Raw genomic sequence first — 57,671 nt, forward strand, 5'->3', positions numbered from 1 at the left:
ATATGAAACTATAGATACAATGGAACATAATGATTTGAGATTGTTTTGGAAAAATAATCATATGTACATGCAGTATTGGTATAAGCGTTGGTTCAATAAAATAGACAGAGCAAAAGGTGATATATCTGTGCTTAATGAGCATTAATCAATATCCTTTAATGCGTTTTAATAACTAAATTTTAAATGATTAGTGGATTAAGATATATAATCAATGATTAATCTAATAAATTATGGAAAAAGAAGAAAATCAACAAGATTTAGAAACTATTGTTTCATTCATTACTTCTAGGTTTAATATTGTACAAATCTACCTTAATACGTATGATAGAGATGTAGCTCCGTATGAACTTATAATATTGGTTTCGAATAAGTATGTAAAAACTTTAGGGAGTGAAGTCCCTAAAATTATGAATGTAATTAGGGACTTTCCGCAATATAAAGTTATCTGTTATGTAGCGTTTCAAGCGAGGGACAAAATCAGGGGAGGAGGATTGTTTTTATTCAACACTTGTCAGCCAGCAAAGCTTATCTATAAAAAAGAAAATTCAACATTTGAAGTTATTCCTAAGAATTTTGATTACCAAAAATGTAAAGAGGCTGCGATTAGTGTAAATGAATGGGTAAAACAAAAAATTAATGAATTTAAGGATGGATATTTTCATTTTAAAAAGATTGGAAAACTTTCTATAGCTTCTTTTATGTTGCATCAGGTTATAGAATTAACTTATCGAAATCTCGAATTGATTATGGTGTCTAAAGAGCGAATTACACATTCCATACGATGTCATCATGTTTTTCTAAAGGAAAGCAGTGCAATTTATTCAGGGGTATTTAATGAAGAAAATGATAATGATATTGCATTATTACAAATTTTAGAAGATATCTATCGCGCGACCAGATATGAGAATAATTTTGAAATCTCTTTAGAGACATTAAATGAATTAGAGCTGAAAATGGAGGCTTTAAATAAGAATGCTGAAGAACTCGTTATAAATATGTTTGATGTTTGCGAAGAACAATTCTAATATCTTAATTTCTTTACCGTCACTTGGAAAATAATATTTCATCATAAAAATAATATTTCATTAAGCAGATTATTTATTCCCCACCTTTATTATTTATTCATGTATTATAAAATTCCCCAACCTAACTAAATATTGAACCCTTCCAGAAAAAACAATATTGAATTAATAATTTCACTTTTATCCTCATCATCTCCACGAAACAACTTGTAAATCAATCATTCACAAGTTTTACACCCAAAATTACACCCGATAATTTTGGGTGTTTTGTTTTACCACACATTTATTTAATCATTCTTTTGTAATGTTCTTCATAGCCATTTTCTTTGAATACAAGAGCAAAAGCATCTTTAAAATCATTATAATTGAACTCTTTAATATCAAAAATATTTTGGCCTAATGAGTGCGACTCCCTATTTATATATCTGCAAAAGGCCTGAAATCGATTTTCTTGCATCGAAGGTTTCTGAAATACATTATTTAAATCTTTCTTTTCTACAAAATTGAAAAAGTATTCAATGATATTTCTCATACAATTAGCAATTAATGCTGCAGGTTGTTGGTCATCTTTCACGATAAACCAATAAGAATGATAGTCATTTTGAATTTCTTCATAGCTCATTTCAAGAATTTCGCTGCCATTTGATATTTTTCTAAGTCGAAACAATTTTTGATTTTCTTTTCGTCTTTCTTTGTTTGTATCAGTCATTTCGTACAAAAAATACAAACTATGTGTAAGTAAGAAAACTTGCTCGTACTTATCATTTCTCAAAAACTCGTTATGAATTAATCGACCTACATTAAATATATAGATATGTGATAAGCTTGAAATCGGGTCATCTATGACAACGATTTTCTTTTTCCCTACTTCTGTCGCTTCTTTTTTACCTCCGCATAGTTCAAGAAAATAAAGAAAACTAATAATCATCTTTTCACCTTCGCTTAAAGAACGGAAAACTTTATCTTCGTTTTCTCCTCGCACTATTTTGTACAAATTATCAGTGTGCTTTTTTATTTCAAAATCTGTAATTCCTAAATCAACTAAACCATTTTTAATATTTACAATGGCATCGTCAATATTGACTGTCTGCTTTTGTTCTTTTGAAATGATTGCATTTTGAGTCTTTATTTTTGTTTCTGTGTCTTCTAGGCTTGTGTCTAATACGTCAATTAACCTTTTTGACGTTACTTTATCAACATTAAAACCACTGATGGTGTGATCATAATCCCAACGCATTATTTCCCAAAAAGTACTTTTAATATTTGATTTTACAGCTGTTATTTGATCTATATTTTTGTTGTGTTCAGAGACAAGCAAATTGATTTTTTGAATAACCTCGTTTAATTCTTCAAGTGCTTTTGTAGAACTTTTGAGCGTTACAGAAACACTTGGTGTTTTTATTTTATCTTCAATCAGTTTTTTATTATCCTCAACTACTTTAGTGAAAACGTTGTATTTAATTTCAAAATCCTTTTTGAGTGTTTCAAATTTCGGGTTTGCTTCAAATATAGCTTTATTTGGAATTGATTGAATTGCCTGTATATAATCATCTAAAAATGCTTTTAAAGAATTTATGTCTGCTTCGTAAGTGGCATCAAAATAATTTTTGATACTTTCTATCAATTTATCTGAGATAGTTTTTTCTTGGCAAAACGGACAAGTTGAATTTTCCTGTATTTCTTCTTTGGGTAAATATTGTAACCCTGCTTTAACCCAATCAGAATTACCAAGTTCTTTGATCAACTGTGAAACTGTGCTGTTTTCATTCCCTACTATTTGTTTGCTAAATAATGCCTCTGTTTCTATGCTTTGAGAAGGAAAAGTAATTTGCGATAATAGAGAATACTTTTGAGCATTGTCGCCTGAAATCGATTGTAAATCATTTTTTAAGTCTTCAATACTTTTTGTTGGCTTGGCCGTTGGCTTTGCTAAACCAACAATGTGATTAAACAAGTTATCTTTTGAACCTTTGTAACCGTCTAAACAAAATTCAAGAACCCTATCACCACCGCTGTAATCGGTTTTTATTTTCCAAATCTCATTTTTAGCGGTCTCCTGTTTTTGATTTATAGAAGATTTTTCCGTTTCTAGTTGTGCATTTTTGATTACTTTATCTTCCTCAAGTTTTTTAATTTCTTTCAGAGCATTTGCAATCTTTGTTACTGCTTCTTTGTTTACTTTTGAAAGTGTGAAAATTCCTTTTAAGTTTTCAGCTTCAAAAAAGTTTTCCTGAATGAAAGTTTGATTATAAACGAGTATTTCGTGATCGTCGTCCAATCCTTCAATCGAACAATTTTTAAATCTGTCGTCTGTTCGTTGGTGTAAATAATTTGATAACGTACTTTTTCCTGTACCGTTTAAACCATATATTAAGTTAACCTTTTTGTCAGTTATTAAAGCTGTTTGGTTTTTGTAGCTTGCTACTTTGTTTAGGATTATCTTGGTTATCATAACTGATTAAACTTTATTCGTAAAGTTTTGGTAATAATTTGAATCTTTAATTTACTTTAACACAATTTTCTCCTGTGTGTCATCATACTTATAATTGAAAATAGTGTTATTGAGTACAAGTTCAATAGCTTCATCGATAACATTAATAGGAACGCAAAACCATTCTCTTGGAACATATCGATTTCCACTCTGATCATAAATATCTAGATTTAAGCATACGGCTCCGAAAAAACGGTGTAAAAGATTTTCTAAAGCCTGTACCTCAATCCCGTAGCAATTATAACTAGCCACTATTTCCACGTCAGCAAATAGATACGTTGCTTCTTTAGCTGCGTTTTTAATCCGCTCTTGAACCGGCAATTTGGAAAACCCAACTTTATATAAGTTTTTTAAGCCATTAATTTCAAGATTTGATGATCTAGATCGTAGTACATAGATCCATCCTGATTGTAATGCTCCTTCTTGGGCAATATTGGCATTCTTAAATAATTGATTCTGCTGATTCTCATCGGTATCTGTAATCATTTTACCATTTTTATGAATAGCTTTCCCCAAGGATCGAAACAACATATTGCTAATAGTCCCATTTTCAAATATAGTCACGGTTCTACCCTCTAAACGCACTCTATCGCCTGATTTGTTTTCTTTAAGTACTTGTTCTGCCTCGGAGACTTCCAAATAAGCAATCAATCCATCCACAAGATAGAAATTTCCTTCTTTTAGGTTTCTTTCAGCATCAGAGAATGGCAACAAGCGTCGTTTTCCATGTTTTAATTCCTGATGTACCTGCTTAAACATCCGATCATAGCGCTGAAATTCTTTTTCAGGCAATGCTTTACGCTGTGCGATATACTCCGCGTCTGCACGTCTCCCACTTTTTGGGGTGTGGACAAAATCAAAAATGGATGTATCACCTTCCATATCCAGCAATCCCATATCATCATTTTCCAAAATGTCTTCTATAGATTCAATTTTGGAATGTTCTTCATCTCCTAATAAGTTAAATCGATCAAATGGTTTAAGTAAACTCTTTTTTGCTGGATTGGAACGCCATTCTTTTAATTTGGAAAATAGTGCATATTCCGACATCGATGTTTTGGCGGGCTCTCTGTTATTCTTTTCAAAAAAGGTATTTAGCTCTTCAAATGCATCGACCAGACGGTCTTCATCTGTACTTAAATAAGTAGCATGGGGCTCTTTGGCGTTTAATAACCCGAAGTCGTCATCTTCGAAAATATCGTCTAATGTCTTAGCCATTGTTATGCTTTTTCCGTTTTGCGTCCTGCAAAAATAATAAAGCTTGCGCTAACCTTTGCTCTTTTGGATCGTAAGAATTAATATCAGGAGCCTTTCCCGTATTTAATTTCCATCGCTTTATGGCATCCCAAGAGGCTATTGCCTCCTCTTCAGTCATCTCAATCCTTGTAATATTTATGGCGTCTTGGATAGACTTTAATACTGACTTGGTCACATTCTTAGATAGGATTTCAAAAGCCTTTTGGAATGGATTGATTGTATCAATAAGATCAATATGTATGTCGTCAATATTGACAAATGAACCAGCCATGCGGATAAATTTCTTTGAACCATGGTCTTCTACTTCTCCATTTTTTATGACAGAATCGACAACAACGTATTGACGTACAGCTTCAACGTCTTCTGCACTCAAGTCGGGATACACCTCTCGGATAATCCGTGGGATAATGACCGTATTGATAACTTCAGGTTCTATGTTGCCAGGCATTGCCTTCAACATCGTGTCATCTTGCAAAATTTTAGCTTTCAGATCATTTAGATCACTTTCAATAATATCTTTGGCTCGTTGTGAGGATGGTTTCTTAAATCCACGAATTTTTATTGTATTTTCATCATCATCCGGTTCATCTTCATCGTCCATGGGCTTAAACTTAAAATTCGGAGCCAGCACCTGTTCCATCAACAAAGAAGCTGTAATAGCTTTCAACATATTGTTGACAGCCAATTTGACATCGTCATCAACCGCATCAGGTTGAGCGATCAAATTAGTAAACTGCGCATGTGATTTGTTATTGCTGTCGCGCGTTGCACGCCCGATGATCTGTATAATTTCTGTCAATGAGCCACGATAGCCTATTGTCAAGGCGTGCTGGCAATAAGGCCAGTCAAAACCTTCCTTTGCCATCCCCAGTGCGATAATCATATCAATGCCATCAGGCGAACTGACTCCTCGCAAATAAGCTACGATTTTATCACGTTCTTTTTGGTTATCATTTACCAGATCAGCAATCTTCAATATCCGTCCTGACCGTTTACTTTTCACATATAGAACACCTGTTTCGGTGTCTTGATATTCCAAATCCCCTATGCAGTCGATAATATGATTGACTTCCTCTAACTTCTCTTTAGAGGATTCAGCAGAGTTAACACTAGGTATATGGATAATAGTTTTAAGATTTTCATCCAGTATTTCCTCTAATGCCGAGGTGCCTTTTTCGGGATCATATTTGTAATAACGACCTCTGTAGAAATGGTATCCAATTCCTAGCGATTTAAGATATTCGTAACCATTAAGCTGATCGTAATAGTTGTAGGTTACAGGTGTAAATTTCTTTTCATCTTCTGGTAGCAGTACGGGAACACTGTCTCCTCGAAAATAGGAGCCTGTCATCGCCACAATATGTGCGCTGGACTTGGACATAACGTTGCGTAAAACGTTTCCTAAAATATTTTCGCCGTCAGCAGAAACATGATGGAATTCATCTATGGCCAATAAACAACTATCAAAATCTGTCTCTTTTAAACCTTCAAAAGCGAACCGGAGCGTGGCATGTGTACAGATCAGAATACGTTCATCGGATTCCAGAAATTCATGAAAAGCTTTTACTTTGCTCTTATCGCTTCCAGCGGTACATAGATTAAACCGTTGATTAGGCTCCCAATTTGCATAAAACCCATATTTCGTCAATTCGGTTGGTGCAAATGAATTGCCGATCGAACGCTCCGGCACGGCGACGATTACTTTTTTGATTCCCTGATTAACAAGTTTATCCAAAGCTAAAAACATCAGGGCTCTGGATTTTCCTGATGCAGGAGGTGCTTTTAAAAGCAAGTATTGAGCGGATCGAGCTTCATAAGCTTTTGCCTGCATTTCACGCATACCTAAAGCGTTCGTCGATTTGCTTTGACCAGTTTGTGAATAGGTCACGTTTACCAAGTTAATCGGTTTTATATACTCGGGATGTTTAATGTCTTTTTTCTCCATTCTTTATGACTTTCTGTTTTTAAGATACATTAAATTCTCTGGAAAATTACGTGTCTTCCGATTTATCTAATGCCTGCGCCAATTGATGTAGTTTCTTTGCCAATACCTTTTTGTCTATTAGTTTTGTTTCGTAATCAGCAATTATCGAAGGACTGGTATTGCGGGCCATAGCATATTCAACGACTTCATTATCCTTTCCTTTGCAAAGCAAAACCCCAAAACTTGCCTGTTCGTGTGGTCGCTTGACATCTCTGTCCAACGCCTCCAGATAGAAATTAAGTTTTCCCAAAAACTCTGGTTCAAAATCACCAATCTTTAACTCGAATAATACCAAGCACTGTAAATCCCGGTGGTAGAATAATAAGTCTGTATAATAGTCTTTGTTGCCCACTTGCAGACGATACTGATTACCCATATAGGTGAATCCTTTTCCAACTTCCAGAATAAACTTCTGTAAGTTGCGTATTATTGCTTTTTCCAGATCCTTTTCTGAATGTCCATCAGGCAAGTCTAAAAATTCAAACATGTATGGATCTCTGAATAGATTTTCCGGTAACGTTGATTTAGCTGATGAAATCAGTTTGTTCGATAATATAGTGCGCTCGAAAGATGCTGTCTTTATTTGCCGGCGAATTTCCAGCTTATTCCACTTTTCTTTGATATTCATTAGCAAATAAAACAGAATTTGTTCAGGCTGTTTTACCGCCGAAAATATCTCAAGATGGTTTGCCCACGCTATTTGTAAAAGCACAGATGTGATAAAGCTTGAGTATTGATTATCTGTGTTTTGTAATTGTGTCGCCGTTGGCGACACAATTGCTTGCTTGTCATTATTTATTTGTGTCGCTACCGGCGACACTGTTTCTGCCCAAAGTTTAAAAACAGCCGAATCTGCTGTGTACAGCTCGTAAAATTGCTTCATCCGGTAAAGTCCACGGCGATTAAAACCGGATAGATTTGGAGCTTTAGACTGAATGTAGTCCGCCAATTGTTGAACCGTATTATCCCCCCAGGTTCCGGCGTGTACTTTTTGTGATACAATTTCACCTACATTGAAGTATAATAGAACTAGTTCGCTATTTGCTTTGCTATACGTACGATCACGAGCATCCTGTATGAGTTTAAGGATGTGCTCGAAATCTTGTTTATGTGAATTTTCTACACTCATTTTTTCTTCCTCGTTTTCTTTTCTTTGGCAAATAGTGTATCTCTCTTACTCATCTCATCATACAGCTTAAAGAGGTATTCCAAACGCTCCTCGTCCGAATGAAACGGTGCCAATCGGTAAATACGCTCAATGGCTAAATCTAAGGCATGATGCGCTTCCTTCAATCCAGAAGGCATGGTTTCGGGATTATACATCCAAGCCATTGTTTTCTCACTATATTTCGCACGCTGATCCAAGATGTCAAAGACGTATTGGGTGATCAGCTCTTTCTGCTTGTCGTTGATCGCCGGAAAGGGAAAGGTATTGTAGCAGACCTTTGCTGAATAGCGGTAACGTGTCTCTAACTTTCCTCCTACTGCATCCACCCAGACCATGTGCATCTTGGAGTGTAGGACACCGAAAAGCCAAGGCTCAGCGTCGTAGACACTTTGCACAGAATTTAATGATACATACTCTTTATCAAATACACCTATCGGAATATAATCTCTCGACTCGGATGAAGTACATGGAATAACAAATTGATGATAAGTTGGCATATGCCTATACCTAAATTGGTGGGATTTTTTAACTAAAGTTCTTGCAACTTCTCCTCCATTAGTTCTAAAGTCTCTCACCAAATTAATTCTTTTACAAATTTCATCAAAGGATAATGCTTCATCTAAATCTTTGTCTTCAATCCAAAAACAATATCTATTTTGACCTTTAATGAATTCCTCCCCTCCAACAACTTTTTTAATAAATTTTTCAATACCTTGTTGAGATTGTATTATGCTTTTTTTCTCTTCTTCTGAGAACCTTAAAAAACCACCCTCTAATGGCATATTTCCATAAATCATCAATGGCAATTCAAAAATGGGCTTAGTACTTCCTGTTATAAAAATATCAGGTGCGTCCAATAGATAAGCATTAATATTTTTAACTTCTTTAGAAACTGTATCGGTAAATAATATTTTAAAATTAGGAGATTTATTACGTAAACCCACAATAATCACCATAACTCCCGCATTTCCTTTAGCATTGTTTACCCATTTAAAAGATTGATAAGCGAAACCGACTTCAATCTTTGCATTTAAAAATCTTTTCCATATAAGGGCTACTTGTTCACCTTGACAAATTGAATTAGTTGAAACAAAAGCCAGTTGAGCATTGATACCCTCAATGTATTTCGCGCCTTTATAAAACCAAATAGACACGTAATCCATACTTTTATAATCTTTACGGAATACAAATTTCATATCGGATTTTTGTTCGGTATCTTGGTTCCGACTCCCCAAGTATGGTGGATTACCAATAATATAGATTTCGTCATTATCGCTTCTAGGGCAAACTTCTTCCCAATTCATCCTTGCGGCATTTCCCTGCACTATATTTCCAGCTTCTTTGAGTGGTAGTATCGGCTTGGACTGCCCGTAATCTAATAGTTCCGTCTCGAATACTTGATTCATTTGGTGTTCGGCCAGCCATAGCGATAGTATCGCCATTTCATGCGCAAAGTCCTTGATCTCTATTCCATAAAATTGCGTAAGGAGTATCGACGTGAAATATATTTTCCGTTGAGATTTATCTAGGTCGATTAATTGCTTAATGATCTGGATTTCCAGATTACGTAATTCTTTATAAGTAATGATTAGAAAATTACCGCTTCCGCAAGCCGGGTCAAAAAACTTGATTTTGGCTAACCGGATGAGTAATCTCTCCAACGCACGCGGGTTTTCTTTGTGTTTTTCAAAATCTTCATACAACTCATCCAAAAACAATGGCTTGATCAGTTTAAGAATATTTTGCAAAGACGTGTAGTGCATCCCAAGATTTGTACGTTCGGAAGGATCGGCAACAGCTTGTATCATCGACCCAAAAATATCTGGGTTGATCTCTGACCAGTCCAACTCGCCCGAATCCAACAGGATCTGTCGCGATTTTTGGGAGAATTTAGGACAGATAATCTCGTCACGGAACAGCCCCCCGTTTACATACGGAAACCGTTCCAAATAGCCGGACCCCCCCCCATCACCTGTTTCAGTATTTAGTTTTTTGAATAATATGGACAGGAACTCAGCCACATCCGATCCATCGGAATTGGTATTATTTGCTAAAGCTTCGGTGAAAATGCTTTTGGTAGAAAAGATACCTGTATCTTCCGCAAAATAACAGAACAACAGCCTGGATAAAAATAAATTGAGTTGGTGACTTCCTTGTGCTACCCAATCTGGATTGTCAATAACCAATAAATCATAGAGCTCGGCGAGCTTATACGCTGCATCCCTATCCGCTTTATCATCGGTACTAACTCGATATATTTCGGCACCAGATAGTGGAAGAAAAAAATCAATCTGATCAGCCAATTCGACTATCGGAAATTCTTTATTTGTTTTTAGCTTAGTATCTGTAGCAAGTACCTGCTCAAAATCGGTTACTATGATAAAGCGAGGCTTCTGTTTCAAGATTTTATCATCCTTACTTAACTCATCAATCGTATGAATAAGTTTCTCAGATTCCTCTGCCTTGAAAAATATTTTTCCCTTGTAGAATAATTCCCCCTCTACTTTAGAAAGGTTATAGTCGCCTTTTCGTAAGCGAGCAATGGTTGTTTTGGATAATCCAAAGCAAGACAAGAAGTCGTATATGAAGCTATTATGATCGATAAGCTGCGTAAGTTCAGCTAACTTATCTCTAATTTCCGATTTTTTCATGCATTAAAACCATAAAAAGGTGGATAAAGATACTAAAATCAATTTAGTGAGACAGGCTGTTTAGCGTATTGATTTCCTCCTGTTTCAGCTGAATCTGAAATTTCAGTTTCTGTTCCTCTTCTCTCTTAATTACTAGGTTCTGGAATTTATCCGGGTTAACGGAAAAAACGGAATCGATATGAGCCGTTATATTAGGTAAGTCAAGTTCCATCATTCTGTAGCGCAATTCGTATGATTTTCTGTCACTGAGCTGTTTATCCTTTTCGTGTAGCATTCCGATCCCCAATGATATCATCACCGAAAAAAATATCATGATTATGATAATGGGTGTTGATTTCAGGTCGATGCCGTAACGATGTCTTACATTGATCCTTTCGGGAACCTCGGCCAGTTTGGCAACAATCTCTTTCTCCTTGTCGATCAAAATGTTGAGTTCTCGTTCCGTGGCATCGACAATTTGGACAGCTAAATTCTGTAAAGAATCATAATCACCCACAATTTTGGTAAGGAGGTCGTTTTCCTTCCTGATAAAGGTTTTGATCTGATGCAATAGTTCTTGATCCTTGGAGCGCATTTGCTGAAATTCCTTCAAGTTCTTTTCGTTTTCAGAGAGCAGGGATATCATGGTCGGCATGATCCGTACAATATCTTGTGTGATCAGATCTGCATTTTCCTCCAAATTTTTTACCTGTTGCTGTAAATTCTCTAATTGTGTATGCATGATATTAACGTTTTAATCCGTAGTTCTTTTTCTTTTTTCTTTTTTTGTTAAGGGGTTCGTTTTTAGCAGACGTGCTTTCAGGGATCGAAAATAGGGCCGAAGCTAAGTAACCGATGGTTTCCCCGATATTGGAATCCATAGACCGATCTGTCGAGACATTGCTTTCTATCCGATGGGTTTGTCCCATAGCGTTATCGATCCCGTTTAACGCTCTGTCGATCTGTCCATAGCTCAATGAGCGGTCAATGGCCGATCCCCGAAATGTCTGTCCGTTTTTACTGAACGAAATACCTTGAACCTCATCCGAACGAGATCTATATTTAAACTGCATTTCCACACCCCTGTAGCGGATATAGTTCTGTAGTTCTGTCCAATTTCTACTAATACGGATTCCCGCCTTCAAGGTATCGTATATCTGATACCTTGTCCGATCGTTTCCCTTTAACCTTCCCCTGTTGACGTTCTGCTTCCCGTCGGACTGCTTAAAACCATATAGGGCATTGAGTTCCTTGCAGGCTGTAAAACTCTTATACCGCTGATTGCTGTTGGATATGGTCTTGCCATGATTGTCCACCCTGTTATAGATAATGTGGATATGATCATGTTCGCGGTCGTGATGCCTGACCATCAGACACTGTGTATCCCTGATGCCCATTTTGGCGAGGTAGCGTTTAGCCGATGACACCATGATATCGTTGTCCAGCATATTCTTATCTGCCGTATTCCACGATAGGATAATATGCCCGACAGCCTTTCCCAATCTGGGTTTCAGCATCCGCTGAAAATTGAAATCCTGTGCAATGGTCGTTGTCGAATCTGTCCGCAATCCATTAGCATGGATAATCTCACTATCTTCCTTTAGTACGTATCCAACGCAACCGCCGAATGACCGCCCCTCAATGATCTTCGCTATCATGGTGCAGTAGTATATCGATACATTGGTTGATATGGCCGATCGTATTTCGGCATTCCTGCGCCACTTCAAACAGCCCTGTCTGGTGGGCTTTTTTCGTCAGTTGGTTAAGGTTGTTCGAAGCACCTGTGATTGCCCTGAACGCTTTCAACTGTTCTTCGGTAAACCTCGGTACGATCTTTCGCATAATGGCGCTTTTGCGTACCCATTCCGATTTGCTCATACCTGCCGTTTGTGCGTTCTGCAGAACCCTTTTATGCTCCGCTTCATCGAAACGGACATTGATCCTGAACTTCTTTTTATTTTCCAGTGCGGGTCTTCCGCCCTTGTTCTTGGTATCTTTCATTTTGTTGTTACTTTTAGCTGTGACCATCGGGAGCCTATAGGTTTTGGGGTCACCAAAACACAACCTTGCTCCCTACCTATTCGATAGTTTTCTGCCAGTTGGACGATTTTCGATTTTGGTGTCGGATAGACCATGCACCAGATAATCATTCACGTCTTTTATCGTACTGTTTCTGTGCTGTAGCTCCTGTATTCCATTTTTGAGACTATGGGTTTTTCCAAAGCGGATTTCCAAGTCTCTGTATGCTTTTGTTCCCGACTCGTCCGTGTCCAGATAGCTGACGATAGTTTTGTGCCGTTCCAAAAAAGGGAATGACCTTTTCAGGTGGGCGGTAGTGTTCAGTATGCAATAATCTGTACATGGAAACGGTCGGTCTGCAATCTTCCTTAGTGTCAAAAAAGAAAGCCAGTCTATAAATCCCTCGAACAAAATAACCCCGTTGCTTCCGTTGTCTACGGTCGTAATGTCTTTTGTCATTAACGACCGTTTGTCATAGGGGTTGCGCAGTTCAAATCCTCCCGAATCATTGACAGAGCATACGGCAAAATATGTCTGCCCGTTTGCTGTCCGGTAGTAGATTTCCTTGCAAAAAGCCTTGGCAATATCGGGGTCGATCTTACGCTCATTAGACAGATAGTCGAGCAATGCTTTGTTTTTAAGCGGTTTTACGGACAGTATGGTGTAGCCTGTCTCTTTTTCTGTCTGTACGGCGTGCCAACTATTCGAGACGGTCTGCTGTTGAAAAGAAAAAAAATTTTTTCTCTCATCAGCCCACTCCAAGACTTTTGCGAGTTCGGATGTGCCTAAGAACTTCATCAGGAAATCAATATTGTTCCCTCCGATACCCTCGGAATGGGAGTACCATATATTTTGGTGTACATCCACCTTTGTCGATGCCGTCCGTTCATCTCCTCCGTTAAAGGGATTCTTGAACCATGCTTCCCTGCTGTTCATCTTTGCACAGGGAATCTGTAAATGCTGTAAAATGGATATGAGCGGTATTCGCTTTAAGTCTTCACATGTCATATTCTTAATTTTTAAAAGGGGTTTAGTTTAGTCTATCTATATATAGGGGCAGACTAAACTAAACCTGTTTTTCAGTAATAGAATTCGGGGTTGAACCGATAGGTCTTATCGTTCTTGATAATCATCCTTTTGTTTTCAAGGAACGTCTTTAGCTGTTTTGCTTTGTTCGTTCCGAAATTGAAACCTTTTGCTAGATAAGCTTCCTTCAATCTTCGGACAAAGTCATCATATGTACAGGTAATTTCACTGTCTTTGAACATTTCCTGTAACACTTCTCGATGATTCTCTTTAGAAAGTTCTTGATAATCGAAGCCTTTTCTGGATACTGTGCCTGACAGATCAAAATTTTCGTCCAAAACTGGTAAACCATCATCAATAAAAAAGGTAAATGGCTCGAATTCAACATCTCTAATAAACTTTGGGGCAACAGTGCTGTAGTTTGCATCCATATCGCTTTTGGTAACCTGTAAGATAGATTCCGCCTTATTGTTCAACTCTGTTCCCAAATGCCCCCGTGTGTTGTCATCTCCTTTGTTCAGGTGTAGCACGGTGTGGATATGGATATTCAACTCTTGTGACCATTTCATCAACTTACCTGTAATCTCCGTTGCTTCTGTAGCATTATTAATATCGTAAACTAGGTCCCTGATGCCGTCAATTATGACCAGACCGACCCTGTCTGCATATTTGAACAAAGCATATTCGATGATATTAAGACGTTCTTTCGTAGGATACTCTCTTAGAGAAATCAATTTTAAGTTCCCGTGTACTTCTGTCGGTGGATAATCAATAAGTTTATATACCCGTGAAAGAAGCCTGTGACAATGGTATTTACTCTGTTCGGTATCAAAATACAATACTAAGGGACGGTTTTCGGGAACTTTAACTTTGTACTCTAATATTTGCCTACCGCTCAATGCCGCCGCAACCAATGAAATCACATTGAATGTTTTCCGACTCTTTGCTTTCCCTGTAGATGCGCTAAAATTGCCAAGCGTTCCAATGACGGAATCCGAATTGATGATCGTTATCATGATAGGAGGTTCTTTAAATTCATCTGTTATTTTAACAGTAGATTTTTCAAGAGCTTCGACAATATTCTGATTAAATGGAATCATACGAACCTCTTTTTCTTTTGATTGGTATACTCCTTAAACAATTTTAAAGCAAGCCGAGTATCAACAATAATTGTCCGTTGATCCTGTTGAATCGCACCAGTAATTACACCACTGTTTTTTATTTTCTGTGCTTTCGATTTGCTACAATTAAACAATTGCATAATACCCGAAATACCATATACGAATTCAGGTAATGTGCTTGTTACTTCTTCTTTAGGTATTTCTGCGATTGCTTCTCGTTGAATAGCCAGTAATTCCTCGCCAGTCATCATAGCGACAGGCTTTGATAGTAATTCACGAATGTCCATGTTCTTTTATTTTGAATTAAACCATTGCCGTGCGCATCGGCTTTTAATGTTCGAACATGAGCTAAGGTAGGAGGTTAATATCGTGGTAAATATGTGGTAGAGTCAAATACAACGATATTTATTTGACTCGTTATCAGTTGGTTAAACAAGGACGGGTGATTTTCTTTGTGGTACGATTGTAAACTAAATCTTAAAAAGCATTCAAAAACTCATTTAAGCGGATTGTTATTTGTTTGAATTGTTGAATAAGTCTTCTAAGTGTTTATATAGCTTCTTCCATTTTCTACTACTTTGGATTTGTCGATAGTGTGCTTTATACGATGATAGTTTGATATTCTGCATATTATGGATTTTTTCTACCCATTTATTTCTGGCACTGTCATCAAGACGTTTAGAAAAGGAATCTACAAGAAAGTACAATATAAAATCTGGTGAAATTTTCAGATTGGTTTCTTTATTCAGGTTGATTACCCCGTGAAAAGTTTGAGCATCTACTTCGATAATCTTATTCTCTATTAAAGCTTCATAAACAGCACCTACCAAAGACATTGGAAAATATTCATGATATACGTCGTGTTGGGAATTTTCCCTGTATATATCAAAGAGTGGCTTTATCCTAACCTTCAACACATTAGTCACCTTTTCAAGGATAGATTTTGTTAATTGAAAATCATTCTCAAAAAATTGATTCGATTCAAGGATTTTGGCTTCATAGTCCTTTAATTTAGACTGAAAGATTGGTTCAATCCGGTCAATTTCCAATTCGGTCTTTATCCTACGGGTATCATCACCTCCGTAGAAATAACTATCCAACGACCTTTCAAGTGCTTCTTTTTTCTTTCTAACTTCTGTAAATTTCTTTGTATATTCTTTGACTTCAAGTTCAAAAAGTTCATGTTCCCGACGAAATAATTCTGTGGATGAATTGGTCTCAATCTCAAAATTTCTAGTATTAACTAGTCCAGCTAGTCCATTATAAACGGCATCAAAATTTCTCGTTAGTCCTATGATTTTTTCACGACTAGAATTGACAAGAAGATAATTTATAACTTCTTCGACGGATGGGGAATCCAAACGCTCTAATAAAGCTCGCTTTACTTCGGCTAACTTATTCCAGTCAAGATCCTGATTGTTTATCTGTTGGCGTAGAACCTCTTCATACCGACGTATTAATGTTAGAAAAGATATTAACTCATTTTCTTCTTTTTGCATACTCCTTACATTTTATTAAACATTTCCATAGCTTCGCTACGCATTTCGTCCACGGTATCGATATAGGGTTGCATAGATTTATAATCTGAGTGTCCAGTCCATTTCATCATAATATGGACAGGTATTCCAAGAAACAAACCGTTGCATATAAAAGAACGTCTTCCAATGTGAGAAGTTAATAACGTGTACTTCGGAACAACCTCTTCTATACGCTTGTTTCCTTTATAATAGGTTGTCATAATCGATTCATCAAGTCCAACTAATTCGCCAAGTTCCTTGAGGTATTCATTATATTTCTGGTTAGAAATTACCGGTAGAGCCTTGTTGTTCGGAAGTCTTTCGTCCTTATATTTGTTTAAGATTTCTTTTGTGTGGTTATTAAGGTCGATGATGAGTTTATCATCTGTTTTGATCGTCACTACTTCTATAAATTTCTCTTTCACAGCATCTTTTGTTAAAGCATATACATCTGAGTGTCTCAATCCTGAATAACACGTGAAAATCAGTATATCACGAACACGGTGTAAGTATGATTTTTCTTTCGGAATATCGAAAGCCTTAATATGATCAATCTCTTGCCCTGTAAGAAAAACGACTTTTTTTTCTATTTTCTTAATTTTTGGGCGGTACGACAGGAATGCTGAATTCGTAACCGTTCCGTTTCTGTATCCCCAACGAAGAAACCATTTTAAGAACTTTAAATGTTTTTCCAGTGTCGAGTTTTTAAATCCTCGCCTCTTCAAAAGAAAATCCATATACTTATCAAGCGTAGTATTATCAAAATCGTTAACACCGATGTTTGGTTTAAATTCGTAGAGGTGATTTCTGACCGTTCGAAGTTTTTTTAGTGTGCCTTCAGTCCAATTGTTAAGTTTACGGTTCTCTCGAATAAATTGATCGTAGTAATCAAAGAATTTACTTTGTATTCTTGCTTTCGAACAAGTTTCATTTTTTGGTTTTATCTTATCATTTATCTCATTCCGTAGTGTTGATTTTAAAGGGACTGACCCTTCAATTTCATAACTTTTGAAGATATCCTGAATGACGCTCTCGATTTTTAGGAGTGATGCATTTATTTCGCTTGCAGACTGTTTAATTTTATTTGTTGTGCCATTTTTTACACGTTGCTTTTTATCATCCCATTTAGAAACGTCAACTCGAAAGCCACTGGATAAATCCAGCCTGTCACCGTCATAGTTGATTCGGACTCTGATAGGAACATTTTCTATGACCTCTAAACCGTCCTTTTTACGCTTTTCAAGTGAAAAAATAATATTTCTTTTGATGTTCATTTTTGGGTGCATGTAAATTATCTACACCCAAATTTACACCCAATTTTTCAGAATACCTAAAAATTCACAAAACCCTTAAATAAAATTATAATATTGAATTACAGCTATTTATATATTCAATTAAGTGTATAAAAATCTTTAAAAATCTATAAAAAAAGAGCCTCCGGCTCCACAAAAATAAAAGCTCAACGAAAGTTGGGCTTTTTTTTGTGGAACGAGGGGGCGAGAAATTGGGTTGGGCGGGTTCGATTCGAAGAAGGTTCAGGGTTTGAGTGCGGGGTTGTGGGGCTGAAACAATCCCTCCGGCTCCACGGAAATAAAAGCTCAACGAAAGTTGGGCTTTTTTTTGTGGGACGAGGGGTGAGAAATTGTGATGGGCGGGTTCGACCCGTAGGGGTTTCAGGGTTGGAGTGCGGAGTTGTGGGGCTGAAACAATCCCTGTCACTGTACGAAAACATTTGCAAATGAATAGTTTGCAAGTTTTAGACCAACATATGCACACCTTTTAGAGAAGGTACTGAAAAAGCTCTCTTGAAAAATTTCGTTTCAAAAAATGATGAAACCCATGTATTAAGCCCTCTGAGAATCGACTATTTAAGTAGCAAAAGATAAAGGCTTTCAATTAGATAATAGAAAAGGGCTTATGAACATATAAATTCGTAAGCGTTTTTAATGGTTAATTTTTCACTACCCTCGATCGGGCATCGATAGTTTTTGATCAAAAAATATTTATAACTAAACCTCTCCAATTACTCTATATAGTTGGGATCGAACCTGTATTCAGTTGCGTAGTGAATCATATTCAAATATTTCGCTAACCCAAAGCTGCCGGTGACCGAAAACCGTTGGTTTGAAGTAATTTGTTTATAGAGGAAACCTATATTTTCTTGGGTGAATGGAGGATTTTGAGATGTCACTATCGTCAAGTTAACCAATTCGCGTCTACCATTGACGATGTAATAGAATTTTATCCACGCGTTTGTCTTAGACAGTTGAGAATAGTTTGGTAATTGATTAATGGCTAGTTCCTCTCGATAGAACGTGCGCACTACTGCGTCAGATGCAATAATCTGTTCAGATAGTCCCCTGATTGTTTCAGGATTATACTTGAAATTTGGCGTGGTCGCTAGGGTGATAAAATAATTGTTTTCAGGGTTTTTAGTGACTTTTAATGTTAAACCATTATAAGTAAACTCTCCGACTCTTAATTTCGTTTGTCCTGTGGTCGAGTTAATAGCAAGGAAAAACAACGTGAAAATTAATAATAATGTACTTTTCATAAGATTAATCACAATTCTCCATTTTTCAGTAATTGTTTTAGAGCTTCCGGTTTCAAATTTGGAAGGATCTCTGAAGTTTTATCGGCGCGACGAGTAGATTGCACCCAATCGTTTAGTCGATCAAAATATTCAATAATAAAATCTTCACTCTGAATATAAGTATTTATTTCGCTTCGGTCAGGCAGTGTTCTCATAAAAGATAAATACCTTTCCAGAGCGGTAGAACTACCAGGTCTTTCGATTTATAAAATTGCTTAGAATCTCAATCATCTTGAAATGATACTATTTTAGATTTTAATCCGTTAAAGCCTATAATTTATATGCTTTTTAGAATTCTTAAAAAAATCTTAGAAGATACTTAATAAAGTTACGAGAAACCTTGATTGATATTTTCCCAAAACCTTAGCTATATGCCTGAAGATCATTCAATTTATTAATAAGTTTCCCCTTCTCATTACTTTCATTTGTTTTGAAACGTATTAACGGGAAGTTATAATTACTTAAAATAGCATCTTTCATTTTATCCCTGTCAGCTTGTTTTGTTCCATCTTTATGAAATTCAAAACCATCAACCTCTATTCCAAGTACTGGAGTTTTACTAGGTTTATTGTAAACTATAAAATCAATGTGTGTCAATGGATTAGATGCGTACTTTAACTCCTGTTGATCAAGCTTCGAAAAATCATTAATAAGTTGCCTCATCGGGAAATGCATCAGGACGTCGTACTTAGAAAAACTACTATCTGCTAAAACCTCTTTAATTAATGCATACATTAGATTTTCACTATCATATGCTGATACCTTGCCCGATTTACCTATGATTTTTGCTCTTTCTTCTTCATAATCTTTATATAATAAATCAAATATCGATTTCAGCTCACTTTGCACGATAGAAAAGTTATTATACTCGATGTATTTTATCAAGTCTGAGATATTACTATCGTTTTCATGCTCATTCCCATTAACAACTAAAATCAATTGCTGAATTGCTCTAGATACAGCTACATTCAAGCGATTAGGGTTGTCGGTGAAGTCGGATATCTCATTATCAACAGTCGAAAGAATAATAACGTCATTTTCTCTTCCTTGAAACTTATCTACAGTATCAGCTTTTATTGAGGATCCATGAAACGTATTCTGCAATGCATTTGTCTGATTACGATAAGGTGTAACAATTCCTAAATCAACATTTTCAAGCTTTTGCATAGGAATAATCTCTTCTTTGATGATATCAATCTGTCTTTGATTCATTCGTTCTCGCGCATGATTCCCTTTTGCGGTTTTATATACAACAAGCGGTTGTCGTTCTCTATTAAAATCTGTATGAACAATCAATTGATTATTATAAAACTTCTTGTTGCAGAACTCAATAATTTTAGGATGACAACGATAATGTTCTTTCAATAGTGTCTTTGGAATATTTGGAAATAATTCAAGTAATGAGGACAAAAGACTATGACCCGAAAAACGATAAGATTCTTTTAATTTATAGGAATCGAAAATTAAATCAGTCTTTCCTTGCATATTAGCGTCAACAACATTAGGAAGTTGTTTAACATCACCAACAATTACTGCCTTCTTAGCACAGGATAAAGCTAGTGCCCCGGTAGCTAAATCAACTTGTGATGACTCATCGATAATGACATAGTCATAAGAGATGTCATCAGATAAGCTTTGTCTCAATGAGTATGTTGTACTCATTATAACTGGATAGTCCTTAATAAATTCTTTGGATCTACGCTTTAATTCTGGGATAGTGTACTCATTTCTCTTCTTTTTGTAATAACGTCGAAACAATTCTGCCTTAAGAATTCGCATTGAAATATCTGTATACTCTTTCATTTTACTGTCAAAAGCAAAATGTTTTAATGCTGATTTTAATGATTCAATCTCCTTAGTCACCTCCATTAATTTGGTCGGGTAATACTTGGATTGACAAATAAAAATCATTTCATTAAGTGGATTATCATAAAAGGATTTATCCTTTATGCCGTATTTGAATCTAAATAGAAGTCTGTTTATAAAGCCAACTTTCTTACTTCTTTTTGCAAATGACTCCAATGTAATCCATAGTCGAAGGATTTGTCCTGAACTAATCTTCCTTTTGAATTCTACAGAGTTCGATTTCTCGTTTTTATAATTTTCTTTGAAATGCTCATATTCAGTTTCTAAATTATCAATCTGAAGCTTTAATAACGCTAAGCGATTCTTTTTATCGAGCTTTTCAGATAGTTGCCCAGAAAGTAATAAAGCTTTTTCTTTCAACTTTGATTTTTCCGAACCAGCTAAGTCAAACTGTGCTAAATCGGGAATCTGTTTTTGAGAATCAATAAAATCTTTTTTATTCTGCGTATTTCCTAAAAGTGCAGCGATGAACTCAATGCCATTTTTTTCCAGCTTTTCATAGACATTTTTCGTTGCAGAGTTATTACTAGACACAATAGCTACACTTTGACCTCTTAAAACAGCATTTACAATAATGTTCAAAATTGTTTGTGTTTTTCCCGTTCCCGGAGGTCCCTCTATTACACTTAGATTATTTGCGAAAGCTGTATTTACTGCATTTTGCTGACTCAGGTTAAACCCAAATGGAAAAAAGTCTATACTTTCTTTAGTGTTCTCAAAAGAGGATAATGAGCCATTCAAAAAACTAGCTAAAACGCTATTCTTAGATATGTGTTCAATGTTCTGATAACTTCTTAAAAGGATATTGTCGCCTTCATCGGTTTTTAAACCAATCGCATTTGCGATGTCATTTAGATAATTAAAAACATTGAAGGCTTTGTCACTAGTAATTGCTGTTCTTACGACTTTCGCTCTGTTTTTACTGTACAAAAACTCTTTGTTACTATTTTTAAAAACGATAGAAATCTTATCTCCCTTGTACGAATATTGGGAGATTCTATTCGCTTCGTCTTTATCGTCGATATATATTAGTTCTCTTTTAAGCGACATATGACTGTTTAAATTTTACATTGATTTAGCTTGGCACAATAAATCACGTCCTCTATCAACACCCTTTCTGATATAAATATCAGATAAATAATCTATTTATATAAGGAGCGAAGCATTATGAAATCAGATATCGAAATCATAATATCCCAATAGAAGTTTAAAATAAATCCTTATTACTCAATCCAATTAAAACCTCTAGCCACCTGAAAAAGGGAAATAGTGGCTTTGATTTGGATTCTCCAAAGTTTCATTTACAATGTTTTTGTGCTATATTTAAATCACCTAATTATGAAAACATTAATCTATCTGTGCATGGTGCTTTTGCTAGGCTTAAGTTCATGTAATAAAAACGATGAAACTGATAAAACTCCTGAAGAAACATATTTAAATATCGAAGGCAAAACCTATTCATTATCTGAACTTACCGAAATAATGGTTAAATATACGCGAGTTAATTCCGATCGATTAGTGTATAATGCCAGCGACACTACCTTTAACATTAAGACTTATGAAGGATTGAGGTTCAGAGTTGTAGATGTTTTAAGAGATTTAGGTTATTGATGTTAGATAGGAAATCGTTTGGATATCTATCTAATGAACGGCAACAGCTATAATGAAAAACGAAAAAGAAGGAGGAAGCAAAACCTTGAGATCGAGATTTTCAACAATCCTCCTTTGTAAACTCGCGCAGCAAATAGACGGTTTATATTAAAAAATCAACTTTTGTCTCTAGTTGTAGCACTACGAAAAACGTTGAATTATTTCGATTCCAAAAACTCCTCTCTCCATATCCCTAGCTTTCTTTCCCTCGCTTCTACTTGCGCTTTATACAGTCTTTCTTGATATTTAACATTAGGCGGAACTGTCATCAAAACAGCATAGCCATTCTTAACCATTATCTCGTTTACAAAGGTTCCATCATTTAGATAAACGTAAGCGAGCGTTCGACCATACTGATCCAAAGAATCGACGTCGAAGTTTAACTTCACATAAGGATTAGCCAGTAAAATACTATCTAAATACAATTTGGACGTCATTCCGAAAGGGTGCTTTTTCTTTTTAAAAACCGTTCTTGTCTCTGGCGCGTCAATACCAATTAACCGGATCTTCAAATGCTCCCTCAGGCTATTCATAACCCAAAACGTATCGCCATCGATTAGTTTCTCCACTTTAAAAATCGCAGGATTTTGGAACATCTGCTGTTCAAAATCTATATCATCATAATATTCGGCTACCGGAACATTCTGTGTTTGGCAGGAGACAAAAACTAAGAAAATTAATAAAAGTTTATTCATAGATAAGAAGCTAATTCTAACGTCCATCATATATTGTAGAGTCCATCATGGGTTGGATAACTTCGTCCTCACTATCGGAGAAATTTTCGCTACCATCTACGGTGTAAGCCTTATCTGTAACAACTTTCAAAGAAGGAATTTCATACATTACATAATAGCCTTCGCAGTAACCTCCTTGACAATATTGATGGTCCATTTCTAGACTATAGCCTAATGTAGTCATTTTAAAATTCAATGCTGTTGGTTGGCCCCAACTACCCATCCCTCCGTCCCATCTTTCTTGGAAATTTTCAAGATGCCAACCACCCTTCTGGTAATACCATTTAGCGATTGAAAATTCAGGAGTACAAGCATGACAATCTTCAGGCTCTTCCGAATAATAATCAAACGGATAGGAAACTAGAACGACAAACGCCTTTTGTTTGCCTTCATGTTTATAATAAAATATACGATGAATCGTAGAATAGAAATAAGTTGATTCCTTGTTCACTCCTTTTTTCACTCGCATAATCGCTCTATTAGAAATCCCTCCATATTGGTTTGGCTTACTTTTCTTACCTGGATATAACTCCGACCATATGTTTTTCTCAGTAAGTAAATGAGATGTTGTTGTATCGATTAAATTAATATCAAATCTTTCATCAGAAACAGTATCCAATAATACTTCATTTCGGCTGCTAACAGAATTTTTTGGATTGTCGTTCCTATAATGGAAATAATAATAAACTCCCCCAAGTGCAATTGCAAGCAAGGATAAAGCGCCAGAGTAAATCAAATCATTATTTATTTTCATATCAATTCGTATATAAACTAATTACACTTCCGTAAGTCGTTCCGTATGCATTTGTAGCATATGCCCGAACGTAATAATAGGTGTTTTTTGATAAACCGCTAGCCGATAAGCTAAAAGACCCCACAGTCGAAAGTGTTGTATACGATTTAGTCGCGTTGCTCAACGTTGGAGTAGAATAATATGCACTATAAACAAATCCTTTTTCCGTGATTGTACTATTCCCATTGCCACCGACATAGCCATTAAGTGTGACCGTGTTAGTCGAGATATTAGAAGCAGAATAGGTACTAACATCTGTAGGCGCGGAATATGAAGGAGACGTTGTAAAGGATATAACCGCCCCATAGGCTGTTCCAGCTTCATTTGTTGCAAAGGTTCTTGCATAGTAGGTCGTATTGGATGAGAGATTGTAGACTGTACTTCCAATACTCCCTGTACCACTTCCACCGGATAATATGGCTCCATTGTTAATTGTCGGTGAGGACGTATTAGCACTATATACAATCCCTTTTGATTGAATGGTCCCACCGCCTGAATTTCCGACATAACCAGATAAATATGCGGAATTTTTGGAAATTGAAGACGCCGTATATGTTGTCAAGCTTGTTGGTAGACTTGGTAATAAAGTTCTAAATGTCTCCACGCTTCCATAACTAGTGCCAGCCGCATTCGTAGAATAAGCACGAACATAGTAAGTGGTATTTACATTTAGGTCGGTTATCGTTCCGGAAAATACCCCGATACCTGAACCAAGATTAATGGAAAATGCATTTTCTAGGGAAGGGCTCGTGGTCGTTGAACTATAAACAATTCCTCTCTTTGAAATTGGCGACCCTTCATCATTGACAACATTTCCGCCAACTGTTGCAGCGTTCATTGTGATATTCGACGGACGATTTGTCGAGACTCCGGAGGCTACAACGGGAGCCAAAGTCTTAAACGTCAGCACATCTCCATATCCTACTCCGAAGCTTGTTTCGATAAACGATCGAATATAGTAGTTTGTTCCGGCATTTAGATTGGTTAAGTTAACCGAATAGGTAGAATCAGCATCGTTTGAATTTTGATAACTCATAAGAACTGTAGGCATAGTATTCGTCGAACTATAACAGATACCTCTTCTCTTGATTGTATATCCACCACTATCTTTAACCATTCCTTTCACCGTTGCAAACGTACGTCCGATTTGTTCTGCATCTAAGGTCTTTGAGACAGGTAGGTATCCCCTTTCTGTTGTAAAAGAACTAATGTCCCCGTAGGCAACTCCATTTTTATTAGTCGCGTAAGCTTTATAATAGTATACTGTCGAAGGTGTCAATTCAGCAATCTTCAACATGAATTCACCTGTGTCTAAGCTCGATGATATTTTCAGTTTTATCCCGTTAGAAAGAGTACTATTTATTCCGTATAAAAAGCCAATTTCTTGAAGTTGTGATCCATTTTTCGTATTAACGCGACCATGGAGAGTTGCTCCATTTTTAGAAACATCGTCTGTTAATCTCGTAATCACAGCGACTTTATTATGTTGGTTAAAATCGAACTCATCCTTTTTAGAGCAAGCTAATAGAAGGAACACGACTAAGTTAAAAATAGCCGCCCTCTTTATAAATTGATTCATATATTTCTATCTAAGGTTAATTGTAAATCCTGCTGTTAATTCTGGTTTTTTAAAGGTTTTATCGGAATACTGTTTCGCAATATCTATAAACGAAGCTCCTCCATTGAGGTTAATGGATTTTCCTAAACGTATCGTGATTCCAGAGTATCCTGCCCAATAATTTGATCTGCTAATGCCTTGGGTGTTGGCATAATCATCACGGAAAATATGTTTGTAAAAACCATATCCCCCACCAATATTGAAGTACATCCAATCAACAATTTTAAGATTAGGGCCAAGCAATAATTCACTTTTGTTCGCTTTAGAATTACCTGTATTATAATATTCGTCTTTCAAATCATTATCGGCAATCAAACCAGTACGTGCAATAACAAACATACCAAGTATTCCTCCTCCAGTTTCGAATCGCAATCCGTACGGCGCATATTTCCCATATTCATAGCCGACGGAAGTAAACATCGAGCGTTGCGAGCGTCTTATAGCTTTGGCTCTCTCCTTTTCACTCGCTCTTTTTTCTTTAGCCACTTGCGAAATAGCGTTATTCTTCAATGAAGTAAATTCCACTTTGTTCTTGCCATAATTAAGATTTAGATTACGCATATATTCCTGCACTTTCGCATTATAGTAGGAAGAGTTTGTCCGGCGATCTAGATAATTCTGCAGAAGTGACCTCGCATCCTCCACATCTTCACTTGAAATATTTGAAAAAACCCTATCCTTTCTTTTATTGAGCATTAAATAAGGCGATGCGGCCAATAAAAATCGGTACTCTTGCAGTTTTTCATTATCACCTTCAAAAATATTCTCTACGGTCAATACATAATTGTAATTTTCCGCCTCAAAAGCGTTGCGCATATAAGTTAATCTGTCGAAACGTCTTTTTTCTTGTCGAATAGCCTCTTCTCGCCGTAGGTTAGCATTGAAAGCATCTAATGATTTTGGTAAGCCCTCAAGTATGTTGCGGACTTCCTTGCTCATCTTCGCGTTGGATTTAACGTTATTTACATATCGGTTACCAAGTGATACGATTTTTTCGTTTTCATGATAAGATTTCTGCTCAGATCCGATGTATTTCGTATATGTGGACATAAATTCATAGTACAGAATATTTTCATCGTCGTAGCCTACTTCTTTTGCAGAAATAATCTGTTTTAAAGCCTCTTCATAGCGCTTATTTTCAAACAGTTGCTTGATTTTATTAAGAATAATGCTGTTTCGCGCATCCAATTCTTTTTGCTTTCTGTCCGAAATGAATCGCAAATACTCGTCATAAGTTTTCGGATAATTTCTATTGATATCATCATTGATCTTAACGACTTCTAAATTTTTACTTTCTACCGTTCTAAAATAGAGTTTCAAATCTTCACGAATCTTAGAAATATTGTTCCAAGATGGCTCTTTCGCGTCCTGAAGGATATGGTATCGGTTATAAACTAAATACGTATAATAGTGTTCGTTTATTTTTTCCTTACGATTAACACGAGCCAATGCCTCCAATTTCTGAAGTGACATTTCGTACTCGCCATTTTTATATAACAAGGCAACATCGTCTAATATTTCCTTTACATTTACAGCTTTTTTTTGAGCGTAGAGCGATAAATTCACAGTTAAAAACAGGAATGCTAGGATAATGGTTCTCATTAATTTCAATTTATTAAGATAGATTAATAGGGTTGCTATTGCATAATTAATAGCAGTAATTCATACGGTGGTTTGTTAATAATAAAATACATAGGATCCTAACGAACAACAGCTTTCGCACCTCGTAACAGAGGATGTTATTTCGCTACATTTGGATCTATTCTTTATTCGTTTGCGAAAAAAAATCTTTCGTCAGGGATTAATGCTCACACTATTATCCCATTCTTCAAATTCTTCTCGATAGCTATTTAAATTATTTCGGAGCTTTGCAATTGAAGAACTAATAAATTTCCTTTTCATCAAGTTTGCTGGAACAGTATTTAGTTCTCTCATTAAATTTTGATAAGTACTCTCTTCAAAATTGCCGTATCCATCATTTATGAAAGCATTTATTTTCTGCGGAAGTGTAACATTATAATACTGGATAGCTTTTATTTTGCTTTTTATTTCCCCAATCTCTTTTGATGCCCCAAATACCCCATCAATATGGCTTAAATATTTGTCTACTTCTCCAAAATTGACAGGATCGACATTGAGGTATCCATTTATTTTTTGTATGACTAACGATTGATATTTTTGATTTAGATTATTGAGAAGCATTTCTTTCATATCTTCGTTAAATAATCCTTGACCGGCGCCATTCTCTATTTCGATCAATAAAATATTATATAAGCTTGGATCGACATTTTGGATAGAAAGCTCTCCAATCTTCTGTTCAATGATTCCATGGGTATTAGATTTACTCGTTATATTACTACTATTTTCATGGGTTTTCACTGCATGATTTTGGTTTATCAATCGCATTACTCCGATTATCAAAAGACCCAATATAATCGTAGCTCCTAAAAAATATAAACCTCGATATTTACTATTCATGTTCCTTATTGTTGTGCCTCATTAGATTCATTATGAGCTTCTTTTTTTTCGGGAATTTTCCCGGCCGGAGAATTTTTCACATTTTGTTGTCCACTAGCCTCCGTTTGCTTTACACTCTTGTTGGAAGTGGAAATTTCTTTTTTCTTCGTATTGCTTTCTATCCCATTGGCATTACTGCCTACCTGTGTAGAATTTTGATTGGATGAATCCGCAACGTTCTTCAAGTTTTCGATCATATTAATCGAACCTGGCGCAATTTCCTCCATTTCGCTAAGAAAGTCAGGTATTAAGGCACTGTCGGGACCTAATACTTCCTTCAATAGCACTTGGGTTAATAATTTGTCATCTTTAGAATCATCACTTCTTTTTCGAACTTTCCACGACTTAGAACTTGAGTCATACTTGAAGGTATAGTTATTAAGATTGGAATGATTGCTCTCTAAAACAAAAGATTGACTTTTGTCGGCCATGACTTTCAACTCAAATTCGCTTGTTGCTTCCTGATGTTCAAGTGGATCTATCGCTAAAACTGTTTTTGGTTCAGACTTTAGAAAATACTTCGGAAGAAAATAACCTCCGGCAGCACCAATTAACAAACTAATAATCCCAATCAGAATCATTCCGCCAGAACTACTTTTTTCTCCTCGATAACCATGATTCTCCGAATAAACTGGAGCGACGGGCTCAGGTCTTTTCAAAGTAAATGGGCTGCTATTTACAGTATGTGGTTTTAGAAATTTATCTTTAATTGTTACCTGCTCGCTATTTAAAGCATAAACTTGAAAAGATGCCTCGCCAAAATTGCTAGTGGTAATTGAATTATTATTGATATTTATACTCGCTATAAAATTATCCGGATTCTCAATGTGAAGCTTCCTAACACTATTTTCCAATAAACCAAAATCAGTAAATCCGATTTCCTTAAAGGTATTAACGTTAATTGCTTCAGCCCTATTAAAGAGATAGGTCTTTTTCACCAATTCCAAAATTGGATCGTTTAAAACAGCGTCTAGCTGTTGGTTATAATCTACTACTTTATAACAGGTCTTGTCAAAAATTGCACGGGTCAAAATAACTGTTGAACCTTGGGTATTATCGTCAATCTCATTCAACAAATCTGAATAATCTTGACTATTCAACGTACTCTGTGAAATATGTTGCACATATCTCGCTGCAATTTTCTGCAAGTAGTTGAATAATCCATTGATAATTGTTCCTTTAGCCACGAACAATCGTATTGCGTAGAATCCAGCTCTGCCGGCTCTATCATTCCCTTTTCGGATAAGTGAAATTACCTTTTGGGTTGCAGTATTTGTGATCGAGATATTCCAATCAAACTGATTAAGTTGAATTATTTCCTTTCTTTCATCATACAAAACACCGAGTCTTTCCAGCTCATGTTCGTTTAATCCATCAGTTTTATATTCAGTATCTAAACCATTTAAGGTTCGTTGTATTATTAGTTTTGACATATCGTTATTTATTTAAATAATTTATTCCAAAAGGCTCCACCATTAACGACAAAGCTATCTTCAAGTAAATCGTCGACAATGGTTTTCGAGTTCTTGCTATCAAAAGTCTTGAGTAGTTTATCCAAAACAACCTCCCCTATTGAAAATGGAATAGCTTTAATTTTAAATTTATTCTTATTGTTAACTCTCGCTTCTTTGGATGCCGAAAGTAGGGAGGCAAATTCTTGTTCAATGAACTCCAAAGCTAATTCCTTGTCCGGACGCTCATCAAAGGCATAGCGCTCATTCTTCAATACATCAAATTTGTTTACTACAAAATAAATGGCATCGGTCCGGTCTAATATTTTGTGATCTCGAAACATGGCCAAAATATTATTATAAGCTATACTTTGATCTAATTTTCCAAATAATTCTGTATTAGTGAATCGTTGTAACTGAGCTACAGAGTCAATGACGAAAACTAGAATCTTCTTATTGCGATTTTTAATATAATCGACAAAATCACGGATGTAATCTGTTTCGCTGTCCATGCCTTCTGAAAACATGCGTTGATAGTTCTCGCCAGGAACTTCCACAATATTAAAGGGATGTTTTTTTCCCGATTGATCTTTAAATGAAGTAGCGATATAATTATAAGTTCCCTGAGCGGTACCAACAGGTAAAACACCATAATCCAATTGTCGCTTCAACTGCTCCATATATGCGTTTCCGTTTTGATTATAAGTATCTGGCAAGAAGATACCCTGGTCATTTACGTACTTAAAAATACCTGACAACATGGTTGATTTTCCCGAGGCTGCCATTCCGACCATATAAACGTCAGTACGACCTTCCTCCATTACAGGCAAATCTTTGATACCATAAAACCGAGTAATCGCTTGGTTTGAGCCAAAGAATTTCAAAGAGAAAATAACTTTTGGATCTATCCCATTAATTTCTAGATCCTCATATGACAATTTATTTTCTTTTATTAATCTATCTAGTTTTTCTGCAGCAATTTCATTGTTTTTTATTTGTTCTATCACTGAACTAAGGTTAAATGCCTCTTCGCTTTTCGTATTCGCGGCCGACGTTAATGTTGGAATAGTGGGTATGCTCGGAATACTTGGAATTGTAGGAACAGTTGACATCCCTGGCGTATTAGGAATCGCAGGCATAGCAGGTATTCCCGGGATATTCGGTATTCCAGGGATTGCGACCGGCGTGGTATCAGAAGACGGATCGATGAAAATAGCGATCTCCTTAAGCTTCTCCTTTGCAAGTCCATGACTTTCGAGTTCAGCTAACGTAATACTACCTTCCGAAATTAGTTTATATAAGCCGTCAGAAGGAACGTTATTACAATTTTGTAAAATGATTTGTTTTTGATGTCTATCCATAATATGTTAAAGGCTTATTGATCCAGAACTCGTATTATTATCAGTCGTACTTTTGGAATACATCCTGATTTTATAGGTAAAGAATGGTATCAGAATAAATAAGTGCATAACGATCACAGCAATAGCAGGCAACAAATATTCTGGTCTAAACAGTTTCGCTAGACGTATAGGGTTGTTCAGCGGCAGGTCATCCATTGTCTTATTAAATTCTATGCCCTTCTTCTTAGCGGGCAATTCATTGATCTTTGCGTTTATATTTTTTTCAATCGCTTCTAAATGTTTAGATAAGTTGGCGTAGGATTGTGAAATATTCATTCGATCCCAAGCTAATATACTTTTAGCGTCAGCATCCAATTTATTGATGTACAAGCTGTCTATTTCCTTTTTATTCTCGCGGGCTTTGACTTTATAACCCTGGAGAATTGCGTTGGTACTCGCAGCAACATCTATTGAACGTGATGGACTATTTAATATAGATTCTGGAAGCTGATAAGGCGGATTGGATAACTCATTCCTTAGATTATTAGTCCTGGTATTTTTATAGCCTTGTAGTTTATTCTTGAACTTAGCTTCAAATGTTTGAAGTGCGTCGTTTGCTATCGTATCATAAGAATAAGAAGCAATAGTAACTTCGTCTAAAGCAGTCTTAGCCTCTTTTTGAATCACTCCTTTTACGTTCGTTTCTATATTATATAGATGCGTTATACAAACAAAGCTAAAAACACCAAAAAGAATGAACACTAGAAACAGCCACATACCTGAATCTTTATATCCTTTATTCGCCATCCGTTCCTTATTGCGCTTAAGCAATTGCAAAATGAAATAGTAGCAGATGACAACGAATAAACTAGCGACTAGGCTAATCAAAAAGTTTGCATCGCTTAAATACATCAATCCCAGAAAATTCCCTAAGAGGAGTATTAACAAAAAGATTGATGATACGATATCAACAAAAAGAAAGTTATCTTGCTTCATATCTTATATTATTTGGTTTTTTAAAATATTTAAATGATTGAATTGGACAGTGTTTTTCAAAAGGAGGTTGATAACTTCCTGATTATCTGCTTGTGGAAACTTTGATTTGAGTAAGCCTAAATACCCCGCAACCAAAGGTGCAGCCATACTAGTCCCCGTCATAAGTTCTTCTTGATTATCTGGCTTTGCTCCCATGAGACGGACTCCCGGCGCATAAATTGTTGTGTAACTACCATAATTTGAAAATGAAGCTTTACGATTAGCATCATCTATTGCACCGACTTTGATTGTCTTTGGCGATCGTTGAAAGGGATCAAATCCCGTCAAGATATTGCTGTTACCTGCTGCTAGAACACATATGGTCCTGTTTTTTTCCGCATAGGTAAACATCTCAGACCAAAATTGCTCCTCATCCTTTCCTTCATGCTGTATAAATTGATTTTGGAACGTTTCGGGTAGTTGCGAAAGGTCCGCCATAGACAATCCCAAAGAAATGTTAACAATGTCAGCCTGTTGCTTGATTGCGTATAAAATACCGCGGATAATGTAAGAAGATGCAATATATCCATTTGTGTCCTCAGCCTTTATTGGCATTAGCTTACATGAGGGGCAAACCCCCTCACTCTCGGTATTGTTATTTGCGGCACCTAGTGCAAGAGAAGCCACATGCGTACCATGATTTACAGCGGCATATCCGACGTTCGTAGAGAAATCAACGCTATTAAAAGGTTTGATTGCTTTGTGCTTCAAGCTTGGGTGTTCTAGGTCAAATCCATTATCAATAACTGCTATAACGATGTCATTACCTAAAGAATGACGCGCCTGATTGGGAATTTCGATTGCTGCAAACTGCCAATTAATAGCCGTGTTTTTTATCGTACTCGATGTGCTGAATAAATATTCATCCCAAACCAATAACGGGAGATTGGCAAGCTTCGCTTTTACCTCTTTTTTAAAGTGTTCTCTTTCAGGAGTCGGAACTTGAATTTGAACATAGTTTATAGTTGAATCCAAGAATTTAAATTTATATATCGACGTATCATATGCCGTCACAAAATCGTTAATTAGCGATTCTAATCGGGGTGAGGTATCTTTAACCGCAATATTTATTAAATTTGAAACAATCCTCCGCTTGCTCTCATCATCAACAATTACTTCATCGGGCTCTATGGGCAAACTCCTAAATTCAGGATCTAACTTAATCGAACCAACGCTAACATTAGATTGTCCAGTATCTGACGAAAAAACACCGCGATTAACATCATTATGTAAAATGACCCACCAAAAGAGGATTGACAGCACTAGTGCCAGTATTAAAAGCAGATAATAATAGACGGGATATTTATTATTCATAGTTCATGAATTAGATAGGACAATTCAGTAAATAGTCCCAAACGGTATGTTCTCCGGGTGCCGACATTTCAACGATACAGAAATCAGGCTTCCCAGCTTTTGCTTCATATTTCCATTCCAAATTTCCCTCACCACTGACCAGGCCATCTGTACTTGCTACATTCTCATTATCATATAGAATTCGTATTTGATCTGGAATATTTTGCATATCATATTGAACTTTAACCAATCCAGATTTACTTCCTAGAACATGTTTAGTTCGTGTCACTCCCTTGCCTCCGGAAGTTACTACAGCATCACAATTGATCACATTTGGATTATTAGCGTCCGAAGCATTTTGACATTCGCTCAATTGCCTTTTTAAAGAGGCTATCTCAGCATTAGCATTGGATTTCCACAAAATGGCATACAGCAAAAGCCCTAGTAGTAGAAAAAATAACAAATAAAATAACCACCAATTTTTATAAAAAAACCTATTCATGACTTTAGAACGAGTATTGGTTTAAGGATTTAATGAAGAAAACAAGTATAATGGCAAATAATAAAATCAATAACAACCACCAATATTTAGATGCAAAATCTTTCAAGAACTCAAGAAATCCTCTACGTTTTTTTTCTTCCTTGATAGGCTCCGCAATTACCGGCAGTTCTTCCTGTTCAGAAAAGTTGAATTCCTCGGAAACATTTATCCACTCCTCTTTAAGCTCAACGGGGATATTTTCCGAAAGTTCATTGTCATTATTAGGCTTTTCTTGCGTTGGTTTAAATGGTTCCTTCCAAGAAGAATCAATAAATTCCTTTTCTTGTTCCGGTTCATCCAACATCTGGCGGTTCGATAAATCAGGTCTTATAATATCATTATTTTCAAATTTCCATCCCCAAATTATTGAAATCGCGGTACCGTTCGTATATATCACGTTATCTGTTGGGTTAAAAACTTTGTGCAAAAGAGCAATCCAATCTCTAGTATTGTCATCATTTCGCACAGCCAATTCGCTTATCTTTTCTTGCATAAAATGATAAAACTCCCAATACATTTGATTTGCGAGAGCGGGATTACTTGTCAAATGATTAGCTTGTAATCCATCAACCGCGGAATACCAGTCAATTTGATAATTGTTCTTTATTGGTTTAGCGAGGATATGTCTATATTTCTTATCGACATTAAAAGTTAAGAAATTGACAATCTTATCATAATGAACGAACAAATAAGCATTCTCGTGTGACAGCGGTAGATAAGAATCTGTTGGCGTGCTGTGGAATAATTTCATGTACTATTTAAGTTGAAATGAAGAAAACTGGTGAATTAAACTAGATAATTCTTGATTTGCCTCTTCGTCATAATTAATCGATCCAGCATTGATGCCTAAAGAAATTCTAAAAAATTCTATCCATTTATTATATTTCTCTAAAGTAATCGAACGAATATCCAGACTGGTATTATCAAAAAGTTTAGCAATTGTAGGACTCGAAATATCCTTTATGTGTTGATAAAATGTCAGATGGCTTCGCATCCCTTCCGCTTCATTTTGCTCTTCATCGGAGAAGTAACTTAAATCGAAACCAAAGACTAAATCATTAATGATCAATGAAAATGTCTCAGAAAGAAAAACTTCATGACCATGATTTAATTGAATTTGAGACACCACATCATTTAAAATATTGATCAGCTTAGCGCTAATTTTTCTCTTGTCAAGAATTAATTTCAAGTGGTCAATTAAAAACTGAACATTTCCTTTCGTAAGACCTAGCTCGTAAAAAAAATTAAAGCGCTCAAGATTTAATATTTGTTCTAACCAGTAATCCAAGACAAGTCTAGTGTAATATTCAGCCTTTGTTTCTGTCTTTTGCGACACGAACAAATCTTCCAGTTTGATATTATTAGAATTCAAAAAATGAATAACAGCATCATCTGTTGGCAGCCATAGCTTCATTTTTAAAATTCTGATAACATCCTCTTTACTGCTTGCGCTTCCCAATTCTGCATATTGACTTCGAAAAATACTGGCTGCTGTCGATTGGGGATCCACCGCATCATTCTCTCTCACATTGGTCACCATATGATCATTAAGAAGATGATAGATTTTTAGAGAATCAATGGAAAGATGTTTCAAAAAAACGTTGAAAGCACTTAAATCCTTTGCTAAGACCTGATTAAAAGAAAATTGAAAACCACTTACCTGCACATTATTATTTGCCCGCAGGGCTGCAACATCATCACTTTGCACATATTTGGTCAATAAACCGCTTATCTCCTTAATAATAGTATCAAGCCTTTGTAAGTAATGATTGATTTTAGTCTTATTATTAGACACAAGAGATAGGTTATCAATTATTCGTTGCGACCCATCCTGATTTAAACTTGCAGAAGCTTCCCAAATAGCGAGCGGATCCTTGAAATGCTTTTTTACGAAGCCGAAGTCCGAAAAAGAATCTTTTAAAGAATTTAGAAACTCTTTCCGATCGGGGTTGACAGCTTTTTCCTCCCCGAATTCTTCAAAACCAGCAAAACTATCTTCCGAATATTTATAATCGCGTAAAAGGTAAAAATTATTGAAATTTACCGTATTGTAAGTCCAGTCTGTATGCCAATCTCGTGTTTGAGTAACTATTTCATTCTCGAAAAAACGTTCAAACCGAGTATGCCATTTATAGGCTAATTTATCCGGAGACAACTGAAATTCGAAATCATTTGTAGAGTCAAATTTCAATTGATTATTGAAAAATGTAAAGATTACGAATAAAGGTGGTACTTCACTTTGCTTTAGTGATTTACTGCGCTCTTGCACATCTTTTCCTATATTGTTGCCGATCCAGTCCGATAATAAAGTTGATATTTCATTTACTTCCAACTGTTTATCATTCGTACAGAATAAGAGATTATTAATATTAAAATCATCAGAATACTTATTAAATAAATAGGACACTTTCCCACGCAAAAGCATAGCGTCTATATTTTTTTCTGATATATCTTGTTGGTCTAACGCCATACGACTGCGAGCGCCAGGGAAATCTAATAAATCGGAATACTTTAAGAAAGCCTTGGTATCGGATAACTCTTTGGGAATTGTAAATACCAACTCCGCAATTATTGCTGTTAAAAATGAAATATTAATGTCTATAAGACTACCATCTTCTAACTTAAGTAATGTTCTTTTTTCACAAAATGATAACTCTTGCAAGCGTTTAACATCCAAAATCTCGCCGTGACCTCTAAGGACATTATCAAAAGCTAAATATCCTTTTGTTGCGAATTTTATATTCTCAAGCTGTTGAATAAGCGATTTGAATAATGTAGAAAGATGTTCGTCACGATTCCATAATACACTAAACAAGTCGTTCCATTCCGAAGGATGATAAGATGTGATAACATGGCCAATCCTCTCAAAAAATCTCAACTCGTATAGGCCTTCAAAAAGAATGGTATGCTTTGACAGGTGTTGTTGGAAATATTCTTTGATTTCCAATACATCAAATTCGGTTAGAAAACCCTGAACCGGTTCACCAGATCGTTCCTCTAATTTTTTCAGATGCTGCTCCAGCTCCTTCTTCCCGATAAACGCAGTTATACGTTTCAGATCTAAAAAAAATGAATCCAGTACGATGCTTAAAACATCCTTTGCGGAAAGTAATATTACTTTTATAGGGAATCCTTCAAATTTGATAGTTTGATCTATTGTAAAACGGGTCACAACACCGGTGCTTTCAGCTCCAGTTCCTGGAGGATTGATATCCTTTAAAAAGTCATAGTGATTCCGGCCATCTGAAATGAGAAAAGGTTGACCATGCTCACTGAGCAAGTTTTTAATAAGATATGATTTACCGACTTGGCTAGCTCCAAACACCGCCATAACAGGCTTACTATCAATACCTTTATTGATTTTACCAATAACATTTAAACTATTTTTCAAAGACAATAAGGTTGTTGAGCGGTCTTCAAATTGCAAGTTCTGTTCTACCCAAGCGATCATCTGTTGAATAATGCTTGTCTTTTCGGATATTGATGACTTAATAGCAATTAAATCATTCGCTGAATAATTTTTCATAATGGGTAACATACTTTATAAAACAAACTCACAGGTATCCAACCAATAGCCCAATTCCTGTTCTAAAGTTTGATAGCTAAGTAAAAAATACTTATTAGGTTTGCTATTACCCTCAACATCCTCTACCTGCAAAATCTTAATTTCTTCCTTACTATCCTCTATTTCCCGACCAATCCGGACTCGGATCGGCATTTGTTGAAGGATAGCATTTCTTTCCAAATTAGTTTGTTGTTGAATCCAACCCTCATCCCGCCCAGCGTGTTTTTGTCTGACGCTACGTTCAATCTCGAGTAAGTTTATCTCCAATTTATACAATGACGAATACGGGTAATTTTGAGCCAGATATTGCGTGTATCCCAAATGATAAGGCCATTGCTTCACTAAGAACTCGTGTTCATTCAGTAGTGGACTTAATATAGCCTCCTTCGTATTGAAGTTCTTCTTAACTATGTAATCTGCTGTAGAAATGAGCGATTGTTTTAATTGTTCGGTGTCTAACTTAAAGTCTTGAATCTTCTTCAATTTGCCCGCCATTAAAGCAATGATAGCTCCGACACTTACAATAGTCTTAGGGTCATTGATAACACCGGAGTTATCAGCAAAAGGATACCATTTACCAACCCAATAATTATTGAGGTTGACAACATTACTTTGCGAACAGGAAAGGTACTTTCTAAATAAATCCTCAAAACTTTTTAAGGAAGCTGGTTTACCGGATAATACAACATAATCACAATCATACTGATTTAACACAACCGAAATCTGTCGAATTAAGCTATCAAATACATCAGTTACGATAGCGTTGATTACCGATGGCGAAAAGCACCATTGAACATCTAAAAAACTAAAACCAAAATAGTTTTCGAAATATTGTTGAAGCTCTACATTTTTAAAATTTTCGCCTAATAGATCTTGAGTGCTAAAGCTTACATCTTCCTCTGTATTTGCGAGAGCTAAACATCGGTAGATAATGGGTAGAGCAACTTGATGAATAAAAGCTTTACGCATCATCTTCGCTAAATAACCAGTATTATTTGTGTTTTCACCAAAAAATCCATTGAGTCTATCTCTAATATTTGCAATTCCCATTGTTAGTCCATGGTTTTCTAATAATCCCATGAACTGACTTTTTAGATTACCATCAGCAGTTCCCTTAATGATAATTTTTTGAATCAATTCTTTTACCAAATCATCTCCAGCCATCTTAAAACTATCCCAGAACAAGGGTTGTGGTTTAAAGTTCTGAATGGTGTATTCTTCATTTAGTTCATACTCGTTAATCATCAAATCTGTAGTACCCGCACCGATATCTATCGATCCAATTCGTATTTTATCCTTGTTCTTGAACAAGAAATGTTCGATAACATAGCTGTTACCTCTAAGCTTTTTCGCCAGAAGACTATAGATAAAAACTAGTTGACTACAGGTAGCTTCATCGTAAATCCAATCTTTTCTATCTTCTAGTTGACTGATTTTTTTTGAGATGTCTTTAGTGGCTGGAATAATTTCGGGGGTATCAAACCAGTTCTGGAAGTTGTCGATATCGAAATAATATTTTTGATAATTTACCAATAACTGGCAGGCTTCTTCGGCAGCTTGTCGTAAAGCGATTTGCTCATGTTGAATCATCGCCGTAGGACAAGAAATAGTGATACGACGAATGCTTCTTGGAACAGTCATTTCCCCATGTTCCTCTCGGAATCCATAAGAATTGATTTGGACATGTGCATGTATCAATAGTTCCAAAAACACAAACTTCATCAATGATGATTTTGAAAAAAGTGACTTAGAACCAAAGAAACCATCATTTTTCAATAAGGTACCATCGCTATTCAGCTGTTCTGAAATCCCATTCAGGTAGACTTTTTTAACTTGTTTATCGTAGATCGTCGGATGAAACTCCCATTCCCTTTCAGCAATACGATCGTCCCATAAATAACGCTTTGGACTCGAATTAAAAGTTTTTAGTTCATAACCTAAATCCAAATTCACAATAGACTGGTTTATCAGTTGTTCCGCCTCATAGCCTATTCTAACCAAACTAGGAATGATGAACTTGTTATTGTGGTAAGAGTCCTTATTGATGTTTCCAAATTTTGATTCTGAAAAGACCACATGCATAGGAAACGATTGATCATATGAAACGTGGGGGTTTGAATAATCTTGGATAATGAGTTTTTTAACACTATCAAACTCAAAATTGTCATCATCTTTTGTTTCAAACAAAAGCGCACAGGTAGCAGAATTTCCTATATCTATGACCAAGTCTACTGTTTTCTTCCGAAAATCATCGGTAAACAATTGAAGCTCTGGAAAATTAGGATGTGATGCCAACCACTTGACTAATAATATATAGCTTGCTAAATATTCCTTTACTGGCTGCTCATAACGGCGTTCATCTTGCTCGCCGTAATAGGAGTCTGCCAAGTATTTATCAACCCAACTATCGTTGCTACTGCCCGCGTAAAAACTACGTGCAATATTTACCTCTTTTGAATGTAGCTTGAATATATTTTCATCGGGATTCAAACTTAACATGGGACTCGTTTTATCGCTTTCATTTCTTGCCAAAGTCGTATCGATGGCCAAAGCAATTTTCGAGACAGTATAGGAATCGTCACAGGTAATAAATGCACGAACCCAATCTGTAGGATACATCAAATCTTTATTGATAGAGTTGTCTTTGAAATAGGGAAGCGGTATCCACTTATTGGAAAAATTGCGCAAAGCCCTTTTCAAATTAGTCTCCTCATAAACATCATTTATAACTGCACAACTGTCTAAATCCACATCATCTTTCAGTCGATTATTTACAAGGAAATCTTTATCCAGCAACTCCTCAGTACGATAAAAACGCTCATCACCAGACTCAACAACCTTATAAAGGGGATCTAAAATAAAACTCAATGCATTATTATCGAAAGGTTGATGATAATACAGCTTATTTACTTTACCAAAAGACAAATCAATCTCGATCTCATATTTATAATATTGAATATGAGAATTTGCTATCAAAGAAATTCTTTTCATTTTTTAAAGGAAAATCAGGGATTAACGTTTTGGATTAGGACCGTACTGATTATAGTTAAAATCTCCTTCTGCAAACGCCATCCAAAGACCATAAAACGGAATAATTTGAAACCATCCTGAATTCCCCCGATCATGACAGCGTTTTGCAGCTTGTACAATTATAAACCAATAAGCCGGAATACTTAACAGAACCATGAACAGAGCCTCATCTCCACTTGCATGATCCTCAATCCCTCCCGTCATTGCGCCAACAACTATGACGTATATATAGAAAATAAACATAGAAAGCCAATATTCAGTTCGGCGAATGCGGCCCTTAATGCCAAACGGATTTGAAAACATTCCTTGTCTTGTAGTGACCAATTCAGTCGTCGATTCCTCCGAAGCGTCAGGTGCCGTATGGCTATCCTTATTCTTCACCGCTTCTTTTATTACATCTTCTTCCTTTACGTTAACTAAAGGAAGCGCGGGTAGAGATTCTACAGACGGTTCGGTGATCCTGGGTTCGAAAATTTCATCTAATTCGGATATATCTTTCGCAAATTGCCATGAAGAAAGACCTTCAAACCAGACAAGCGTATCAGGTGTAATTCCTTCTGCCTCCAATTGACTGTAAGAATAAGGTCCCATACGCTGAGAATCCTTTACGTAATAATATGTTTTCATAATATTGATGGTTGGTAAATCCGGTTGTTAAATAAAGAAACTATATAAATCCCTTATCTTTACAATAAGCAACCAGCTGTTCATTTTTGTTAAAAGCTAAAACTTCTCGCATCATGTTCAATCGCTTTTCAACACTACTCAATCCCGATGGCTTTATATTTCTTTGCTTGAGATGATTTGGAATCTCTTTCTGTAAGACACCTTCCGACAACAATTTCACAATTTGAATGTCGATATTTGAGAATTCATAGGTATGGCTTTGCTTTAAGGATTGTTTAATATCAAAGGAAACATAGGTATGCGCTTGATCGATCGCTATGAATGCTTCCTTGAGATGTTGGGCATCGCGCCTAGCCTTTCGAACATACCCATCTATGCCATATTCACTGAACAGTCTATCAATGATGGCAGGTCTATCTTCACCTGAAAAAACGATAATCTTTAAGTTTGGTTGAATAACTTTTACAGCCTGAATGAGTTCAATACCACTTGCAATACGTTGTTTATTGAAATCCTCTTCAAATGATAAGTCCGTAATTAATAAATCAAACGCATCCCCGTCTTGTAATGCACGACTGATCCACGCCAAAGCATCATCACAGTAATAAACATATTTGGCTATTTCTACACCAATATCACTGATGGTTCGTTGAACCGAAACATTAGTGATTTCATGATCTTCTGCAATTAATACTTTTCTAAACATATTGGTCAGTTTTGAGGAAGCGGTAAATTCATTTCTATTTTCACTCCTTTCCCTTTCTCTGAAGCAAAATTAAATTTACCCTTTAACCTTTCCATACGGTTTCCCGTATTCCGAATACCATTCCCCATCTTTTTTGGATTTGTTAAACCAACACCATTATCCTGATATAAAATATGTAAGTAATTGTCCCGTTGTTCGAACCTAAATATCACCTCGTTAGCTTGGCTATGTTTGCGCATATTCACCAATATCTCTTGCAAAATTATCAGTAAGTCATTCTTTGCATTTTTTGATAAATTATGCCATAGATGTGGATCATTACCGACAATAAACATGTGAATATTTTCATTTGCAAATGATCTGATCAATGTAGAAACATCAGTTGCAAAGCTTTCTTCGCACATTTCTTTAGAGGATTCATAGGAAATATCTCTAGATTTTTCATACATAACTTCCAGCTTATCTAAAATTTCCGATTTATCAAATTCATCCTTATGCTCCAATTCCGTCATCACGCGATAAATACCGTTGGCAACCACATCATGTACTTTTTTAGAAGTGGTCAATTGTATCTCTTTAACTTTATTTTCCGCTTCCATAGTAATCCGCTGCTTTCTTCGTTGCGCCCACAAAATAAAAAATGTAAGAGCAGACAGAACAAAGCCAATAACAGCCACCATAATGATCCGCTCTTTAGAAATTCGCAGATCCCGATCCAAAACATCCTTCTGAAGCTTTAGATTATCAATCTTATTTTTCTCTGCCTCATAACGAATCAAAGCATATTGATTCTTTGCTTTCAAACGAGCCGTTCGAACGCTATCAGACAGATGCTTATAGATTTCAAAGTAGTATTTTGAAGAATCGGAATTAACCCTGATTAATTTCTCTGCAGCATTTATTTGATCCGTACTAAATTGAATCTTGTTTGCTAAATCAAAAGATTTCGAAGCATAAATTTTGGCGGAATCCAAATTTCGTCCATCGTGATATTCAAATAAATGTGACAACGTGGAATTCACGCCCAAATCGTCTGATTCGGATTCTCTTATTTTTAACGCTGTATGTAAGTCAGGCAACGGATTATACGCTTCATCTATCCGCCATCTTGTATTTGCGTAGTTGGACAAACAACGTGCATAATTCTTATCTTTTCTATCAGCAGATTTTAAGTTCTCTTTATGAATAAGAAAAGCTTCCTTAAAACGCTTCGCCTCAAAAAGAGTTACAGCTTTATTATTCTTATAGGTTTGTGCATGATCCTTATTGACCGCATATTTTACGGCTAGATCGTAGTAAAAAATGGCAGCCTCATTATCTCCATAACCAGAAATCGCATTTCCCAAACTATTATAGTTAAAAGACAACAAGTCTAAATGCGCCTTATTAGCCGTATCTAAAAGCTTGTCTGCCTCCAATGATGTTTCTTGTGCAGCATAATAATCCGCTTCTTCAGACAACGTAATTGCCATCTGAATTAAACATATTGCTGCATGAAGACTATCACCGGCTTGTATAAAATCGTCACTTGCTAAATCAAAATAAACAAAAGAGCTATCGTTCATCCCTAACTCTAGAAAGGAATTTGCTTTAGAAAAATTGCTATTACTATCGGCAGTTAATTCTGTATCAATTTCGGCGAATTGCGGACTCTTAGAATGGCACCCGAAAAACAGTATTATGCTGAATAATAGTGTGATTATTTGAAATCGCATGGATAATAATTTGGTAAGCAATATTACCAAATAAAAAATACAGGTAAAAGTGATTTTACCTGCATTTTTACTAAAGGATCTTAACCTAAGAAATCAGGAAAGATCGGCGGAATCGCTGGCCTAGTCGGAGGACGTACGGATCCCTTATCACCACCATTCGTCTGAGGATCACCATCGCTAGTTGCAAAGGAGTTTGAGTATCCTGCAGAACACAGCATAGTCAGCAGCATAGCTACGAACAAATTTTTCATTTCTTCTAAAATTTAAAGTCAAAAAACTATCCCGACACCATTGTTTCTAAATGGTATCATTCATTAATTTTTCAGAAGGCCTTCTGATTTTAAGGAAGAAGTAAACTCATAGGAAAATCAAATAATCTTCCTCTTTTTCATAGGATTCAACTACAAGCCTACCATACGAATTCTCTACAGTTGCGTTAATAGTAAACGAGCTATCGAAGAATTCATAGGACAAAACTAAAGGCGTTTAACAGCTTTAAATCAGACATTTCCGGTATTTCCGATATTTCTTATAGATTTCCGATATTTCCTATTTTCAAGCAGACAATTTGTACATCTTAGATATTATGCTTTATTTCGAATGACGAAAACCAATTAGTTCAATGTTTGAATTCGACATCTTTAGGGAGGAAGTTTTAACAGATTACACGAAGAAACGCAATGAAGGGACTTTACCTACTAGCCTAGAAAATCCTTCGCCAGCGAATCTTCGAAACTATGCACTATATCTATATTGCAAAGGACTTAACAAGGAAGACAGAATTGTCTTTGAAGAATACTTTAATTCAAATGTGAAAGTAGATGATCTCGAAAAAGCTATTAAAACTACCGAATTAGGAAAACTAAAGTCTGTACAAAACTTCCTTAATGGTACAACGAGAAATCCAGACGAAATTATCGCCAAATTGCTTGCTGTTTTAATCGATTTTAAACCAAGACCATTTGTAGAATGGCGAAAGTCATTTCAACAGCATCAACAGGTAGAGTTTAAGACGTCAGATCGCATAGAATATGCTCAAAAGGATAATAACATTGTTCAGAGTCAACCCTTTAAACCAACAGTAATTGCTAAGCCGAAAAAGAAAAACGGCTTAAACAAAATACTAGTTATATCGGCCGCAAGCCTCTCTTTTGCTACGCTTTGCTATATGACCGTTTCTCAGCTTAAAACTGATGGCTGTATGTACTGGGATGGAACAAAATATATAGAAATTGACTGCAAAGAAGAAATCAGACATGCTGAGAAACTTGTCCTCAACCCAATAGATTTAGAACATTTTAGAAAAATTACTCAAACAGATACCCTCCAGGAAAAGCATGTGAACAAAGTTTGGTATTCAAAAATCAACAATGAAGTTGAATTTTTCACAAGTGCAGGACGACACCCAATTAATAAAGAAAGAACATTAAAGCCCGCAACTTGGTATATGATCAAGAAATATAGAACTTCATACCCGACGAAATAATTTCAAAATAAAAGAACTAACAATATTAAATTCCAAATTTCTATGGAATTAACTCACTTAAATCATCATGATATAAAACCAATATATCATGAAATACTACGCCATTTTTGCCTTCATCTTTTTAATTAACTATTCTTTTTCCACTTATGCTACTGAGCAGGAACCCGACAGACTAATTATCAAAGGAGACACTATCTTGCTACACGCTTTACCGTTGGAACAATGGATTGATCAAAGCAATTATAATAAACCCTTTTTCCCCGACTCATTAAGGGGATTTTCAACAGGCTGCTGGAGAGCATATGTCGCCTATTGGGAAATTATCGATAATCGGTTGTATCTAACCAACATTTATAATGAAAGTAAAAGTGCTAAAGCAGATCTCAACGAAATGTTTGGCAAAAAGGTCAAAAACGGACGAGTGATAGCAGACTGGTTTTCGGATACGGTTATCGCATTTAATGGTAAACTTCTCACTTACGATCATCATGGATTCTCAAGTGTTTTCGAACATGAGTATGAGTATGTTTTTGATAAAGGTATATTAAAAAGCACAACTTACTTCGACAACTCCATGTCTAAGAATACACCGCTGTTCATGGGCGATGCTCTTCTAAATGGGCACATCGACACGCTGATTAATTGGTCAGCATTACCAACTATTGAGGAATCAGGATTTGCCGCAATTCATGTACTTGCTAATGAACAGGGCAGATTAGATAGCATAATACATGTCTATGGATCGTCTGAAATTTTCAAACAAGAGGCACTACGCGTAGCGAAACTGATAACAAAGTTTCCAGTTATTTATCGAAGAGGAAAGTTACAAACCCCGGATATACGGGTAGAATTCCTTTTTACGGCAAAAAAACAAAAGAAGTACCGGAAGGATTAACAAAAAACTCTACCGATTTCTCGGTAGAGTTAGGCTAACTCATAGGAATTAACAACGTTTTGTGTGATTTTACTTAAAAATTTAACGTTATACAGAATAAGTTTGTTGTTTCTTAAATTGTTAATTGTAAAGAGATGCCCTACTTTATCGATAAGTCAATCTGACCCTCCTCTACTCCGTCGATTGCATCTTTCGAGAGAATTCCTTGAGATTTCTTAATCATCTCATCAAGTAGCTCATTACTACCACCGGCATGCGATACGATAATTTTTGAACTGTTTTTGTTAAAAGCCACATTCGTTGCGCTGACTCCCTGACAAGATTTCAAACTCTTGTTCAGCTGATTCAGTTGCTCGTAACTGATACCCTCAATCTTTACGACAGTTTTGTTAATTCCAGCTTCTCCCTCCTTGCCTTTACCGAAAAATCCCGTAAGCTTCTTTCCAACCTTACCCGCCTTATCGGCTTTATTCGCCGCACGATCGGCGGTATTCGTTGCTCTATCCAGTTTATCAGCAGCACGATCTATCTTATCTAAGAATCCTTGCGCTTTTACCTGTGTAGCTGTTAAACAAAACAGCATCAGTAATGATATACAAATTGCTTTCATAGTATTCGTTTTTATAGTTTCAACAATGTTTTAGTTCTTATTATATGGTGCGGAAAACTCACCCTCAGTCACCGTAAGGAATTCACCTCCCCCCTCCAATACACCCGAGAAAGTGCCTTTTACCCCCCATTTGGTCAAGCTCGTAATATTTAATGTAAAACTTGAACCATCACTTCCGTCTCCACGATAGCCCGTTGTACTCACAATCTTTCCGTCTACAACATTTTGAATATAGTATTGCCCAACTAACTCAGGACCTTCACCATTCGCAGTCACATAAGTTGTCTCCTTAGCTCCCTCATCAGAAACCAATTGAAACCCAAAGCCTGGCGAGGCCATATCTTTTGACTCGTGACCACCGACCGTCACGAAGTGTATCTTATTCCAATCATCAGGTTTATCATTTGCACTCAAACTGTAATTGAACTCATGTAATTTCCCATTAATCTTACAGCGCAAAAAACCATCAGAATCGCCAGATCGCGAGTCATCTTTACTACAGGAAACCATTAAAAGTGCTAATACTAGAAATAAGCCGATCTTGTTAAGTGTTTTTTTCATTTTGCTATCCATTATTAATATTCGTTTTTAATATTTTATGCTTATGGCATTTATCCATGATTTCCTTGCAAAACAAATATGCGCTTGTCCATAGTTCAAATAAGAACGGTTTAAATAGACGACTTAGAATTTTTAACGAACGACAAGCTATTTTCAATGTTTACATCCATTGATAAAAAACAATATTCTATTGAAAAATATTGAGGATATAACAGCGTATTACTAACTTGAATACTATGGTTAAATTTTTCGATAGGGAGGTTTCTCTGGTCAAGTTGCAAGTCATTACTTGGCTTTTTGTGATGGCACTAACTTTCGCATCTTACCTCCAAAATGCCGACTTCGGCTATGCATTAGTATTTACTATCATCAATATGTTTAGTATGCTAGCGGTAATCTATGGCAACGCCTGTTTTCTTCTGCCAAAACTTTATTTTAAGGGCCGCGTCTTTACTTACCTGCTTGCAACGGTCTTGTTGCTCGGCATCATTTGTTTTATTCGCGTAGAACTTCGTTCTTACTTCCATGAGCTCTACTTCCGCGGAGAAGACCAGAGCACCAGTTTTCAAGTATACGCGAGTATAATGACTTCCTTAATTATCAACTACCTTTTCAGTTTTATATTTAGGTTAGCTTTAGATTATTTTAATGTGCGTAAAGATCAGAAACGGCTTAAAGAATACACGTCCAAAGTGGAACTCGATTTATTAAAGGCACAAGTGCAACCACACTTCCTATTCAATACGCTTAACAATATCTATTATGTAGCACAACGCGAGTCGCCACAAAGCGCCCAACTGATTGAAAAACTCGCCAATATCATGCGCTATTTTGTGGATGAAGCGTCGAAGGCGCTCGTCAAGCTCCCAATCGATATTCAATTCCTGAAGGACTATATTGACTTAGAGCGGATGCGAATGTTGCACCCGATGCAAGTAGATTTCGAAATGAATGTGGTGCCCAATGCTGTGGAACTGCCACCTATGCTCATCATTCCACTAGTAGAGAATGTCTTCAAACATGGAATCGACAAAAGAAGCAAAGAGAATTATCTGTCGTTAAAAATTGAATCATCAGACGGAAAATTAAAAATCAATGTATCGAATAAAGTTTTTGAAGAAAAAAATGAACAGCAAGGCGGCAACGGCTTAAAGAATCTTATAGCTCGCCTGGACATACTTTATGGGAAAAACTATAAATTTGAGAGAACACTAACGAACAATATCTTCAATGCCAATTTAGAATTACCTTTATGAAAATAATTACTTGCCTAATAGTCGATGATGAGCCAAATGCTGTTCAGTTGCTTGAAGATTATATTCAAAAGATCCCCTATTTGTCATTAAAACAAAAGTGCTATGACGCTTTTGATACAATGCAGTACCTGGAAAAAGAAAAGGTTGACTTGGTTTTTCTGGATATCAATATGCCCAAAATGTCTGGGATGGAGTTGGCGGCATTGCTCCCAAAAGGACAGTGTATCATTTTTACTTCCGCCTATGCCAGCTTCGCCTTGGAAGGCTATGAATACAATGCCTTAGATTACATCCTAAAACCTATCATCTTCAAACGCTTTGTACAAGCGGTAGAAAAAGTTAGAGATTATTTTCTCGCTCAAAATCCAAATAAACCCTACGTCATTCCTGAAAGCAAAAAGGAATTTATGTTCATCAAATCAGATCGAAAACATATTAAAATTTACTACGATGATATCTTATATTTTGAAGCACAACAAGAATACGTCAAAGTAGTATTGGCAAATGACTCTCCAGTACTGGTTTATAAACGCATGAAACAACTCGAAGAACTGCTCCCGACGAATTTTATCAGAATCCATAACTCCTTCATCCTGAATAATAACTACTTGGACTTTCTTGTCGATAACCATGCGTCTGTAAAAGGCGAAAAACTCCCCATAAGCGCTAGCTACAGAGCAAAACTGATTGCAATTATTGAGAATAATGCGCTCTAGAGTGACGAGGATTATGGACTTAAGGGTATAAATAAAAAGAGGCTGTGCAAAAACACAGCCTCTCCTTCATTCCCCAATCTTGTTTTACTTTTGAAGAACAAAACCGCCAACATATTGTCCATCCATATCCCAAACTGAATAGTAGAATGTTCCTGGAAAGATCGATGACTCACTAATTGAAAATGAATAAAAAGGGTTTCCTGGTAAAGGGAATGTTCCTGGAGGTAATGCCTTTCCACCTTTTACAGCGTTTTGTTCTTTAATCTCAAATTTCGAAAGATTCGATAATGCCTTCATGCGCTTAAGTTTTAGTTTTATTTATAAATATAGAAAACGCTGAATTTAAACCACTTCCACATCTAATATTCGAACACTTGAAATCGACATTTGCACTAATGATGAATATATTCGAGAAATTATCAATAAATCTAATCCCTAACTTCCAAACGTAATTCCTCCTGCATCACAATCGGCGTTTTACCGACCTGATATTCATATTTCAAATTGAAAACATGGAATTTCCTACCGTAAGTTTCTTCCAAATGATACGTATTCGGGTATCTTTCATCCCCTTCCAATTGCTTGATCTGAAGAGTCTTGTACGGTTTGATCGTCACCTTGTTATCTGCGCCCACCTCTAATATCATCGACGTCTTTGCAATGGCGGTTTCGTTATTTTCAAAATTCTCATTCCCCACAACTACACGAACGGAATTCTTTGTCAATGGATATAACTTTTTATTCCCTGCGGTCACAATATCATTTGCCGAACCAGACATCGTATAAAAAGCATCGGAAGCCTGTGAAGCATAAGCATTCTTAATTTGAATTTGGTATAGAATCGTTTTCTTCTTTGCATTGATTTCCACCGCTCCCACTTCATTTGCTTTCAACGCGATAAAATAAGTCGAATCAGGAGAGAGACCATCAACCAATAGCTTTACCTGCGTCTTTCCTGTTCGCTCGCCAGCCTTGATTTGAATCTTATAATCTTCGATGCTATACTTTTCCTTTGGCAATAACTTCGCATAGAGTCTTTCGTCAAGATCAAAAAGCGATCTATTGTAAGCGTCTAGCGGCGCCTGATCCTCGGTAAGTTCAATAAGCAAATCGTTCTCTGGAAGATGCGTACCGCCAACCGATGCTGCAATGTATCCCACGGTCTCCCCTCCTGTCAATGGCACAACCTCTTGAAAAGTATTGTGATAGGAACTGCTGATTAAAGCAACCACATTCTTATACATTTCCTTTTCAAACAACTCGTTGTCTTTGCATGATGATAGCAACCCCGCTAAGGCTATCATGGCTATATATCTACGTTTCATGTAATTTCGATTAATATGATTTTAGTATCCTGGATTTTGATCTAACGATGGCAATCTGCGTAACTCTTCGCGTGGAATAGGAACCCATACCAATTTCTTGTGAACAACACGTTTTAAGAAGGATGAAGTCCCCGGGATCACACGTTTGTAATACGTTTCTTTTGTCGCTCCATCAGGATTCATCCCGCGGATTGGTTCACGCTCGGTTTCTTCATAGATTCCCCAACGACGAACATCATAGTACCGTCTGTTTTCCCATAAAAATTCAACCATGCGCTCGCGCTCGATCTCACTTTGTACTGTTTGCGCGTTGCCTACTTTTGATGAATTTAAACCTGGCAACCCTGCTCTATAACGCACTTGATTGAAAGCATTCTTAATTGCCTCTTCTTCGCGGCTTACTGTATATTGTCTCCCTCCTAAGTCCACCGTATGAGTCCCCTTTAAATTATTCAACGCTTCGGCATAAGATAATAAGATCTCAGCATAGCGGATAATCGCATACGATTTTTTCATACGACGAGCACCTGTACCGCTCCAAGCATCCATCGGGTGAATAAATTTTTTGATTACATAACCTGTGATTGGATAATCAGGCGAAGTCGCCGTAACTCCACCACGCCCGTCCGCATCCTGATAATAATATTTTGCAGTATAGTTATTCAGAGAGGCGCTAGATTCAGCTTGCCAAACAGCTTCGTTAAATCCAACCGATGCATAAAAACGCATTTCGCGGTTTGCATACATATTGTACACCCCTGCATTTAAAGGATATCCAGAAAATCGCTTCGCTTGTGTTGTAAAACCAATTTCCGAGTAATAACCATCAACCGTTGCCTCTTCCTTCGTGCGACCATCATCCATTAAATAAGCATCTACAACCTTTTGTGTCACACAGAAACGACCCCAACCTCCCAACGATGGCGGGAAAGCCCCTTTAGTAATATAGTCATTGATATAATCTGTATTTCTTCCCCAAATAACCTCCTTATTGGTTGCAGGAACGGCTTCGCCAGTAAATATTTCTGAATAGGAACGAAATGCATCAATACCCGCAGCACCGTTCGGAAACTGTCCATAGAAATTCGGATCAGAAGTTACACCCTGAGGGAGTTGTTTTGTCTTATCGTCTGCTACCGCAGTATAAAGTTTATATTGCCCCAAATCCATAACACGTTTTGCTGCTGCTGCTGCGACTGCCCAACGCTTCTCATCATATTGTTGCGATACATAATGTACTCCATCTGTTTTGCGGGTCCAACTACCAAAGTAAGAAGCAGCGACAGGGCCGCCATTGAACAACGGACTCGCATGAATCAAACGAAGACGCGCAATCAAGGCATAAGCTGCTCCTTTGCTAGGTTTTCCAAAATCTAAAATCGACACTTCGGCAGGTAAAAATTGAGCTGCTTTTTCAAACTCTTCGACCGTATAGTCCATCGTCTCATCGTAGGTTGCTCTTGGGCGATCGTAATACTCAATCGGCTCATTCGTATTGACGATTTCATCGCCCAATAGAATGGCAGGACCATAATCCACTAAGATATTGTAGTATGCATAAGCGCGGATAAAGCGAGTATAACCTTCAATACGATGGCGGTCGGCCGTACTTAGATCCCGAGGGACATCGAGATTAGCCAAAATGCTATTGCACTTACGAATAATCTTATAGTATCTCGCCCATTGATTCAGGTTATAATTAGACGCGGACGAGCCTGCACCGAAGAAATCCGGATTGATATTCCCCGTCACATAATCCATCCCGTAATAAACGTTGGTCGAACCACCACCTGTCAATCCGTTGAATCCCTCATCCGTAGCCATCGGTCCGGGCGTGTATCCAAATCGAACGGTATTGGATTCATCCGGGAACATCGAGGCCGCCCCCCACATATAAGCTTCGATATTTCTTGTACTGCTGAATGCAGAGTCTATATTGAATTCATCATCAAAATAATTATCGATGTTTAGATAATCTTTACATGAGGATGTTGAGGCAATAGCCATTACCAAAACCGACAGTTTAGCTATTTTATTTATGATCGTTAATTTCATTTTATTTATCACTTTATCCATTAAAAATTAAGATATACTTGCATTGAGTAAGTTGATGGAATTGGATATTTTCGACCATTCCAAGCAGCTTGCTCCGGATCAAATATCTTCACCTTGTCCCAGATGTACAGGTTAGTGCCCACGAATTGTAAATCAAGCGATTTTACGCCTATACGTTTTACGAAATTCGGCGAAACATTATAGCTGAGAGTCAATTCTTCGAAACGGATATATCGAGAATCCCCCTGCCAAAATGAGGAAAGCTGACTATTGTTCGCATTATTACCATATTGTAATCTTGGAAATAGCGCATTTGGATTCTCGGCTAATGAAGGGTCGATACCATTCGCAACTGCGTAATCCATCGGTATCCAACGATTGTTAGGATCGGCCACTATAGAAAGCACATTACCTTCATTCCCGTTGAAGAAAGGCATATACCCCATACCATTCACTTTTTTCTCTTTGTTTACCTCCATCGTCTGTCCTACATAGAAGAAAGATGTCCGGCCGGTTCCTTTAAATAAAAGGCCCAAAGTCAGGTTTTTAAAGCGAAATTCTCCACCAAAGCCAAACATCGCTAGCGGATAGTTACTGTGTGTTAGAGGCACTTGGTCTAAAGCATCTATTACCCCATCGCCATTAACATCTTTGTATTTGATATCGCCAGGTAACACTTCTCCAAAAGACTGCTTAGGACTGTACTTTATATCCTCTTCGTCTTTGAATAGACCTAAGGCTTGATATCCACGAATAGACTTATGAGGGAATCCATTAAATTCTAAATAAGGGTACTCTAAATAAGCTTGCTCCCAATTCTGAACGAGGTTTTTTGTATATGTGAAGTTTCCTCGTAAGGTGAAGCCCATTCGATCTGACAAGTTATGTGTGAAGCTAATGTTACCATCGACACCTGAGCTTTTCATACGCCCAACATTTGCAAATGGGTTGGAAACGACGCCCACATAAGAAGGCACTTGTACGCGTTGTTGGAAGATACCGTTACGCTGATCTTTGAAAATGTCAAACACAAAATCAATCTTGTTATTGAATAGCTTTCCTTCAAAACCGATATTTGATTTTATAGCTCGCTCCCACGCCAAATTGTCTGCACCAATACGCGTCTCATTAATCGTTTCAATTCCCGGAATTCCCCACACATTAACATCGTTTTGATTGACTTTCGTTAAATAGGGGAATCTGATTTCGGAAATACGGTCATTACCAACTGTCCCGTAGGAAGCACGGATCTTAAAATAATTAAGCCATGGTGCATTCTCTTGTAAATATCTATAGCCAGTTGGAACCCATCCTAAAGCAATCGACGGAAAGAATCCATACTGTCTGCCTGGCTGGAAGTTTTCAGATCCGGTATAACCAAAGTTCACATCAAGTAGATAGGTATCACGGAATCCATAAGTCAATCGACTGGATACCCCTTGATAACGCAATGGAATCGCCTCCAGGTTGTTCTTAGCGTCATCCGTATGCTTTGCATCGCTCAAATAGTAATATATCAATGCAGATGTGCGGTGATCGCTGCCAAACTGCCTATCGTAGTTAATAACGGATTCAAAGTGATATTTACGGTACTGCTTAATTTCTTTCTTATATGTCGCCTTCTCCTCTAATACAGTCTGTTGCATAATAAGCGAACCGTCTGGAGCACGTCCTAATGCTTTGGAAAGTCCTGGCTGCACCTTTCTACGCTCTTCAAAGAAACTATGCACATCATAAGCACCTTGTGCTCTAAATTTTAAGCCCTTAACCCATGGATCAAAATCCTGATTCAAGGCCAATGTGACCTTGCCCTTGAAGGCTTCATCCAATGCTTTACCTGTACGGTTGATCATCACATAAGGCGATGATGCATCCTCGCCGCCTAAGCCTGGCAGCATACCATTTGAATATTGTGTTGGAATCGCTAAAGGCGTCAATCGTGATTGCGCACCCCAAATGTATTCTGTATTGGCAACACCAGGTTGCTTCAGTTGCGATAAGAAACCATCCGACCCTAAGTAAACCTTTGTTGTTTTCGTTAAGTTAACATCAAGATTGATACGGTAGTTATACGTATTGAAACCTACATTGGAACTATAAACGCTATTTGGATCAACTTTGTAAGCTGCAGACTCGTTCTTCCCGCCTAAGCTTAAGAAGTAGCGCGCCACTTCCGAACCTCCACGACCACTGACGTAGTAACTTTGTCTCCAAGAATTTTTATTTAATATCTCCTCTTGCCAGTTTACATCCGGATACATGTCCAGATCCAAACCATCGCGAATAATACCCATTTCTGTCTGATCGTACAATGGACTCTGGCCGCGAAGTGCTGTTGCCTCATTAGCTAATAAGGCATAGTCATAAGCACGTAGATATTGAGGCAATCTATTCAGATGAGAAAGTGTAGAATTTGCTCTTGCTGTAATTTGAATACGGTCTACCAATCCGCGCTTCGTTGTTACCAATACAACACCATTTGCTCCTCTCACCCCATAAACTGCCGTTGCCGACGCATCCTTCAAGATCGAGAAACTTTCCACATCGGCAGGATCAATCGTATTCAGATCACCTTCGAGTCCATCAATCAAAACTAGCGCCTTGCTATTGGCACCAAAAGTACCGATTCCACGCACCCAGAATTCAGAAATGTTCTTCCCAGGTTCACCGCTCGATTGCATCGAAATGACCCCTGCAGCGCGTCCACCAAGCAAATTGGCAATCGAAGGAGCCGGAGTTTGTAAACTCTTAACATCAACCGTAGTAATCGCCCCTACGGAGCTTATCTTACGCTGAACATTTCCAAGGCCGACCACGATAACCTCATCGATATCAGAACTCTTTTCAACAAGCTCAATAACTAAATCAGCCTTCGATTCAATTGCTAAATATTCTTGGAGATCATAGCCGGTATGACTAAACACCACTTTATCACCATAATTGACCGTTATCTTAAATAACCCGTCATTGCCTGTCGATGTTCCAGCGGAAGGCTTGTCCTTCACAAATATGGATACTGCCGACATGGGATTTCCTGCAGCATTTATCACCTTTCCGGCAATGGTTAATTCTTTTGTTTCCTGCCCATTGGCAATCGAGAAGACTGAACAAAATAGCAGCAAACAGATCGCATGAAAAATCTTCATTTTATTTTATTGCTTAATTAGTTTGTGTTGGTTTAATATTTAAATGCTTCCAAAGACTACTCAATAACAAGTTTGCGGATTCTAGCGTTGCTCCAATCTGCGATATAGATATCGCCTTGTTCATTCACCGCAACACCCCAAGGTTGATTAAATAATGATTCAGCAGGACCACCGTCTTTATAGCCAAATGTTCCAGGTCGGCCGGCAACCGTTGTTACGATATTATCTGCCGATACCATTCGGATACAATGGTTCCCATAGTCTGCCACAAACATGTTCCCATCGTTATCGAATTTGATGTCCTTAGGATAATTGAATAAAGCATCTTCAATCGGACCATCCCGAAAAGCACTACCTCCTGGTGCATTCATTCGTTTGAAACCTCCCGTTCCGTTGGGATCGCGAAGGTCGAGCACAGAAATCCCTTGTCGAAATTCAATAGGGGTTGCATTGGAGTGTAAAGTGATATATAATAGCCAAGGTTTTTTAGGGTTTATTGCTTGCCCATATTGCGAACCATAGGGGCCTTGATGGACGATCTTTGCCTCCATTGTTTCGGGGTTGATCTTCGCTATTTTACCATCACGATAACGCGTGTAGAGGTGTCCATCATAGGGACAAAAAGTAATAAAGTTCTTATAGCGATCTGCATCAACAATAGATGTTAGGTCAGCGGTAGAATATTTCACATTTCGTTGACGGGGGTACCACGCTTCGCGAGGGTCAAATGTAAAAATCACCTCCTTCGTCGACTCGTGTGCTGCAGTCAACATCCCTGTTGCACGGTCGACCGTTAATCCATTCGCGTATAGAATTCTTGTAGCAGCCTGAGCTTCAATTAATGGGGTAACGATGTTTTCCCGCTCATTTATTCTAGCTACACCAAAGGTAGCAGGGTTACCGCCATCGCGCCAGGACATGAAAATATTGCCTTCCGCATCCAATTCCAAGTATTTACCATATACCTCTGCTTCCGATAATACCCCCGGTTTAAAATTCTTTTGCCCATTCCCAGTTACTGTACTAACCTGCGCTTGCGTATGATAAATGAAAGTATTCTCATAAACTAATGAATCTTTACCCACGACCACCGAAATCTTAGGGTCGGCCCCAGGCATGCGCGGTACAATAGCATAAATGCGATTGCCGCTGGAAGAAATAATGGAAGCCTTCGCTTTGTTGAAGTAGACTTTAATTTTAGATGGGTCAGTTCCAAAGTTTTCACCATCTAAAAGTATTTTGGTCCTCGCTCCGCCCTCTAACGGAAAGTACGAGCTAAGCACAATCGGCTTGGAAGGATCATGCTCACTTTTCTTCAAAGTCTCTTCGTCTTTGCACCCTGCGAGCAGAAGCAAAAATCCGAGAGGCATCATTAGTAAACTACGAATTTTCATAACATTGAGATTAATATTTACTTTAAGTGTTTCAAAATTTCATAAACCCTTGAAAACTGAAAGATTTCTTTCGATAACGAAAGAGAACAAAACAAACAAGTCACAACTCTAGGTTAATTTTATGATTGTGTTTTTTCAAAAGTTTGTGCAAAACTAGCCAATACACGCTTTGGGAATGTTTAGAGGCAGTTACTAAATTGTTAATGTTCTATTAATAGAAGGTTTGGGAGGAAACTTTAATTTAACTTTTAAAAAGCATAGAAATTTAAATAGAAAGAAAATAAAAATCAGGGACACACGATTTATTACTTCCTTATTCGAATCATCTCATACCCGCATATAAGCCCTGGATTCTGATTGGGGTTTGCCTAAGGTTTGTATTGTATATGAGGGGGATAGAGCCAAATTTGTTGTTAGAATCTATACGGTTTGTCTTTAACCAATAAAGGAAGGATGCAAGGATTGGCAGGATCGTTTTTCATGAATCAGGAAAGGAAGGATGCAAAGATTGACAGGATCTCGTTAATCCTTAAATCCTACCTTTCCCGGTTTAGGACAATTTTTAATTTCCTGCTTAATTTTTGGGGACAAATTAAGCAATTATACATTTTATGTCTATTATATAGGCGTTAATCGCTATTTAGACAATGAAAACGGCAGATCTCCTCTGCTCACGCCTCGCTTTTTATTAGGTTCTGCGCCCATATCAAAGCTGAGGTTTGCACCTTTCATGACTTCGCTATGCTTGATAAAGTTTTTGCTATAGTTTTTGCCGTTGAATTTCATGCTTTGGATATAGCGATTCTGATCGGAGTTGTCCTTTGTTTCTATAATGACTTTCTTGCCACTGTTTAAACTGATGGTCACCTTATCAAATATGGGTGATCCTAAAACATACTCATCGGTAGCTGGCGTCAC

At 36.9% G+C, this 57,671-nt stretch carries 47 protein-coding genes (2 of these 47 running past the window's edge); 7 read left to right on the forward strand and 40 right to left on the reverse strand.

Annotation, left to right across the window (positions count from 1 at the left end; all coding sequences use genetic code 11):
• Nucleotides 1-145, forward strand: partial view of a hypothetical protein gene (locus QYC40_RS08950; RefSeq protein WP_301993635.1) — the final stretch only. Its footprint begins 326 nt before the window's first position; 145 of the gene's 471 nt are visible here — the last part of the coding sequence; its start codon lies beyond the left edge, outside the window; the stop codon is at nucleotides 143-145.
• A gap of 85 nt (nucleotides 146-230) precedes the next feature.
• Nucleotides 231-1,025, forward strand: coding sequence for a hypothetical protein (locus QYC40_RS08955; RefSeq protein WP_301993636.1), 795 nt, complete (start codon nucleotides 231-233; stop codon nucleotides 1,023-1,025).
• A gap of 280 nt (nucleotides 1,026-1,305) precedes the next feature.
• Here the strand turns inward: QYC40_RS08955 and QYC40_RS08960 are convergent, their stop codons facing one another.
• The 15 genes from QYC40_RS08960 to QYC40_RS09030 form a co-directional block, all read right to left on the reverse strand.
• The gene (locus QYC40_RS08960) at nucleotides 1,306-3,474 is read right to left on the reverse strand and encodes an AAA family ATPase (protein ID WP_301993638.1); all 2,169 of its coding nucleotides are present in this window, start codon (nucleotides 3,472-3,474) and stop codon (nucleotides 1,306-1,308) included.
• A 51-nt stretch (nucleotides 3,475-3,525) separates the two neighbouring features.
• On the reverse strand, nucleotides 3,526-4,731 hold the full coding sequence (locus tag QYC40_RS08965; RefSeq protein ID WP_301993639.1) for a GIY-YIG nuclease family protein: 1,206 nt from the start codon (nucleotides 4,729-4,731) through the stop codon (nucleotides 3,526-3,528).
• Complete coding sequence (locus QYC40_RS08970; protein ID WP_301993641.1) at nucleotides 4,724-6,715, reverse strand: DEAD/DEAH box helicase; 1,992 nt, start codon at nucleotides 6,713-6,715, stop codon at nucleotides 4,724-4,726. The genes QYC40_RS08965 and QYC40_RS08970 overlap by 8 nt, the downstream gene beginning before the upstream one ends.
• 46 nt (nucleotides 6,716-6,761) lie before the next feature.
• A complete protein-coding gene (locus QYC40_RS08975) occupies nucleotides 6,762-7,883 on the reverse strand; it encodes a YhcG family protein (protein WP_301993642.1) in 1,122 nt (373 codons plus the stop codon).
• Nucleotides 7,880-10,573 carry a DNA methyltransferase gene (locus QYC40_RS08980; RefSeq protein WP_301993643.1) on the reverse strand — a complete coding sequence of 898 codons (2,694 nt, stop codon included), beginning with the start codon at nucleotides 10,571-10,573 and terminating at the stop codon, nucleotides 7,880-7,882. The genes QYC40_RS08975 and QYC40_RS08980 overlap by 4 nt, the downstream gene beginning before the upstream one ends.
• Before the next feature lie 43 nt (nucleotides 10,574-10,616).
• On the reverse strand, nucleotides 10,617-11,294 hold the full coding sequence (locus QYC40_RS08985) for a hypothetical protein (RefSeq protein ID WP_301993645.1): 678 nt from the start codon (nucleotides 11,292-11,294) through the stop codon (nucleotides 10,617-10,619).
• A gap of 4 nt (nucleotides 11,295-11,298) precedes the next feature.
• Nucleotides 11,299-12,210: a relaxase/mobilization nuclease domain-containing protein gene (locus QYC40_RS08990; RefSeq protein WP_301993646.1), complete on the reverse strand. Its 912-nt coding sequence runs from the start codon at nucleotides 12,208-12,210 to the stop codon at nucleotides 11,299-11,301.
• Nucleotides 12,191-12,580 (reverse strand): plasmid mobilization relaxosome protein MobC, encoded by a 390-nt coding sequence (mobC, locus tag QYC40_RS08995; protein WP_301993647.1) that lies wholly within the window; start codon nucleotides 12,578-12,580, stop codon nucleotides 12,191-12,193. Before mobC ends, QYC40_RS08990 begins: the two co-directional genes overlap by 20 nt.
• 45 nt (nucleotides 12,581-12,625) lie before the next feature.
• A complete protein-coding gene (locus QYC40_RS09000) occupies nucleotides 12,626-13,579 on the reverse strand; it encodes a toprim domain-containing protein (RefSeq protein ID WP_301993648.1) in 954 nt (317 codons plus the stop codon).
• Nucleotides 13,580-13,650: 71 nt separating this feature from the next.
• Complete coding sequence (locus QYC40_RS09005) at nucleotides 13,651-14,697, reverse strand: AAA family ATPase (RefSeq protein ID WP_301993649.1); 1,047 nt, start codon at nucleotides 14,695-14,697, stop codon at nucleotides 13,651-13,653.
• Nucleotides 14,694-15,005 carry a DUF3853 family protein gene (locus QYC40_RS09010; RefSeq protein WP_301993651.1) on the reverse strand — a complete coding sequence of 104 codons (312 nt, stop codon included), beginning with the start codon at nucleotides 15,003-15,005 and terminating at the stop codon, nucleotides 14,694-14,696. The genes QYC40_RS09005 and QYC40_RS09010 overlap by 4 nt, the downstream gene beginning before the upstream one ends.
• Before the next feature lie 225 nt (nucleotides 15,006-15,230).
• Nucleotides 15,231-16,217, reverse strand: coding sequence for a hypothetical protein (locus QYC40_RS09015; protein ID WP_301993652.1), 987 nt, complete (start codon nucleotides 16,215-16,217; stop codon nucleotides 15,231-15,233).
• Nucleotides 16,218-16,222: 5 nt separating this feature from the next.
• Entirely contained in the window at nucleotides 16,223-17,509 is a 1,287-nt protein-coding gene (locus tag QYC40_RS09020; protein ID WP_301993653.1) for a site-specific integrase, read from the reverse strand.
• Nucleotides 17,510-18,258: 749 nt separating this feature from the next.
• Nucleotides 18,259-18,789: a hypothetical protein gene (locus QYC40_RS09025; RefSeq protein ID WP_301993654.1), complete on the reverse strand. Its 531-nt coding sequence runs from the start codon at nucleotides 18,787-18,789 to the stop codon at nucleotides 18,259-18,261.
• 402 nt (nucleotides 18,790-19,191) lie between these two features.
• Nucleotides 19,192-21,744 carry an AAA domain-containing protein gene (locus QYC40_RS09030; RefSeq protein ID WP_301993655.1) on the reverse strand — a complete coding sequence of 851 codons (2,553 nt, stop codon included), beginning with the start codon at nucleotides 21,742-21,744 and terminating at the stop codon, nucleotides 19,192-19,194.
• A 288-nt stretch (nucleotides 21,745-22,032) separates the two neighbouring features.
• Between QYC40_RS09030 and QYC40_RS09035 the strand changes: the two genes are divergently transcribed.
• The gene (locus QYC40_RS09035) at nucleotides 22,033-22,305 is read left to right on the forward strand and encodes a hypothetical protein (RefSeq protein ID WP_301993656.1); all 273 of its coding nucleotides are present in this window, start codon (nucleotides 22,033-22,035) and stop codon (nucleotides 22,303-22,305) included.
• Nucleotides 22,306-22,502: 197 nt separating this feature from the next.
• Here the strand turns inward: QYC40_RS09035 and QYC40_RS09040 are convergent, their stop codons facing one another.
• From QYC40_RS09040 to QYC40_RS09120, 17 genes are all read right to left on the reverse strand, one after another.
• Entirely contained in the window at nucleotides 22,503-23,039 is a 537-nt protein-coding gene (locus tag QYC40_RS09040; protein ID WP_301993657.1) for a thermonuclease family protein, read from the reverse strand.
• 16 nt (nucleotides 23,040-23,055) lie between these two features.
• Entirely contained in the window at nucleotides 23,056-23,832 is a 777-nt protein-coding gene (locus QYC40_RS09045; RefSeq protein WP_301993658.1) for a hypothetical protein, read from the reverse strand.
• A gap of 1 nt (nucleotide 23,833) precedes the next feature.
• Nucleotides 23,834-25,450, reverse strand: coding sequence for a hypothetical protein (locus QYC40_RS09050; protein ID WP_301993659.1), 1,617 nt, complete (start codon nucleotides 25,448-25,450; stop codon nucleotides 23,834-23,836).
• Nucleotides 25,451-25,456: 6 nt separating this feature from the next.
• On the reverse strand, nucleotides 25,457-27,091 hold the full coding sequence (locus QYC40_RS09055) for a hypothetical protein (protein ID WP_301993660.1): 1,635 nt from the start codon (nucleotides 27,089-27,091) through the stop codon (nucleotides 25,457-25,459).
• 192 nt (nucleotides 27,092-27,283) lie between these two features.
• Nucleotides 27,284-27,967, reverse strand: a complete 684-nt coding sequence (locus QYC40_RS09060) for a hypothetical protein (protein WP_301993662.1) — start codon at nucleotides 27,965-27,967, stop codon at nucleotides 27,284-27,286.
• Nucleotides 27,968-27,972: 5 nt separating this feature from the next.
• A complete protein-coding gene (locus tag QYC40_RS09065) occupies nucleotides 27,973-29,439 on the reverse strand; it encodes a hypothetical protein (protein WP_301993663.1) in 1,467 nt (488 codons plus the stop codon).
• Between the two features lie 8 nt (nucleotides 29,440-29,447).
• On the reverse strand, nucleotides 29,448-30,818 hold the full coding sequence (locus tag QYC40_RS09070; protein ID WP_301993664.1) for a hypothetical protein: 1,371 nt from the start codon (nucleotides 30,816-30,818) through the stop codon (nucleotides 29,448-29,450).
• A gap of 6 nt (nucleotides 30,819-30,824) precedes the next feature.
• Nucleotides 30,825-31,793: a hypothetical protein gene (locus QYC40_RS09075; RefSeq protein ID WP_301993665.1), complete on the reverse strand. Its 969-nt coding sequence runs from the start codon at nucleotides 31,791-31,793 to the stop codon at nucleotides 30,825-30,827.
• 3 nt (nucleotides 31,794-31,796) lie between these two features.
• Nucleotides 31,797-33,146, reverse strand: a complete 1,350-nt coding sequence (locus QYC40_RS09080; protein ID WP_301993666.1) for a S8/S53 family peptidase — start codon at nucleotides 33,144-33,146, stop codon at nucleotides 31,797-31,799.
• 10 nt (nucleotides 33,147-33,156) lie between these two features.
• Nucleotides 33,157-33,498 carry a hypothetical protein gene (locus QYC40_RS09085; protein WP_301993667.1) on the reverse strand — a complete coding sequence of 114 codons (342 nt, stop codon included), beginning with the start codon at nucleotides 33,496-33,498 and terminating at the stop codon, nucleotides 33,157-33,159.
• Nucleotides 33,499-33,631: 133 nt separating this feature from the next.
• Complete coding sequence (locus QYC40_RS09090) at nucleotides 33,632-34,417, reverse strand: hypothetical protein (protein WP_301993668.1); 786 nt, start codon at nucleotides 34,415-34,417, stop codon at nucleotides 33,632-33,634.
• A 3-nt stretch (nucleotides 34,418-34,420) separates the two neighbouring features.
• Nucleotides 34,421-37,192, reverse strand: a complete 2,772-nt coding sequence (locus QYC40_RS09095) for a virulence factor SrfC family protein (RefSeq protein ID WP_301993669.1) — start codon at nucleotides 37,190-37,192, stop codon at nucleotides 34,421-34,423.
• Between the two features lie 15 nt (nucleotides 37,193-37,207).
• Nucleotides 37,208-40,222 (reverse strand): virulence factor SrfB, encoded by a 3,015-nt coding sequence (locus QYC40_RS09100; protein ID WP_301993670.1) that lies wholly within the window; start codon nucleotides 40,220-40,222, stop codon nucleotides 37,208-37,210.
• A gap of 21 nt (nucleotides 40,223-40,243) precedes the next feature.
• On the reverse strand, nucleotides 40,244-40,888 hold the full coding sequence (locus tag QYC40_RS09105) for a DUF805 domain-containing protein (RefSeq protein WP_301993671.1): 645 nt from the start codon (nucleotides 40,886-40,888) through the stop codon (nucleotides 40,244-40,246).
• Nucleotides 40,889-40,928: 40 nt separating this feature from the next.
• Complete coding sequence (locus QYC40_RS09110; protein ID WP_301993672.1) at nucleotides 40,929-41,594, reverse strand: response regulator; 666 nt, start codon at nucleotides 41,592-41,594, stop codon at nucleotides 40,929-40,931.
• Between the two features lie 5 nt (nucleotides 41,595-41,599).
• Complete coding sequence (locus QYC40_RS09115) at nucleotides 41,600-43,309, reverse strand: ATP-binding protein (RefSeq protein WP_301993673.1); 1,710 nt, start codon at nucleotides 43,307-43,309, stop codon at nucleotides 41,600-41,602.
• 80 nt (nucleotides 43,310-43,389) lie between these two features.
• A complete protein-coding gene (locus tag QYC40_RS09120; protein WP_301993674.1) occupies nucleotides 43,390-43,560 on the reverse strand; it encodes a hypothetical protein in 171 nt (56 codons plus the stop codon).
• Between the two features lie 371 nt (nucleotides 43,561-43,931).
• Here QYC40_RS09120 and QYC40_RS09125 point away from each other — a divergent pair, with 371 nt between their 5' ends.
• Nucleotides 43,932-44,795, forward strand: a complete 864-nt coding sequence (locus QYC40_RS09125; protein WP_301993675.1) for a hypothetical protein — start codon at nucleotides 43,932-43,934, stop codon at nucleotides 44,793-44,795.
• Between the two features lie 88 nt (nucleotides 44,796-44,883).
• Nucleotides 44,884-45,690 (forward strand): hypothetical protein, encoded by an 807-nt coding sequence (locus tag QYC40_RS09130; RefSeq protein ID WP_301993676.1) that lies wholly within the window; start codon nucleotides 44,884-44,886, stop codon nucleotides 45,688-45,690.
• A gap of 139 nt (nucleotides 45,691-45,829) precedes the next feature.
• Here the strand turns inward: QYC40_RS09130 and QYC40_RS09135 are convergent, their stop codons facing one another.
• Together QYC40_RS09135 and QYC40_RS09140 are read right to left on the reverse strand one after the other, a co-directional pair.
• Complete coding sequence (locus tag QYC40_RS09135) at nucleotides 45,830-46,300, reverse strand: hypothetical protein (RefSeq protein WP_301993677.1); 471 nt, start codon at nucleotides 46,298-46,300, stop codon at nucleotides 45,830-45,832.
• A 30-nt stretch (nucleotides 46,301-46,330) separates the two neighbouring features.
• The gene (locus tag QYC40_RS09140; RefSeq protein ID WP_301993678.1) at nucleotides 46,331-46,861 is read right to left on the reverse strand and encodes a hypothetical protein; all 531 of its coding nucleotides are present in this window, start codon (nucleotides 46,859-46,861) and stop codon (nucleotides 46,331-46,333) included.
• Nucleotides 46,862-47,097: 236 nt separating this feature from the next.
• Here QYC40_RS09140 and QYC40_RS09145 point away from each other — a divergent pair, with 236 nt between their 5' ends.
• Together QYC40_RS09145 and QYC40_RS09150 are read left to right on the forward strand one after the other, a co-directional pair.
• A complete protein-coding gene (locus tag QYC40_RS09145; RefSeq protein WP_301993679.1) occupies nucleotides 47,098-48,117 on the forward strand; it encodes a sensor histidine kinase in 1,020 nt (339 codons plus the stop codon).
• The gene (locus tag QYC40_RS09150; protein WP_301993680.1) at nucleotides 48,114-48,833 is read left to right on the forward strand and encodes a LytTR family DNA-binding domain-containing protein; all 720 of its coding nucleotides are present in this window, start codon (nucleotides 48,114-48,116) and stop codon (nucleotides 48,831-48,833) included. The genes QYC40_RS09145 and QYC40_RS09150 overlap by 4 nt, the downstream gene beginning before the upstream one ends.
• An 84-nt stretch (nucleotides 48,834-48,917) precedes the next feature.
• On the opposite strand, the gene QYC40_RS09155 is transcribed toward QYC40_RS09150, so the two are convergent.
• From QYC40_RS09155 to QYC40_RS09180, 6 genes are all read right to left on the reverse strand, one after another.
• Nucleotides 48,918-49,130 (reverse strand): hypothetical protein, encoded by a 213-nt coding sequence (locus QYC40_RS09155; protein WP_301993681.1) that lies wholly within the window; start codon nucleotides 49,128-49,130, stop codon nucleotides 48,918-48,920.
• 131 nt (nucleotides 49,131-49,261) lie between these two features.
• Nucleotides 49,262-50,158, reverse strand: coding sequence for a DUF4361 domain-containing protein (locus QYC40_RS09160; protein WP_301993682.1), 897 nt, complete (start codon nucleotides 50,156-50,158; stop codon nucleotides 49,262-49,264).
• A gap of 21 nt (nucleotides 50,159-50,179) precedes the next feature.
• Nucleotides 50,180-52,213 carry a RagB/SusD family nutrient uptake outer membrane protein gene (locus tag QYC40_RS09165; protein WP_301993684.1) on the reverse strand — a complete coding sequence of 678 codons (2,034 nt, stop codon included), beginning with the start codon at nucleotides 52,211-52,213 and terminating at the stop codon, nucleotides 50,180-50,182.
• A gap of 20 nt (nucleotides 52,214-52,233) precedes the next feature.
• A complete protein-coding gene (locus QYC40_RS09170; RefSeq protein ID WP_301993685.1) occupies nucleotides 52,234-55,359 on the reverse strand; it encodes a TonB-dependent receptor in 3,126 nt (1,041 codons plus the stop codon).
• 56 nt (nucleotides 55,360-55,415) lie between these two features.
• Nucleotides 55,416-56,753: an IPT/TIG domain-containing protein gene (locus QYC40_RS09175; RefSeq protein ID WP_301989946.1), complete on the reverse strand. Its 1,338-nt coding sequence runs from the start codon at nucleotides 56,751-56,753 to the stop codon at nucleotides 55,416-55,418.
• Between the two features lie 636 nt (nucleotides 56,754-57,389).
• Nucleotides 57,390-57,671: the final stretch of a GH92 family glycosyl hydrolase gene (locus tag QYC40_RS09180; protein WP_301989947.1), read on the reverse strand. 2,007 nt of this gene lie beyond the right edge of the window; 282 of the gene's 2,289 nt are visible here — the last part of the coding sequence; its start codon lies beyond the right edge, outside the window; its stop codon occupies nucleotides 57,390-57,392.

It is taken from the genome of Sphingobacterium sp. BN32 (assembly GCF_030503615.1).
Lineage (GTDB): Bacteria > Bacteroidota > Bacteroidia > Sphingobacteriales > Sphingobacteriaceae > Sphingobacterium.

Bases quoted from the DNA above. Each gene is read 5' to 3' on its own strand.
- QYC40_RS08955 (WP_301993636.1), top strand. From the start codon at position 231: ATGGAAAAAGAAGAAAATCAACAAGATTTAGAAACTATTGTTTCATTC.
- QYC40_RS08960 (WP_301993638.1), bottom strand. From the start codon at position 3,474: ATGATAACCAAGATAATCCTAAACAAAGTAGCAAGCTACAAAAACCAA.
- QYC40_RS08965 (WP_301993639.1), bottom strand. From the start codon at position 4,731: ATGGCTAAGACATTAGACGATATTTTCGAAGATGACGACTTCGGGTTA.
- QYC40_RS08970 (WP_301993641.1), bottom strand. From the start codon at position 6,715: ATGGAGAAAAAAGACATTAAACATCCCGAGTATATAAAACCGATTAAC.
- QYC40_RS08975 (WP_301993642.1), bottom strand. From the start codon at position 7,883: ATGAGTGTAGAAAATTCACATAAACAAGATTTCGAGCACATCCTTAAA.
- QYC40_RS08980 (WP_301993643.1), bottom strand. From the start codon at position 10,573: ATGAAAAAATCGGAAATTAGAGATAAGTTAGCTGAACTTACGCAGCTT.
- QYC40_RS08985 (WP_301993645.1), bottom strand. From the start codon at position 11,294: ATGCATACACAATTAGAGAATTTACAGCAACAGGTAAAAAATTTGGAG.
- QYC40_RS08990 (WP_301993646.1), bottom strand. From the start codon at position 12,210: ATGATAGCGAAGATCATTGAGGGGCGGTCATTCGGCGGTTGCGTTGGA.
- mobC (WP_301993647.1), bottom strand. From the start codon at position 12,580: ATGGTCACAGCTAAAAGTAACAACAAAATGAAAGATACCAAGAACAAG.
- QYC40_RS09000 (WP_301993648.1), bottom strand. From the start codon at position 13,579: ATGACATGTGAAGACTTAAAGCGAATACCGCTCATATCCATTTTACAG.
- QYC40_RS09005 (WP_301993649.1), bottom strand. From the start codon at position 14,697: ATGATTCCATTTAATCAGAATATTGTCGAAGCTCTTGAAAAATCTACT.
- QYC40_RS09010 (WP_301993651.1), bottom strand. From the start codon at position 15,005: ATGGACATTCGTGAATTACTATCAAAGCCTGTCGCTATGATGACTGGC.
- QYC40_RS09015 (WP_301993652.1), bottom strand. From the start codon at position 16,217: ATGCAAAAAGAAGAAAATGAGTTAATATCTTTTCTAACATTAATACGT.
- QYC40_RS09020 (WP_301993653.1), bottom strand. From the start codon at position 17,509: ATGAACATCAAAAGAAATATTATTTTTTCACTTGAAAAGCGTAAAAAG.
- QYC40_RS09025 (WP_301993654.1), bottom strand. From the start codon at position 18,789: ATGAAAAGTACATTATTATTAATTTTCACGTTGTTTTTCCTTGCTATT.
- QYC40_RS09030 (WP_301993655.1), bottom strand. From the start codon at position 21,744: ATGTCGCTTAAAAGAGAACTAATATATATCGACGATAAAGACGAAGCG.
- QYC40_RS09035 (WP_301993656.1), top strand. From the start codon at position 22,033: ATGAAAACATTAATCTATCTGTGCATGGTGCTTTTGCTAGGCTTAAGT.
- QYC40_RS09040 (WP_301993657.1), bottom strand. From the start codon at position 23,039: ATGAATAAACTTTTATTAATTTTCTTAGTTTTTGTCTCCTGCCAAACA.
- QYC40_RS09045 (WP_301993658.1), bottom strand. From the start codon at position 23,832: ATGAAAATAAATAATGATTTGATTTACTCTGGCGCTTTATCCTTGCTT.
- QYC40_RS09050 (WP_301993659.1), bottom strand. From the start codon at position 25,450: ATGAATCAATTTATAAAGAGGGCGGCTATTTTTAACTTAGTCGTGTTC.
- QYC40_RS09055 (WP_301993660.1), bottom strand. From the start codon at position 27,091: ATGAGAACCATTATCCTAGCATTCCTGTTTTTAACTGTGAATTTATCG.
- QYC40_RS09060 (WP_301993662.1), bottom strand. From the start codon at position 27,967: ATGAATAGTAAATATCGAGGTTTATATTTTTTAGGAGCTACGATTATA.
- QYC40_RS09065 (WP_301993663.1), bottom strand. From the start codon at position 29,439: ATGTCAAAACTAATAATACAACGAACCTTAAATGGTTTAGATACTGAA.
- QYC40_RS09070 (WP_301993664.1), bottom strand. From the start codon at position 30,818: ATGGATAGACATCAAAAACAAATCATTTTACAAAATTGTAATAACGTT.
- QYC40_RS09075 (WP_301993665.1), bottom strand. From the start codon at position 31,793: ATGAAGCAAGATAACTTTCTTTTTGTTGATATCGTATCATCAATCTTT.
- QYC40_RS09080 (WP_301993666.1), bottom strand. From the start codon at position 33,146: ATGAATAATAAATATCCCGTCTATTATTATCTGCTTTTAATACTGGCA.
- QYC40_RS09090 (WP_301993668.1), bottom strand. From the start codon at position 34,417: ATGAAATTATTCCACAGCACGCCAACAGATTCTTATCTACCGCTGTCA.
- QYC40_RS09095 (WP_301993669.1), bottom strand. From the start codon at position 37,192: ATGAAAAATTATTCAGCGAATGATTTAATTGCTATTAAGTCATCAATA.
- QYC40_RS09100 (WP_301993670.1), bottom strand. From the start codon at position 40,222: ATGAAAAGAATTTCTTTGATAGCAAATTCTCATATTCAATATTATAAA.
- QYC40_RS09105 (WP_301993671.1), bottom strand. From the start codon at position 40,888: ATGAAAACATATTATTACGTAAAGGATTCTCAGCGTATGGGACCTTAT.
- QYC40_RS09110 (WP_301993672.1), bottom strand. From the start codon at position 41,594: ATGTTTAGAAAAGTATTAATTGCAGAAGATCATGAAATCACTAATGTT.
- QYC40_RS09115 (WP_301993673.1), bottom strand. From the start codon at position 43,309: ATGCGATTTCAAATAATCACACTATTATTCAGCATAATACTGTTTTTC.
- QYC40_RS09120 (WP_301993674.1), bottom strand. From the start codon at position 43,560: ATGAAAAATTTGTTCGTAGCTATGCTGCTGACTATGCTGTGTTCTGCA.
- QYC40_RS09125 (WP_301993675.1), top strand. From the start codon at position 43,932: ATGTTTGAATTCGACATCTTTAGGGAGGAAGTTTTAACAGATTACACG.
- QYC40_RS09130 (WP_301993676.1), top strand. From the start codon at position 44,884: ATGAAATACTACGCCATTTTTGCCTTCATCTTTTTAATTAACTATTCT.
- QYC40_RS09135 (WP_301993677.1), bottom strand. From the start codon at position 46,300: ATGAAAGCAATTTGTATATCATTACTGATGCTGTTTTGTTTAACAGCT.
- QYC40_RS09140 (WP_301993678.1), bottom strand. From the start codon at position 46,861: ATGAAAAAAACACTTAACAAGATCGGCTTATTTCTAGTATTAGCACTT.
- QYC40_RS09145 (WP_301993679.1), top strand. From the start codon at position 47,098: ATGGTTAAATTTTTCGATAGGGAGGTTTCTCTGGTCAAGTTGCAAGTC.
- QYC40_RS09150 (WP_301993680.1), top strand. From the start codon at position 48,114: ATGAAAATAATTACTTGCCTAATAGTCGATGATGAGCCAAATGCTGTT.
- QYC40_RS09155 (WP_301993681.1), bottom strand. From the start codon at position 49,130: ATGAAGGCATTATCGAATCTTTCGAAATTTGAGATTAAAGAACAAAAC.
- QYC40_RS09160 (WP_301993682.1), bottom strand. From the start codon at position 50,158: ATGAAACGTAGATATATAGCCATGATAGCCTTAGCGGGGTTGCTATCA.
- QYC40_RS09165 (WP_301993684.1), bottom strand. From the start codon at position 52,213: ATGAAATTAACGATCATAAATAAAATAGCTAAACTGTCGGTTTTGGTA.
- QYC40_RS09170 (WP_301993685.1), bottom strand. From the start codon at position 55,359: ATGAAGATTTTTCATGCGATCTGTTTGCTGCTATTTTGTTCAGTCTTC.
- QYC40_RS09175 (WP_301989946.1), bottom strand. From the start codon at position 56,753: ATGAAAATTCGTAGTTTACTAATGATGCCTCTCGGATTTTTGCTTCTG.